54 protein-coding genes (2 of these 54 running past the window's edge) are annotated in these 55,591 nt (G+C 66.8%); 20 read left to right on the forward strand and 34 right to left on the reverse strand.

Annotation, left to right across the window (positions count from 1 at the left end):
* Positions 1-241, forward strand: partial view of a PAS domain S-box protein gene (locus tag AAFN88_RS20655; protein ID WP_347522589.1) — the final stretch only. The gene continues 3,239 nt to the left of window position 1, outside the view; only the last 241 of its 3,480 coding nucleotides appear in the window; its start codon lies beyond the left edge, outside the window; the stop codon is at positions 239-241.
* Positions 242-279: 38 nt separating this feature from the next.
* Complete coding sequence (locus tag AAFN88_RS20660; RefSeq protein ID WP_347522590.1) at positions 280-1,002, forward strand: response regulator; 723 nt, start codon at positions 280-282, stop codon at positions 1,000-1,002.
* A 7-nt stretch (positions 1,003-1,009) separates the two neighbouring features.
* Here AAFN88_RS20660 and AAFN88_RS20665 read toward each other — a convergent pair whose 3' ends face one another.
* From AAFN88_RS20665 to phnG, 12 genes are all read right to left on the reverse strand, one after another.
* Entirely contained in the window at positions 1,010-2,608 is a 1,599-nt protein-coding gene (locus AAFN88_RS20665) for an FMN-binding glutamate synthase family protein (protein ID WP_347522591.1), read from the reverse strand.
* A 123-nt stretch (positions 2,609-2,731) separates the two neighbouring features.
* Positions 2,732-2,974 carry a hypothetical protein gene (locus AAFN88_RS20670; RefSeq protein ID WP_347522592.1) on the reverse strand — a complete coding sequence of 81 codons (243 nt, stop codon included), beginning with the start codon at positions 2,972-2,974 and terminating at the stop codon, positions 2,732-2,734.
* 134 nt (positions 2,975-3,108) lie between these two features.
* Positions 3,109-3,378 (reverse strand): hypothetical protein, encoded by a 270-nt coding sequence (locus AAFN88_RS20675; protein ID WP_347522594.1) that lies wholly within the window; start codon positions 3,376-3,378, stop codon positions 3,109-3,111.
* Positions 3,368-3,844: a GNAT family N-acetyltransferase gene (locus AAFN88_RS20680; RefSeq protein ID WP_347522595.1), complete on the reverse strand. Its 477-nt coding sequence runs from the start codon at positions 3,842-3,844 to the stop codon at positions 3,368-3,370. Before AAFN88_RS20680 ends, AAFN88_RS20675 begins: the two co-directional genes overlap by 11 nt.
* A gap of 179 nt (positions 3,845-4,023) precedes the next feature.
* The gene (locus AAFN88_RS20685; RefSeq protein ID WP_347522596.1) at positions 4,024-5,208 is read right to left on the reverse strand and encodes an alpha-D-ribose 1-methylphosphonate 5-triphosphate diphosphatase; all 1,185 of its coding nucleotides are present in this window, start codon (positions 5,206-5,208) and stop codon (positions 4,024-4,026) included.
* On the reverse strand, positions 5,208-6,350 hold the full coding sequence (locus AAFN88_RS20690; protein ID WP_347522597.1) for an alpha-D-ribose 1-methylphosphonate 5-triphosphate diphosphatase: 1,143 nt from the start codon (positions 6,348-6,350) through the stop codon (positions 5,208-5,210). The genes AAFN88_RS20685 and AAFN88_RS20690 overlap by 1 nt, the downstream gene beginning before the upstream one ends.
* Positions 6,350-7,075, reverse strand: coding sequence for a phosphonate C-P lyase system protein PhnL (gene phnL, locus AAFN88_RS20695; RefSeq protein ID WP_347522787.1), 726 nt, complete (start codon positions 7,073-7,075; stop codon positions 6,350-6,352). The genes AAFN88_RS20690 and phnL overlap by 1 nt, the downstream gene beginning before the upstream one ends.
* A gap of 5 nt (positions 7,076-7,080) precedes the next feature.
* Positions 7,081-7,860, reverse strand: a complete 780-nt coding sequence (gene phnK, locus AAFN88_RS20700; RefSeq protein ID WP_347522788.1) for a phosphonate C-P lyase system protein PhnK — start codon at positions 7,858-7,860, stop codon at positions 7,081-7,083.
* Positions 7,861-7,862: 2 nt separating this feature from the next.
* Entirely contained in the window at positions 7,863-8,801 is a 939-nt protein-coding gene (locus AAFN88_RS20705) for an alpha-D-ribose 1-methylphosphonate 5-phosphate C-P-lyase PhnJ (protein ID WP_347522599.1), read from the reverse strand.
* Positions 8,801-9,901, reverse strand: a complete 1,101-nt coding sequence (locus AAFN88_RS20710) for a carbon-phosphorus lyase complex subunit PhnI (RefSeq protein ID WP_347522600.1) — start codon at positions 9,899-9,901, stop codon at positions 8,801-8,803. Before AAFN88_RS20710 ends, AAFN88_RS20705 begins: the two co-directional genes overlap by 1 nt.
* Before the next feature lie 4 nt (positions 9,902-9,905).
* Positions 9,906-10,538, reverse strand: coding sequence for a phosphonate C-P lyase system protein PhnH (gene phnH / locus AAFN88_RS20715; RefSeq protein WP_347522601.1), 633 nt, complete (start codon positions 10,536-10,538; stop codon positions 9,906-9,908).
* Positions 10,538-11,020 carry a phosphonate C-P lyase system protein PhnG gene (gene phnG, locus AAFN88_RS20720; protein WP_347522603.1) on the reverse strand — a complete coding sequence of 161 codons (483 nt, stop codon included), beginning with the start codon at positions 11,018-11,020 and terminating at the stop codon, positions 10,538-10,540. Before phnG ends, phnH begins: the two co-directional genes overlap by 1 nt.
* A gap of 182 nt (positions 11,021-11,202) precedes the next feature.
* On the opposite strand from phnG, the gene phnF reads away from it, so the two are divergent.
* A complete protein-coding gene (gene phnF / locus AAFN88_RS20725) occupies positions 11,203-11,925 on the forward strand; it encodes a phosphonate metabolism transcriptional regulator PhnF (protein ID WP_347522604.1) in 723 nt (240 codons plus the stop codon).
* Between the two features lie 409 nt (positions 11,926-12,334).
* Here phnF and AAFN88_RS20730 read toward each other — a convergent pair whose 3' ends face one another.
* Positions 12,335-12,748 (reverse strand): ester cyclase, encoded by a 414-nt coding sequence (locus tag AAFN88_RS20730; protein ID WP_347522605.1) that lies wholly within the window; start codon positions 12,746-12,748, stop codon positions 12,335-12,337.
* Positions 12,749-12,892: 144 nt separating this feature from the next.
* Positions 12,893-13,438 (reverse strand): TetR family transcriptional regulator, encoded by a 546-nt coding sequence (locus tag AAFN88_RS20735; protein WP_347522606.1) that lies wholly within the window; start codon positions 13,436-13,438, stop codon positions 12,893-12,895.
* Positions 13,439-14,123: 685 nt separating this feature from the next.
* On the opposite strand from AAFN88_RS20735, the gene AAFN88_RS20740 reads away from it, so the two are divergent.
* Positions 14,124-15,854 carry an adenylate/guanylate cyclase domain-containing protein gene (locus tag AAFN88_RS20740; RefSeq protein ID WP_347522607.1) on the forward strand — a complete coding sequence of 577 codons (1,731 nt, stop codon included), beginning with the start codon at positions 14,124-14,126 and terminating at the stop codon, positions 15,852-15,854.
* Positions 15,855-15,863: 9 nt separating this feature from the next.
* Here AAFN88_RS20740 and AAFN88_RS20745 read toward each other — a convergent pair whose 3' ends face one another.
* Positions 15,864-17,483 carry an adenylate/guanylate cyclase domain-containing protein gene (locus AAFN88_RS20745; protein ID WP_347522609.1) on the reverse strand — a complete coding sequence of 540 codons (1,620 nt, stop codon included), beginning with the start codon at positions 17,481-17,483 and terminating at the stop codon, positions 15,864-15,866.
* A 146-nt stretch (positions 17,484-17,629) separates the two neighbouring features.
* Between AAFN88_RS20745 and AAFN88_RS20750 the strand changes: the two genes are divergently transcribed.
* The 3 genes from AAFN88_RS20750 (at position 17,630) to AAFN88_RS20760 (ending at position 20,671) form a co-directional block, all read left to right on the forward strand.
* Positions 17,630-18,403 carry a hypothetical protein gene (locus tag AAFN88_RS20750; protein WP_347522610.1) on the forward strand — a complete coding sequence of 258 codons (774 nt, stop codon included), beginning with the start codon at positions 17,630-17,632 and terminating at the stop codon, positions 18,401-18,403.
* Positions 18,404-18,482: 79 nt separating this feature from the next.
* Positions 18,483-20,501, forward strand: coding sequence for an adenylate/guanylate cyclase domain-containing protein (locus AAFN88_RS20755; protein ID WP_347522611.1), 2,019 nt, complete (start codon positions 18,483-18,485; stop codon positions 20,499-20,501).
* A complete protein-coding gene (locus tag AAFN88_RS20760; protein WP_347522612.1) occupies positions 20,498-20,671 on the forward strand; it encodes a HEAT repeat domain-containing protein in 174 nt (57 codons plus the stop codon). The genes AAFN88_RS20755 and AAFN88_RS20760 overlap by 4 nt, the downstream gene beginning before the upstream one ends.
* On the opposite strand, the gene AAFN88_RS20765 is transcribed toward AAFN88_RS20760, so the two are convergent.
* Entirely contained in the window at positions 20,666-21,580 is a 915-nt protein-coding gene (locus tag AAFN88_RS20765; protein WP_347522614.1) for a pseudouridine-5'-phosphate glycosidase, read from the reverse strand. The genes AAFN88_RS20760 and AAFN88_RS20765 overlap by 6 nt on opposite strands.
* Entirely contained in the window at positions 21,580-22,503 is a 924-nt protein-coding gene (locus tag AAFN88_RS20770; RefSeq protein ID WP_347522615.1) for a PfkB family carbohydrate kinase, read from the reverse strand. The genes AAFN88_RS20765 and AAFN88_RS20770 overlap by 1 nt, the downstream gene beginning before the upstream one ends.
* A gap of 337 nt (positions 22,504-22,840) precedes the next feature.
* On the opposite strand from AAFN88_RS20770, the gene AAFN88_RS20775 reads away from it, so the two are divergent.
* The 6 genes from AAFN88_RS20775 to AAFN88_RS20800 all read left to right on the forward strand — a co-directional run bounded on the left by AAFN88_RS20775 (position 22,841) and on the right by AAFN88_RS20800 (position 29,542).
* Complete coding sequence (locus AAFN88_RS20775; RefSeq protein WP_347522617.1) at positions 22,841-23,527, forward strand: DUF4129 domain-containing protein; 687 nt, start codon at positions 22,841-22,843, stop codon at positions 23,525-23,527.
* A 10-nt stretch (positions 23,528-23,537) separates the two neighbouring features.
* Positions 23,538-24,842, forward strand: a complete 1,305-nt coding sequence (locus AAFN88_RS20780) for a DUF4350 domain-containing protein (protein WP_347522619.1) — start codon at positions 23,538-23,540, stop codon at positions 24,840-24,842.
* Entirely contained in the window at positions 24,757-25,713 is a 957-nt protein-coding gene (locus AAFN88_RS20785; RefSeq protein ID WP_347522621.1) for a MoxR family ATPase, read from the forward strand. Before AAFN88_RS20780 ends, AAFN88_RS20785 begins: the two co-directional genes overlap by 86 nt.
* Before the next feature lie 218 nt (positions 25,714-25,931).
* On the forward strand, positions 25,932-27,242 hold the full coding sequence (locus AAFN88_RS20790; protein ID WP_347522622.1) for a DUF58 domain-containing protein: 1,311 nt from the start codon (positions 25,932-25,934) through the stop codon (positions 27,240-27,242).
* A gap of 184 nt (positions 27,243-27,426) precedes the next feature.
* Positions 27,427-28,458, forward strand: a complete 1,032-nt coding sequence (locus tag AAFN88_RS20795) for a stage II sporulation protein M (protein ID WP_347522623.1) — start codon at positions 27,427-27,429, stop codon at positions 28,456-28,458.
* Positions 28,451-29,542, forward strand: a complete 1,092-nt coding sequence (locus AAFN88_RS20800) for an RDD family protein (protein WP_347522624.1) — start codon at positions 28,451-28,453, stop codon at positions 29,540-29,542. The genes AAFN88_RS20795 and AAFN88_RS20800 overlap by 8 nt, the downstream gene beginning before the upstream one ends.
* 167 nt (positions 29,543-29,709) lie before the next feature.
* On the opposite strand, the gene AAFN88_RS20805 is transcribed toward AAFN88_RS20800, so the two are convergent.
* The 13 genes from AAFN88_RS20805 to AAFN88_RS20865 all read right to left on the reverse strand — a co-directional run bounded on the left by AAFN88_RS20805 (position 29,710) and on the right by AAFN88_RS20865 (position 43,270).
* Positions 29,710-30,483 (reverse strand): hypothetical protein, encoded by a 774-nt coding sequence (locus AAFN88_RS20805; protein WP_347522625.1) that lies wholly within the window; start codon positions 30,481-30,483, stop codon positions 29,710-29,712.
* Positions 30,484-30,642: 159 nt separating this feature from the next.
* Positions 30,643-31,719: an isocitrate/isopropylmalate family dehydrogenase gene (locus AAFN88_RS20810; protein ID WP_347522626.1), complete on the reverse strand. Its 1,077-nt coding sequence runs from the start codon at positions 31,717-31,719 to the stop codon at positions 30,643-30,645.
* 56 nt (positions 31,720-31,775) lie between these two features.
* Positions 31,776-32,510 (reverse strand): hypothetical protein, encoded by a 735-nt coding sequence (locus AAFN88_RS20815; protein ID WP_347522627.1) that lies wholly within the window; start codon positions 32,508-32,510, stop codon positions 31,776-31,778.
* Positions 32,511-32,529: 19 nt separating this feature from the next.
* On the reverse strand, positions 32,530-33,279 hold the full coding sequence (locus tag AAFN88_RS20820; protein ID WP_347522629.1) for a hypothetical protein: 750 nt from the start codon (positions 33,277-33,279) through the stop codon (positions 32,530-32,532).
* 47 nt (positions 33,280-33,326) lie between these two features.
* Positions 33,327-34,091 carry a hypothetical protein gene (locus AAFN88_RS20825; RefSeq protein WP_347522630.1) on the reverse strand — a complete coding sequence of 255 codons (765 nt, stop codon included), beginning with the start codon at positions 34,089-34,091 and terminating at the stop codon, positions 33,327-33,329.
* 196 nt (positions 34,092-34,287) lie between these two features.
* Complete coding sequence (locus AAFN88_RS20830) at positions 34,288-35,067, reverse strand: hypothetical protein (protein ID WP_347522631.1); 780 nt, start codon at positions 35,065-35,067, stop codon at positions 34,288-34,290.
* A 163-nt stretch (positions 35,068-35,230) separates the two neighbouring features.
* Positions 35,231-36,601, reverse strand: coding sequence for an oxygen-independent coproporphyrinogen III oxidase (gene hemN / locus AAFN88_RS20835; protein WP_347522632.1), 1,371 nt, complete (start codon positions 36,599-36,601; stop codon positions 35,231-35,233).
* Positions 36,602-36,889: 288 nt separating this feature from the next.
* Positions 36,890-38,518, reverse strand: a complete 1,629-nt coding sequence (locus AAFN88_RS20840) for a choline dehydrogenase (RefSeq protein WP_347522633.1) — start codon at positions 38,516-38,518, stop codon at positions 36,890-36,892.
* Between the two features lie 80 nt (positions 38,519-38,598).
* Entirely contained in the window at positions 38,599-38,916 is a 318-nt protein-coding gene (locus tag AAFN88_RS20845; protein WP_347522634.1) for a DUF4387 family protein, read from the reverse strand.
* Entirely contained in the window at positions 38,900-40,270 is a 1,371-nt protein-coding gene (locus AAFN88_RS20850) for an acyclic terpene utilization AtuA family protein (protein WP_347522635.1), read from the reverse strand. The genes AAFN88_RS20845 and AAFN88_RS20850 overlap by 17 nt, the downstream gene beginning before the upstream one ends.
* A gap of 42 nt (positions 40,271-40,312) precedes the next feature.
* A complete protein-coding gene (locus AAFN88_RS20855; RefSeq protein ID WP_347522636.1) occupies positions 40,313-41,839 on the reverse strand; it encodes a tripartite tricarboxylate transporter permease in 1,527 nt (508 codons plus the stop codon).
* A gap of 18 nt (positions 41,840-41,857) precedes the next feature.
* Positions 41,858-42,304, reverse strand: coding sequence for a tripartite tricarboxylate transporter TctB family protein (locus AAFN88_RS20860; protein WP_347522637.1), 447 nt, complete (start codon positions 42,302-42,304; stop codon positions 41,858-41,860).
* Positions 42,305-43,270: a tripartite tricarboxylate transporter substrate-binding protein gene (locus AAFN88_RS20865; protein ID WP_347522639.1), complete on the reverse strand. Its 966-nt coding sequence runs from the start codon at positions 43,268-43,270 to the stop codon at positions 42,305-42,307.
* A 384-nt stretch (positions 43,271-43,654) separates the two neighbouring features.
* Here AAFN88_RS20865 and AAFN88_RS20870 point away from each other — a divergent pair, with 384 nt between their 5' ends.
* From AAFN88_RS20870 to AAFN88_RS20885, 4 genes are all read left to right on the forward strand, one after another.
* Entirely contained in the window at positions 43,655-44,356 is a 702-nt protein-coding gene (locus AAFN88_RS20870; protein WP_347522641.1) for a response regulator transcription factor, read from the forward strand.
* A complete protein-coding gene (locus tag AAFN88_RS20875; protein WP_347522643.1) occupies positions 44,353-45,759 on the forward strand; it encodes a sensor histidine kinase in 1,407 nt (468 codons plus the stop codon). Before AAFN88_RS20870 ends, AAFN88_RS20875 begins: the two co-directional genes overlap by 4 nt.
* Positions 45,759-46,823, forward strand: a complete 1,065-nt coding sequence (locus tag AAFN88_RS20880) for an ABC transporter substrate-binding protein (protein WP_347522644.1) — start codon at positions 45,759-45,761, stop codon at positions 46,821-46,823. The genes AAFN88_RS20875 and AAFN88_RS20880 overlap by 1 nt, the downstream gene beginning before the upstream one ends.
* 86 nt (positions 46,824-46,909) lie before the next feature.
* A complete protein-coding gene (locus AAFN88_RS20885; RefSeq protein WP_347522645.1) occupies positions 46,910-48,337 on the forward strand; it encodes a multicopper oxidase family protein in 1,428 nt (475 codons plus the stop codon).
* Between the two features lie 258 nt (positions 48,338-48,595).
* Here the strand turns inward: AAFN88_RS20885 and AAFN88_RS20890 are convergent, their stop codons facing one another.
* Complete coding sequence (locus AAFN88_RS20890; protein ID WP_347522646.1) at positions 48,596-49,180, reverse strand: hypothetical protein; 585 nt, start codon at positions 49,178-49,180, stop codon at positions 48,596-48,598.
* A 218-nt stretch (positions 49,181-49,398) separates the two neighbouring features.
* On the opposite strand from AAFN88_RS20890, the gene AAFN88_RS20895 reads away from it, so the two are divergent.
* The 3 genes from AAFN88_RS20895 (at position 49,399) to AAFN88_RS20905 (ending at position 53,420) form a co-directional block, all read left to right on the forward strand.
* Positions 49,399-51,456 (forward strand): NADH:flavin oxidoreductase, encoded by a 2,058-nt coding sequence (locus AAFN88_RS20895; RefSeq protein WP_347522647.1) that lies wholly within the window; start codon positions 49,399-49,401, stop codon positions 51,454-51,456.
* Complete coding sequence (locus AAFN88_RS20900) at positions 51,449-52,192, forward strand: endonuclease/exonuclease/phosphatase family protein (protein WP_347522649.1); 744 nt, start codon at positions 51,449-51,451, stop codon at positions 52,190-52,192. Before AAFN88_RS20895 ends, AAFN88_RS20900 begins: the two co-directional genes overlap by 8 nt.
* 106 nt (positions 52,193-52,298) lie before the next feature.
* Positions 52,299-53,420, forward strand: coding sequence for an adenylate/guanylate cyclase domain-containing protein (locus AAFN88_RS20905; protein WP_347522651.1), 1,122 nt, complete (start codon positions 52,299-52,301; stop codon positions 53,418-53,420).
* Here the strand turns inward: AAFN88_RS20905 and AAFN88_RS20910 are convergent.
* The 3 genes from AAFN88_RS20910 to AAFN88_RS20920 form a co-directional block, all read right to left on the reverse strand.
* A complete protein-coding gene (locus tag AAFN88_RS20910; RefSeq protein ID WP_347522652.1) occupies positions 53,417-54,661 on the reverse strand; it encodes an APC family permease in 1,245 nt (414 codons plus the stop codon). The two genes, AAFN88_RS20905 and AAFN88_RS20910, sit on opposite strands and share 4 nt — an antisense overlap.
* A gap of 18 nt (positions 54,662-54,679) precedes the next feature.
* Positions 54,680-55,276, reverse strand: a complete 597-nt coding sequence (locus AAFN88_RS20915) for a carbonic anhydrase (protein ID WP_347522653.1) — start codon at positions 55,274-55,276, stop codon at positions 54,680-54,682.
* Positions 55,277-55,413: 137 nt separating this feature from the next.
* A protein-coding gene (locus AAFN88_RS20920; protein ID WP_347522655.1) for a MarR family transcriptional regulator crosses the window boundary here: on the reverse strand, positions 55,414-55,591 show its 3' end. Its footprint extends 302 nt past the window's final position; the window shows 178 of its 480 coding nt (coding positions 303-480); its start codon lies off the right edge, out of view; its stop codon occupies positions 55,414-55,416.

The raw sequence follows: 55,591 nt of genomic DNA on the forward strand, positions 1-55,591 counted from the left end.
CGTGCGCATGCCCAAGCTGGACGGGCCGAGCCTCTATGCCGCCCTGGAGCGCAAGGACCCCAGCCTGCTGCGCCGCACCGCCTTCGTCTCCGGCGACACGCTCAGCCCTTCGGCGCGGGTTTTCCTGCAGCGGGTGCAGCGCCCCTTCATCGAGAAACCCTTCAACCTGGACGAGGTGCGCGGCCTCATCGCGCAGATCCTCGCCCAGCAGCCACGGGCCGCGTCGCACGGCGCCCCATGAACACCGCGGCAGAGGCCTTGATTTAAGGAAGCAATGGAATGCAAGGGCAGAAGCACATAGTCGTCGTGGACGACGAACCCGGCATCCGCGAAACCATCCAGGAATACCTGGAGCTGCACGATTTCCGCGTCACCCCGGCAGACGGCGGCGCGGCGCTGCGCGAGGCGGTGGGCGAGAACGACGTCGACCTGGTGCTGCTCGACATCCGCATGCCCGGCGAGGACGGCCTTTCCCTGGCGCGCTACCTGCGCGGCAACTGCGAGGTCGGCATCATCATGCTGACCGCCGCCGGCGAGGTGGTCGACCGCATCGTCGGCCTGGAGATGGGCGCCGACGACTACCTGGCCAAGCCGGTCGACCTGCGCGAGCTGTTGGCCCGCATCAAGGCGGTGCTGCGCCGCGCCGAAAAGACAAAGTCGCCCGCAGGCGGCGACGAGGACGCCGACGCCCGCCTGGCGCGCTTCGGGCGCTTCACCCTCAACCTCGATTCCCACAAGCTGTTCGATGCGGAAGGCGGCGAGATCCCGCTGACAGGCATGGAGTTCGACCTGCTGAAGGCCTTCGCCGACAACCCCAACCGGGTGCTCAGCCGCGACCAGTTGCTGAACCTGGCGCACAACCGCGACTGGGAGCCCTTCGACCGCTCCATCGACATCCGCATCGCCCGGATCCGCCGCAAGATCGAGAGCGACCCCGCCAAACCCCAGGTCATAAAGACCGTGCGCGGCGCCGGTTACATCTACTCGACCGCGAAGTCCTGACCCCGGCTCAAGCGGGCAGCGGCTGGAAGCTCTCCGCCCGGGCCATGTTCCAGAAACGGGTGTAGTCGGCCCTGTCACAGCCGCCGTTGGTGAGCGCGCCCGCCTCCAGGGTCCAGTAGGCCTCCTCGGCGGAGAGCGTCTCGCCGTTCTTCTGGCGCACCATGATGTGACGCGGCTGCAATTCGTCGGGCCGGTCGAAGCCGGCGGCGCCGACGATCTCGGCCAGGGCCTCCAAGGTGTTGCGGTGGAAGCGGGCGACCCGCTGGGCCTTGTCCTCCACCACCAGGGCGCGCTGGCGCAAGGGATCTTGCGTCGCCACGCCGGTGGGGCAGCGGTTGGTGTGGCACGACTGCGCCTGGATACAGCCGATGGAGAACATGAAGCCGCGCGCCGAGTTGCACCAGTCGGCGCCGAGGGCGTGGGCGAAGACCAGGTCGAAGGCGCTGACCAGCTTGCCGCCGGCGCCGAGCTTGATGTCGTCGCGCAGGCCGGCGCCGATCAGCGTATTGCGCACGAAAGTGAGCCCCTCGGCCAGCGGCGTGCCCAGGTGGTCGGCAAACTCCACCGGCGCCGCGCCGGTGCCGCCCTCCTTGCCGTCCACCACGATGAAATCGGGGCGGATGCCGGTCTCCAGCATGGCCTTCACTATGGCCATGAACTCCCAGCGGTGGCCGATGCAGAGCTTGAAACCGACCGGCTTGCCGCCGGAGCCCTCGCGCAGGTCCTGTAGGAAGTGCATGAACTGGGTCGGCGAGGAGAAGGCGCTGTGCCCGGCCGGCGAGATGCAGTCCTTGCCCATCGGGATGCCGCGCGCCTCGGCGATCTCCGGCGTGATCTTGGCCGCCGGCAGCATGCCGCCGTGCCCCGGCTTGGCGCCTTGAGAGAGTTTCACCTCGATCATCTTCACCTGCTCGGCCTGGGCCTGTTCGGCAAAGCGCGCGGGGTCGAAGCACCCGCCGGCGTCGCGGCAGCCGAAGTAGCCGCTGCCCAGTTCCCAGATCAGGTCGCCGCCGCCCTGGCGATGGTAGCGGCTGATGCTGCCTTCGCCGGTGTCGTGGGCAAAGCCGCCCAGCCTGGCCCCCGTGTTGAGCGCCAGGATGGCGTTGCCGCTCAAGGCGCCGAAGGACATGGCGGAGATGTTGTAGACCGAGGCATCGTAAGGCCGCGTGCAGGCCGCCCCGCCGATCTTGACGCGGAAGTCGTGGTGGTTCGGCGGCTTGGGCGCCATGGAATGGGTCAGCCAGGCGTAGCCCGCGCCATAGACGTCGACCCGTGTCCCGAAGGGACGCTTGTCCTCAACGCCCTTGGCGCGCTGATAGACCAGGGAGCGCTCGGCGCGGCTGAAGGGCTCTTCGTCGCGCTCGCTCTCGATGAGGTACTGGCGGATCTCCGGGCGGATGCCCTCGAAGAGCCAGCGCATATGGCCGATGACCGGATAGTTGCGCAGGATGGCGTGGCGCTGCTGCACCACGTCCCAGACACCGAGCAGGCTCAAAGCCAGCAGCGGAAAGAAGCCGGCGAGGAACCAAGCCTGCCAGGCACTGAGGCCCGCGAAGACCACGGCCAGAAAGACGACGACGGCAAAAACCAGGTAACGGGTCAGCATGAGGGCACCCCCGGCAGGGACAGGATCCCTTGCCCTCTAGAGCGATCCGTGAAGCCGGTCAAGGGTCAGGGCGGGTCCAGACGGTCTCCGGGCCCGCCCCGCCCTCTCTGCGGCCTGGGTCTCTTATTGGATGCCGAGGATTTCCTTGGCCTGGGCCAAGGCGTCGACCGAAGCCTGGTGCTCGCCGCCTTGGTGCAGACGTTCACCTTCGTTGCGCAGTTCCATGACCTGCGCCTTCTGATCGTCGCCCAGGCTGGCCGCCTGCAACGCCTGGTCGATCTTGGCGATGTCGGTGGGGCACTGAAAGGCGAAGGCGGGGGCGGCGAAGGCCAGGGACAGAAGGGCCGCGGGAATCAATGCTTTCATCTCGAACTTCCTCCGAGGATGGCTGTGAAGATCAAGGCAGAGCGGCAGGACCAGTGAACCCCATCGACCCGGCTTTCCGCCAGGGCCTTTCGCGGGCCAAGGGGCCGGCGGCCGATCACAACCCCGTGATCACGTCAGCTTTCCGGGAAATTCGGGGCCTTTATAGCCGCCAGCCAGGAAATCTGCCGCCGCGCCTGGGCCAGCGCCGCCGCGGCGCCGTCGAATACCTGGTCGCCGAAGAAGCCGACGGGGAACCAGCCGCGGGGATCTTCCGCATCGCGGCGGTATTCCTCGAAGCCGAAGGTCCCGTCCGGCCGCCGGAAGACGTCGACGCAGCGGCTCCCGCCCGAAGCGCAAGAACCGGGTGCATTGATGGAAGCGACGACGGTGTTCTTACCCGGCATTTGCCGCCGGCCCCAATTCGAGGGTCATGAAGGCGCTGAAGGGGTCGGGGACGTAATCGGCAAAGGGCCCGCAGGCGGTAAAGCCGAAGCGGCTGTAGAGCCCGCGCGCCGCGGCGAAGTCCTCGGTGGCGCCGGTCTCCAGGCTGAGGCGCCGGTAACCGCGGGCCCGCGCCGCGGCCAGGATGTGCTCCACCATGCGGCGCGCCACGCCGCGGCCGCGCGCCGCCGCCGCCGTGTGCATGGACTTGATTTCGCCGTGGGTGGGATCGAGCTGCTTCAGCGCGCCGCAGCCGAGCAGCGCCGCGCCCTCCCAGAGCGTCCAGAAGGTGACTTCCGGTGCGCGCAACGCTTCCAGGTCCAGCGCGTGCACGCTCTCCGGCGGCGAGATCGACCGCATGAGGTCCAGGTGCGCTTCCAGCAGTGCCGCGATCTCGGGCCCGCGCAGGTCGTCTTCACGGATGAGCATGGGTCGTACGGTGACGTTGTTGGAGCATTGAAAATGCCCCAGCCGTACCAATCGAGGCAACCCCGGCGAAGCCTAGCGATACCGTCACCCTCGCACTTGTTGCGAGGGTCCAGGGGAAACATCCCGGTGGCGGCCCTGGATGCTCGGGACAAGCCCGAGCATGACGATAAAGGGGGCCGCTACGCCACCCTTCGGCCCGCCGTATAGACCGTGCGGATCACCGGGTGGCCGCCGACCTGGCGCACCCGCAGCAGGTCCGCGCGCTTGCCCGGCGCGATCGCGCCGCGGTCGTCGAGGCCGGCAGCTTTGGCGGCGTTGAGGCTGGCGGTCTTCACCGCCTCGGGCAGAGACATGCCGACATCGTCCCCGGTGAGGCGCAGCGTGGCGGCGAGCAGGGAGATCGGCACGTAGTCGGAGGCCAGCACGTCCAGCAGGCCCGCCCTGGCGAGGTCGAGGGCCGAGAGATTGCCGGACTGGCTGCCGCCCTTCACCACGTTGGGCGCGCCCATGATGGTGATCATCCCCCGTGCCTTGGCCGCCTCCGCCGCCACCAGGGTGGTCGGGAACTCGGAGAGGGTCATGCCCAGGCGCGCCGCCTCCTCGACATGATCCAGGGTCTCGTCGTCGTGGGCGGCGACGGGGAGGCCGCGCTCCAGCGCCATCTTGGCCACCGCCTCGCGGTAGGTCGGCGCGAAGGTGCGCGAGGCCTCGGCATCCTGCTTGAAGCGCTCGTCCACCTGGTCTTCGGGCACGTGGAACAGCTTCACCAGCACCTCGCGGTATTTCTCCGGGTCGGGGAACTGGCGCTGGCCGACGGTGTGCTCCATCACCGAGACGAGCTGCAGCAGCGGGTGGTCCATCTGCGGGGCAACCTGGTCCAGCAGCGTCGGGTCGGTCACCTCGCAGCGCAGGTGCAAGAGGTGCTGGCTGCGGAAGACACCCAGTTCCTCGCCCTTTTCCACCGCGGCCATGATCTGGCCCAGCAGGTCGCGGCGTGTCTGGTCGGCGTCGCGCAGACCCACCACCAGGGAATCGAAGACCGTGGTGATGCCCGCCGCCGCCACCTGGGCGTCGTGGGCGATGGCCGCCTGCAGGGGGTCCCAGTGGACGCCGGGGCGCGGCACCACGTGGCGCTCGCAGTGATCGGTGTGCAGATCAATGAGGCCGGGGATCAGCAGCTCGCCGCCGCAGTCCAGGGCATCGCCCGCCACGGCGCCGCCGTCCTCCACCGCGGTGATGACGCCGTCCTCCACGGTGACTCTGCCGCGGAAGACCGCGTCCGCCGTCACCACCTCGGCGTTGGCGAGGCGCAGGGAATTGTCCTCCGCCGAATTCAGTCGCTCCGAATCCACTACCTGCAACATCACATCACCCGTTTTGCGTCACGCCAGACCGTTTTCACGATGGGCTGGCCTTCGATCACCGCCACCCGCAGCAGATCGGCCTTGAGGTCCGGCTCGATGCGGCCACGATCGGCGAGCCCCGCGGTCGCCGCCGGGGCGGCGCTGACCGTGGCCACCGCCCGCGGCAGATCCAGGCCGTGAGCCGGATCGGTAAGACGGAAAGCCGCCTGCACCAGGCTTGCCGGTACATAGTCGGAGGCCAGATTGTCGAGCAGTCCTTCGGCGGCCAGCGCCGCCACCGATACATTACCGGAATGGGAGCCGCCACGCAGCAGGTTCGGCGCGCCCATGACAATCTTCATACCATTGTCACGCGCCGCCTTGGCCGCCGCCAGGGTGGTCGGGAATTCGGAAACGGTGATGCCCAGTTCCGCCGCCTCCGCCACGTGCTCCGGCGTCTCGTCGTCGTGGCTGGCCAGCGCCAGGCCGCGCTCCCGGGCGCGCCGGGCCAGATCGCGGCGGTTGCGCGGCACCGTGAACTCCTGCGCCGCCAGCAGGCGCTCGATATGGGCGTCGGCCTCGGCCTCGCTGAGCTTCAGATTCTTCATGCTGCGCTCGCGGAAGCGCTCGATGTCAGGATATTGGCGGTGGCCCGGGGCATGGTCCATCAGCGACATCATGCCGACGGCGGCATGGTCGGCGACCTCGTCGAAGAGATCGACCACCACCTCGTCGGTGACCTCACAGCGCAGGTGGACGATGTGGTCGGCGCGCAGCATGGCCTTGTCGCGGGCCTCGCGCACCGCGTCGATCATCGGGCGGAAGATCTCGCGGCGCTCCGGGTGCTTGATCGAGACTCCGACGCAGACGCAGTCGAAGCTGGTCGTGACGCCGCCGGCGGCCATCTGGGCGTCGTGGGCCATGACGGCGGAGACCATGTCCCAGAGGGTGCCGGGGCGCGGCAGCACGTGTTTTTCGAAGTGGTCGGTGTGCAGGTCGATGAGGCCGGGCAGCAGGAAATCGCCGCCCAGGTCCTCGGCCCCTTTCACGGCGGTGGCGCCGGAGGCCACCTCGGCGATTTTGCCGTCGCGCAGGTGGAGGTTGCCGTGAACGACCTCCTCCGCCAGGACAATGCGGGCGTTGCTCAGGACTCGTTCGGCCATCAGGCGACGGCCCTTTTCTTGGAGAGATCGAAGATCCGGTCGGCCACGGCCTCGCGCACCTCGTCGTCGTGGAAGATGCCGACGATGGCGGCGCCGCGCGCCTTGGCCTCGTTGATGAGGTCCACGACCACGGCGCGGTTGCCGGCGTCCAGCGAGGCCGTCGGCTCGTCGAGCAGCAGCACCGGATAGTCGGCCACGAAGCCGCGCGCGATGTTCACGCGCTGCTGCTCGCCGCCGGAGAAGGTGGCCGGCGCCAGGTCCCACATGGCCTGGGGGATGTTGAGGCGCGCCAGCAGGGCCTCGGCCTTGGCCCGGGCTGTCTCCAGGTCGGCGCCCAGGGCGTGCAGCGGCTCGGCGACGATGTCGCGCGAGGAAATGCGCGGGATGACGCGCAGGAACTGGCTGACGTAGCCGACGGTGCGGCGCCGCACCTCCAGCACCCGGTGCGGGGCGGCCCCGGCCATGTCGACCCAATCATTTTCGTGCCGCACCCAGATGTGGCCGCCGCCGGGCTTGTAGTTGGCGTAGAGCGAGCGCAGCAGGGTCGACTTGCCGGTCCCCGAGGGGCCGTAGAGCGCCACGCATTCCCCGGCGGCCACCTCCAGGGAAAGGTCGGAGAAGACAGGCAGGCGCGCGCCGCCCTGCACATGCAGGACGAAAGCCTTGGAGAGATTTTCGACGCGGATCGCCGGCGCTTTCCGGGGGTCTTTCTTTTCTTCCGTCATATCGCTCATACCTGCAGCACCGAGGAAACCAAAAGCTGGGTGTAAGGGTGGTGCGGGTCGTCCAGCACCTGGTCGGTGAGGCCGCTCTCCACCACCTTGCCGTCCTTCATCACCATCAGGCGGTCGGCCAGCAGGCGGGCGACGGCCAGGTCGTGGGTGACGATGATGGCAGAAAGCCGCAACTCACGCACCAGCCCGCGCAGCAGGTCGAGAAGTCGTGCCTGGACGGAAACATCCAGGCCCCCGGTGGGCTCGTCCATGAACACCAGGCGCGGCTTGGTCACCAGGTTGCGGGCGATCTGCAGGCGCTGCTGCATGCCGCCGGAGAAGTGCTTGGGCTTGTCGTCCATGCGGGAGAGGTCCATCTCCACCTTGGTCAGCCAGTCCTCCGCCTCCCGGCGGATGGCGCCGTAGTGGCGCGCGCCCACGGCCATGAGCCGCTCGCCGACGTTGCCGCCGGCGCTGACGTCCATGCGCAGGCCGTCGCGCGGGTTCTGCATGACCACGCCCCAGTCGGTGCGCAGCAACAGGCGGCGCTCCGGCTCGGAAAGGGCGTAGATGTCGCTGAGGCCGCGGCCGCGCAGGTCGTACTCGACGAGGCCATTGGTCGGCGCGAGACGCGCGGAGAGGCAGTTCAGCAGCGTGGTCTTGCCGGAGCCGGACTCGCCGACGACGCCCAGCACCTCGCCGCTGTGCAGCTCGAAGGAAATGTCGGAGCAGGCCAGCAGGCTGCCGAAGGCGTGGGTCAGGTTGCGCACGCGCAGCAGGGGCGAAGAGGTGTCCATGGTCACGCTTCCTCCCCTTCGGCAGCGCCCACGGCAGCCGCATAGGCCTTGGCTGCCGCCTCCGACAGCTTGCCCTCGTGCCCCTCGGCGCGCCGCCGGGCGCAGTAGTGGGAGTCGGAGCAGACGTACATCTTGCCGCCCCGGTCATCCAGGATCACCTCGTCCAGGAAGGTGTCCTCCGCCCCGCAGAGGGCGCAGTCCTCCTCCCACTGCTGGACCGCGAAGGGATGATCGTCGAAGTCCAGGCTCTTCACCTTGGTGTAGGGCGGGATGGCGTAGATGCGCTTCTCGCGCCCGGCGCCGAAGAGCTGCAGGGCCGGGAAGCCGTCCATCTTGGGATTGTCGAACTTGGGGATCGGCGTCGGCGACATGAGATAGCGGTCGTTCACCATCACCGGGTAGGAGTAGGAGGTGGCGATCTCGCCGAAGCGGGCGATGTCCTCGTAGAGCGAGACCTGCATCAGGCCGTATTCCTTGTAGGCGTGCATCTTGCGGCACTCGGTCTCGCGCGGCTCCAGGGGGCGCAGGGGCTCCGGCTGCGGCACCTGGTAGACGATGATCTGGTCCTCCGCCATGGGGTCTTCCGGTACCCGGTGGCGGGTCTGCACGATGCTTGCCTCCGCCGTCGCCTCGGTGGTCGGCACCTCGGCCACGCGGGCGAAGAAGCGGCGGATGTTCACGGCGTTGGTGGTGTCGTCGGCGCCCTGGTCGATGACCTTCAGGGTGTCGTCCCTGCCGATGATGCTGGCCGTCACCTGCATGCCGCCGGTACCCCAGCCGTAGGGCAGCGGCATCTCGCGCCCGCCGAAGGGCACCTGGTAGCCGGGCAGCGCCACGGCCTTCAGGAGGCAACGCCGGATCATGCGCTTGGTCTGCTCGTCAAGGTAGGCGAAGTTGTAGCCGTCTTCGGCTTCTGTCGCTTTCTGCTGTGCGGCGCTCATCACTCGGCGGCCTCCTGGTGCTCTTCGTCGTGGCGCTTGCGCAGCGAGCGGATGAGCTGCAGCTCCGACTGGAAGTCGACGTAGTGCGGCAGCTTCAGGTGCTGCACGAAGCCGGAGGCCTCCACGTTGTCGGAGTGGTAGAGCACGAATTCCTCGTCCTGGGCCGGGTAGTCCACGGTCTCGTCCAGCTCGCGCGCCCTGAGCGCCCGGTCGACCAGGGCCATGGCCATGGTCTTGCGCTCGCAGTGCCCGAAGGAAAGGCCGTAGCCGCGGGTGAACTGCGGCGGCCGCTCGGCGGAACCGGCGAACTGGTTGATCATCTGGCACTCGGTGACGGTGATCTCGCCCAGCTCGATGGGAAAGCCCAGTTCCTCGGGCACGAACTCCACCGCCACCTCGCCCAGGCGGATCTCGCCGGCGAAGGGGTGGTTGCGGCCGTAGCCGCGCTGGGTCGAGTAACCCAGCGCCAGCAGGAAGCCCTCGTCGCCGCGCGCCAGGTTCTGCAGGCGGACATCGCGCCCGGCGGGAAAGCGCAGGGGCTCGCGGGTCAGGTCCGCCACGCTGCCCTCGTCGCCGTCCGGGGCGACCTCTTCCTCGATCAGGCCTTCGTGGTTCAGGATGTCGGTCACCCGCGGGATGTTCTCGTCGACGCCGGTCTCGGCGGCCTCGGCCTGCGGCGCCCCGGCGCCCTCCTCCGCCGCCAGGGCGAAGTCGAGCAGGCGGTGGGTGTAGTCGTAGCTCGGCCCCAGCACCTGGCCACCCGGCAGATCCTTGTAGGCGGCGGAGATGCGCCGGCGCACCGCCATCTTGGAGGTGTCGATGGGTGCGCTCTCGCCGAAGCGGGTCAGCGTGGTGCGGTAGGCGCGCAGCAGAAAGATCGCCTCCACGAGGTCGCCCTGGGCCTGCTTGATGGCCAGCGCCGCCAGGTCGCGGTCGTAGAGCGAGCCTTCCGTCATCACCCGGTCGACGGCGAGCTGCATCTGCACTTTGATCTGCGCCAGGCTCAACTCCGGCACCGCGGTGTCGCCGCGGCGCTCCTCGGCGATCAGCTTGTGCGAGTTGAGAATCGCCTGCTCGCCGCCCTTGACTGCAACGTACATGGTCTCAGCCCTCCGCCTGGATGCCGCGCGGCAGGCCGATGACGGTCCGCCCGCAGGTGAAGAAGATGTCGACGCCCAGCGGGAACTGCGCGGCGTTCAGGCGCCAGTCGTTCCAGAACCAGTCCGGCAACCCCGCCGGCCGGATGACCGCCGTGTCGCGGATGCCGGGGCCCTTCAAGGTCACCGCCGGGCCGTCCTCCAGGCTCGGCACCTGCAGCAGCAGGCTGGCCGAGCTGTCCGGGTACTGATCGACCCCCTGGGCGAAGACCGTCAGGCGCGGCATGTGCTCCGGATCGCTCACCAGGGCGAAGGCGGCGTCCCGGCTGCGCTCCACGAGGGGACAGCCGCAGTGGAACTTCAGATAGGCGCGCAGCGGCGGCGTGTCGGCGATCCAGTCGATCCACAGCGGGGTGTCGTAGTCGAGCAGGGTCAGCGCCGCCGCCGCGGTCGCAGGGTCCAACGGCTCCGGCCCCGCGACGTCACCCGGCAACGTCACCGGCCGCCCCGGATGGGCCAGCGCCGTCAGCAGGCCGCGGAAAATGTGCTGGGAGTCATGGACCGGGTCGGCGAGACCGGGCCTCAGCTCCGCGGTATCGATACCGCCTGTTGCGGCGTTGGAACTGGACGCCAATGCCATTATTCGTTCTCCCCGCGCACCATGGTGAAGAAGTTGACCTTGGTGGCGTTGGCCTTGCGGCTGCGCCTGCTGCGGCGTTCGGCATGGGCGGCCTCCAGCGGCGCGATCACGCCGTCCTCCAGCGCCCCGCGCCGGGCCTCGTCCTGCAGCAGGGCGTCGAAAAGCGCCGCCAGCTCGGCATGGCGCTTGGAACGCCCCTGGACATAGCCCAGGCCAATGGAAGCGGGGCCCGCCCCCCCGGAGGCCAGCCGCAGGGCGCAGCGGGTCACCGTCATCTGGCCCAGGTTGAAGCGGCCGCCGGTGCCGCCGGTACGGGCGCGCACCATGACCATGCCGACCTCCGGCCGGCGCAGCCAGTCGTAGGCCGGCTTGTCCGCCAGGTCCTCCCAGGCGCTTTCCAGTTCGTCGAGCTTGGCCTTGGCCAGAACCGAGATCCAGCGCTGGCGCGCCGCCTGCGCCGGATCGTTCTGCTCTGAATCCAATTGCCCTGAAGCCGAGTGGCCGCCCCCTTGCGAGGGGGCCGCCTGAGGGACCCTATCCATTAGACAAGTCCTATATTTGTCTAGATGTCTGTATGTTTTGATGTTAGAAGCGGCGCTCAAGCGATGTAAAGCAGAACTTCGTGAAACTTGGATGACGGAACCGCGAAAAGAGGATGGCGGCGATGACTTTAGAAAGGCGTGACGGCGTGGCGCTGTGGCGCCAGATCGCCGAGACCTTGGAAAGCGACATCAAGGCGCAGGTCTTCGCCCCCGGCAAGCAACTGCCGACCGAGGCCGAACTGGCCGAGCGCTTCTCCGTCAACCGCCATACGGTGCGCCGCGGCATCGCCTTCCTGGAACAGGAGGGGCTGCTGCGCGTCGAGCAGGGCCGCGGCACCTTCGTGCAGGAGCGCATGGTCGACTACAAGCTGGGCAAGCGCACCCGCTTCACCGAGAACATCGAAAAGCAGTCGCGCATTCCCTCCGGTGAGCTGGTGCGCGCCATCGTGGTCAGCGCCGACGAGACCCTGGCCAGGAACCTGCACCTCCGCAAAGGCGCCCCGGTGGCGCTGATCGAAAGCGTCGGTAAGGTGGACGGCCGGCCGATCTCGGTCGCCGCGCACCACTTCCCGGCCAAGCGCTTTCCCGAAATGATCGATGTCTACAAGAAGACGCGCTCGGTCACCAAGGCGCTCGCCCACTACGGCGTCGCGGACTATACGCGCAAGGAAACCCGCATCACCGCGCGCCTGCCCACCGCCAGCGAGTGCCGCCTGCTGGAACTGCCGCGTAGCCAGCCGGTGCTGGTCACCGAATCGATCAACGTCGACGCCGAGGGGCGCGTCGTCGAATACGGCTGGGGCCGCATGGCCGCGGAGCGCGCCCAGCTCGTCGTGCAGCCCTGATCACATCCCCTCTCGCGCCAACACCCCGGTCGCCTCTGGGCCCTCGGCACAAAGCCGAGGGTGACAAGAGGCGCGGTCGCTATGTCGCCGCCTAGACCGCCACAAGTTCGATGACCGAGCCGGAACTCGTCTCGGATCGGGTGGCAACGGACTCTCACATCAGCGCATTCCCGAGACCGGCCCTCTCATACAGGCAGACCACCGACCCCACAGACAGTGTCCGCCCATGTCAGGCAAGTACCGGGAAGCGGAGCAGTCCGTGGGGCGATGACGACAGCCGCCGAGCACCAGGACGACCGATTGGCGATTGCCGGAGGATGTCCGCTGAACGGATGAAGCGGACGCTCCCCCGGGTGCGCCTGCTCAGGCAAATGAAACCCCGACGGGGAACGTCGTCAGCGGGGCCGCGCTATGCCCAGCCAAGCTGGGCCAAGGAATGCCCGTCGTTCCAGATCTTCGTCATGTGCCGGATCTTGCCGCCGTCGAACTCCATCGAGTAGACATAGTCGGCCGCCAGGGACTTGCCAGTCGGCGAAACCGGTCCGCCGTCACCGGTATGCGTGCCGTGAAACACACCATAGGCAAGCACAACATTTCGGGCTTCGTCCGCGGCAAATCCCCTCAAGTCATAATCCCCGTCCGGGATCGGGGTCAGAAGCCCTCTCATCCAGTCGGTGTAGCCTTCGAGCGTCGTCGTCTCGGACAGCGCGCCCGACTGACAGGCAAAACTGGCCGTGTCGTGGCACCAGGCTTTGCAGACCTCCCAGCCCTTACCGGTTTCGCAGGCTTCAAAGAAATTCTTTGCGGTATCGGTGATCGACATGCTCGTGGTCTCCCCTGTCCTAAACTGCCTCGTCGCCACGTTTCCAAGTCGCGTCAGCAGCGACCGGAACCTGGTAGGATTATTTTAGAACGACCATTTTAAAATGTCAATTTTACAAATTTCCGATGTCCGCACCGGCGGGAATCACGAGAGAATTGCATGACGAACAGTGTCATAAAGTCTTGGTATTTCGGCTTTTTTCTTCTGATGCCGTCCATAGAGCACAAGGCCGTGGACACAGCACATGACATAGCTCGCAAGAGCTGCCGGATCCTTATCCTCGGACAATTCGCCGGCAGCCTGCGCGCCCCGGAAAGCCACCTCAAGATGTGATTCCATCGCGACGCAGAAGTCATCGATCATCTCTGCCGCCTCGGAGCTGATCGCATGTCGCTGGGCCAAATGATTCATCATCAGGCAGCCCTTGTACTCGTCCCTCGACGCCCCCGTCACGACGCTCTGGAGAAATTTGAACACCCCGTTCAAATTCGGCTCCTTGGACAGCATCTCGAAGCGAGGTGAAATGACGTTGCCCCGGTAATGCTCCAGGGTATTGGCGAACAGTCCGTCCTTGTCGCCGAACTCCTTGTACATGCTTGCCGTATTCATTCCGGTCGCCTGAGCCACTTCACCTATCGAGGTGGCTTGGAAACCGTTTCGCCAAAACAGATGCATTGCCTTTTCCAGCACGTCTTGACGCCCGTATTTTCTATTTCTTCCCATAGCAATAAAATAGAATACTCGTTTTAATATTTCAACGGCGCTGCAGAGATTGTGTCCGGGTTTCGAAAGGCAGTACGGTGTCGACCGGACAGAAGCCTTGCCAAGTCGGCATCGGGCTCGAAGCGGTCACGAGAATAAAACCCCATATTGCCGCTCAAGATCAAAAGCCGCCGTTGCGTAAACCGACAGCAAATGTCTGCTGAGCAGCGGGGAGCAGCCAGCCGGTGCTGGTCACCGAATCAGTCAACGTCGGCGCCGAGGGACGCGTCGTCGAGTACGGCTGGGGCCGCATGGCCGCAGAGCGTGCTCAGCTTGTCGCGCAGCCATAGCGGGTTACCCATCTCCCTAGCGGGTCTTCGGATCATTTGACCACACGGCGCACCGCTGTCTTCCCGGAGCTTCTCAGGCGGTTCAGGCTGGGGAGTGCCGGACCCTCACATCAGCGCTTCCTGAGGCCGGTCGTGTCACACGGGCAGACTACCGGCCTCCACAGACAGCGTCCGCCCATGCCAGGTATGCACCAGGAAGCAGAGCTGTCCATGAGGCTATGAGGGCAGCCGCCGAGTGCCAAGCATAAATATAAGCCCATCCGGCACCCTCTAGAGTTCCGAAACTGCTTGGCCCATAATCCGCCCAAGATGGGAGAAAAGCCTTGGAACGCAGGCTCGCCGCCATTCTTGCCGCTGATGTGGTCGACTACACCCGGATCATGGGCACGGATGAGACGGAAACGCTTCGGCGTATGACCGAGCTGCGCCAGGAAACCCTGGAACCGCTTATCGTCAAGAACCATGGCCGCGTGGTCAAAGTGATCGGAGATGGCCTATTGGTCGAGTTCGTCAGCGTCGTCGATGCTCTCACCTGCGCGGTGGCTTGGCAAAGAACAGTGATGGCGCACGAAGCGGAGGTCGATGACGACAAGCGGCTTAGCTTCCGCATTGGGATCAACCTGGGGGACGTGATCGTCGAGGATGACGATATTCACGGCGATGGGGTTAATGTTGCGGCGCGCCTGGAAAGCCTGGCAGAGCCCGACGGGATCTGGGTCTCCGGCGATGTCTTTCGCTATGCGAAGGGCAAAGTAGAAGCCGATTTCGATGACATGGGCGAACACTATCTCAAGAATGTCGCTGAGCCTGTCCGGATTTTTCGCGTCGCGCGTGGCCGTTCCGGCAGCGGCGCAGGTTCGACAAGAAAGAGCCCCTTGCGCCGCGCCGAGCACCCCTCGATCGCGGTACTGCCTTTCGACAATATGTCTGGCGACCCGGAACAGGACTACTTCTCGGACGGCATCACTGAAGACATAATTACTGAGCTATCCCGCTTCCGCTCTCTATTCGTGCTTGCACGAAACTCTTCCTTTGCTTTCCGCGGTCAGCAGATCGATATCGCCGAGATCGCGCGCAGATTGAGCGTGCAGTATGTCGTGGAGGGGAGTGTACGCAAAGCGGGCAACCGGGTCCGCATCACTGCACAGCTTATCGACTCAGCCAGCGGCGCTCATCTCTGGGCCGAGCGCTACGACCGGGAACTCGAAGATGTCTTCGCTGTCCAGGATGACGTCGTGCGGACCGTCGTGGCGGCCGTAGCCGGGCAAGTGGAGGCGGCAGGCACCCAGCTCGCGAAGCGCAAACCACCCCAGAACCTCGTCGCCTACGACTACGTCCTGCGCGGTCTGGAGCAACTGCGCCTGGTCGGCGAAGAACACAACGCCGATGCTCAGCGTCTCTTCAAGAAGGCCGTCAACCTTGACCCCCAGTACGCAGCCGGTCACGCCTACTTGGCCTTGGCGATATATGTTCAATGGAACCACAACCAAGACCCTGGCGAACTGGAGCGCGCCCTTGCCAGCGCCCGCCGGGCTTTGGAACTGGACGAGAACGACAGTCGCTGCCACCGCATCCTGGTTCCTATTTACACTCACATGCATCAATATGACTTGGCGGAGCTGCACTCAGATAAGAGCATTGCCCTGAATCCCAACGACGCGCTCGGCGCCATCTATCGGGCTATCCTGTTTCGTTATGTGGGGCGGGCAGAGGAAGGCGTTGAGTGGGCCCGCAAAGCGATGCAGCTCAATCCCTATCACCCGAATTGGTACAAGACCGTACTTGCTCACGTGCTGCATACCGCAGGACGCTATGCCGAGGCTCTCGAAGCCTATAGTCAGATTACCGAACGCCCGTCGTTCTATCACGCCTATGTGGCCGCCTGTCATGCCGAACTCGGCAACATGGACGAGGCGCAAAAAAATGCTGCCTTGGCGCTTCAGGTGAGGCCCGACTTTTCGATCGCGGCCCAAGGCAAGAAGCTGCCCTTCAAGAACGAGGCAGACTTGCAAAGCTTCCTTGCCGGGCTACGCAATGCGCGCCTACCCGAGTGACCGATCCCGCTATTCGGCGGGCTTCTTGCGCTCTGCCAAGATAGCAGCGTCTTCAAAGCCTTCGCTCTCCGACAACAGCGTCTGCGCCTGCCGCAAGATCTCCAGCGCCTGATTTCGATCGTCAGCAGTCATGGCATCGAGATCGAACTCCAGCTTGACGGCGGGGTGCTCGGCGCAGAAGCGCCGCCGCTGCTTGTCCGGGGGTTCAAGGGTATCGATAACCCGGAATGTAGCGATGGGATAGGCAAGCCCCTTGACCTCGACCTGCCCGTATTCCTCGCAGCGAATGCGGTCGCAGACATGTGCATAAGTCTCGTACGAAATGAGTATTTCGCCCGGTGTTGCCAGCGACTCCAATCGCGAGGCGGTGTTCACTGAACTTCCAATGATCGTGTAATCCAGGCGATCCTCGCTGCCGAAGTTACCTACCGTGCAGTATCCGGTATGAATCCCCATTCGGCACTGGAGCGGATTCTCAATTCCGGCCCCTCGCCAGATCTCGGAGAGCTCGGCCAGCCGTTGGCGCATGGTGAGCGCCATCTCTACGCAGGCGACCGCATCTTCCTTGACTCCTTTGCTTTCGGGATCGCCGAAGAAAAGCAAAATGGCATCCCCCACGTATTTGTCGATCGTAGCACCGTGGCTCAGTGCGATGCGCGACATTTCGGTCAGATAGTGGTTCAGCAGCTGGGTCAGCTCCTCGGATTCCATCCGGTCGGCGGTCTGGGTGAAGTCGGCGATATCGGAGAAGAACACTGTCAGCTTTTTCCGGGTGGCGGCGACCTTCACCTCCTGGCGGCCAGAAAAGATGGACTCGTAGACCTGGGGAGAGAGGTATTTGGCGAGTTGGCTGGAGAGCTGCTCCATCTGCCGGCTCTTGCTTGCCAGTTCCTCCGTTCGCTCGGCCACTTTGTCCTCCAGCGTGTCCCGAGCCGCCCGTAATTCCGCCTCGTAACTCTGCTGCTGTGCCTGCATCTGGTTGTAGGCGTCAATGACTTGGCCAAGCTCGTCCGTGCTGTGCCAGGTCACCGGCTGACGTTCTTCTTCCGTGCGCGCCTGGTTGATCGATGCGAGCAGCCGTGCCAGCGGCCTGCCAATGATACTGCGCAGCGCATATAGCGCAGCAGCGACCTCGATCGACACCGCGACCAGCGCGATGACGGCGGCGATAAGAAGTCGATTGCGGGTCTGCTCCCACAAAAATCGCCGGGTGGCCGTAAACTCCAGTGTACCGATTACCCGGTCTCCGCTCCCGGCATTGAAGATGATGTTGCGGCTGAGCGGGATTAGGTCCTCACGCGAGACTTCCTCCGGCGCCGCACCCGCCGCGCTCATCACTTCGCCCTTCTCGCCCAGAACTTGCGCAAAAACGATCTCACGGTTGGTGACAACGGCTTCCAGGCTCAGACGAATCTGCTCGCGGTCGAGATTCCAGACCGGGTTGGCCAACGCCGCCGCCTGTGTCCGGATCATACCTTCAAGGTTCTCTTCCAGACGGGCGACCGCATTGCGATGGGCCAGAAGCTCAATCAGGGCGAAGACCCCGATGACCGAAAGAAAGATCAGCGGAATGGTTACGCGAAGGAACTTGCCGCGCAGGGTCTGGCGCCTTCCGTCCCTCGGACGCATCACCTGGGTCCTCCGGCGTCGTAGCGCGATCCGAAGGCCGCTTCGGATCGGCGCTGTGTCGGTAGCCAATCATATGGTAGATTGGTGCCGCGAGCCATGAAGCTTTTGCGTCGTGGCCGCGAGACTGGCATGAGAGGCCACCCAAGATGCGCCACCTCTATGTCATGACCATTGCTGCCCTGCTTGGCCTCTCAGGGCCGGCTGCCGAGGCGCAGAATGTGCTTCGGATCGGCTACTTCGACATCCCGCCCCATGTGACCGGGGCGGAGGGCGGGCGGCCGCAAGGCGCCGCAATCAGCTACTTCGAGGAGTATATCGCGCCGCATTTCGGTGTACCTTTCGAATGGAACGCTGAAGTCACCGCGCCGACGCGGCTCATGAACCAGCTCGGCGACGGCGAGATCGACGCGATGATCTTTCTCGGCAGGACGGCCGAGCGAACCGAAATCTTCCACTACCCCAATCCGTATCTCGTGATCCCGGAAACCATCGCGCTGAAGGCGGACCATCCACTTTCATCGATAACAACGGTCAGCGATCTTTACGGCTTGAGGTTGGGGTTTCTGGTGGGAGGGCGCATTCCGGAACCGATGCAATCCAATCGGATTACCTACGATCTGATTGCCGGGAAGCGGCTCATGGAGCGCAATGTGGAGAAGCTGCTGTTGGGGCGCATCGACGGCATCTATGCGCCACTATCCACTGCACTGCTCAGTATCATCGAGGACATGGGCGTCCGCGACGAGATCAAACTCGTGCCTATCGAGTTCCTTGGACCAGTCGAAATCTACAGCGTCTTCTCGAAGAGAACAGTTACGATAGAGATCGTAGATCGTTACAATATGGCATTGGAAAGGGCGCAAGCCGAAGTCGGCTACAAGGAGTTCCTGGAGAACTACCTGAAAGCGCGCCGCAACTGAGATTCCCGGTTTGCGGCCTAGCGCTTTCATGGTGCCCGCCGCATTTCTACCGAGCATGCACGTTGGGCGGAGGAAGTGTTTGGAACGCAGGCTCGCAGCGATAATGTCCGTTGACGTAGTTGGCTACAGCCGCCTCATGGGTCAAGACGAGGCCGGCACCCTGGCCGCACTGAAGGCGCATCGCGCAGAACTGATTGATCCAACCATCGCCAAGCATAAAGGCCGCCTGGTGAAGCTCATGGGCGACGGCGCCCTGGTGGAGTTCCCCAGCGCTGTCGATGCCGTAGTCTGCGCAGCGGCGCTGCAGCGGGGCATGGCCCAGCGGACAGCAGAGCATCCTGAAGACCGCAGGATCGTCTTCCGTATCGGCATCAATATCGGCGATCTCATTGTCGAGGGCGACGACCTTTATGGCGACGGGGTGAACATCGCCGCCAGGCTGGAGGGCTTGGCCGAACCCGGTGGTATTTGCGTATCGCAGCACGTAGTGGGCCAGGTCAAAGGCAAGGTAGACTTCGGCTTCGAGGATTTGGGCAATCAACACGTCAAGAATATCGCCGAACCGATCCGGGTCTATCGCGTAAGTCTGTCGCCCAAGGCTGCCGGCAAAAATGTGAGGTTGAAGAAAGGTGCACGAGGGGCATGGAGAAAAGCGGCAGTGGCGGCGGCTGCGGCCGTGGCGATCGCAGCCTCCGGCGCGGTTGCTTGGCTGAAGCCTTGGCAACCGACTGTCGAGCCGGCTTCTGTCGATCGAATGGCGTTCCCGCTACCTGAAAAACCCTCCATCGCGGTTTTGCCATTCGTGAACATGTCAGGTGACCCTGAGCAGGAGTACTTCACCGACGGCCTGACCGAGGATTTGATCACCGACCTTTCGAGCATTTCGGGACTATTCGTCATCTCCCGAAACTCGACTTTTGTGTACAAGGGACGCTCGGTACCCGCCCGGCAAGTTTCGGAGGACTTAGGCGTGCGCTACGTGCTGGAGGGCAGCGTTCGCCGGTCAGGCAATGAGATCCGCGTCAATGCTCAGCTTATCGATGCAACCACCGGCGGCAACCTTTGGGCGGAGCGCTACGACGGCCCTGTTGCCAGTGTCTTCGAAGTGCAGGATCTCTTCATCAGGGAGATTGTCAGCGCCTTGGCGCTGAATCTTTCCGAAGGCGAGCGGAAGGCCTTTGCCAGCGGACAAACCACCAACATTCAAGCGCGCGAGGCGTTTCAGAAAGGCTGGGAGCACTATCTGCGCTACACGGCAGAGGACAACGCCATTGCCGCAGAGCATCTTGGGAATGCGCTCGAAATTGATCCCGGTTATGGGCGCGCTTACGCCGCTCTGGGCTTGGTCTATGTAAGAGGCTGTCAGTGGCGATGGCACGAGGAGCTGGGCACAAGTCCGAGTGGCGCCTTTGACACCGCGGTCGCCTATGTGACGGAAGGTGAGGCGAACAGCTCGTCACTGACCAAAGTGGCGGCCTCGCAAATTTCGCTTTACGACAATCAGCACGACGCAGCGCTTACCGAGGCTGCGCGTGCGGTAGCACTCGATCCGAATGACCCTGAGGCCCAGGTTGCCATGGGCCTGGCAATGATTACGACCGGCAAGCCGGAGCCGGGCTTGGCGTTTATCGAGACGGCGTTGCGGCTCAACCCAAACCACCCAAGCCACTATGCCCTGGCCAAGGCTTTGGCCTACTTTGCAATGAATGACCTGGACCAATCAGCTACCGTACTGACTCAGGCCCTAACACGAAACCCGGACTCCGACGACTTGACGCCCCTTCTGTCGGCAAGCCATGCCCGTCTCGGCCGCAGGAAAGATGCCAGAGACGCGCTCCTGCAATGGCGGCCCGAGGCCAATCAGGCTGAGCTCGAGAGAAGCGTTCTGGAGTATCACTTCCCTTACAAATGGAGCCCCGAGGCGCGCGATGTTGAGCAGCGACTGCAAGACGGCCTCAAGCTTTCTACGCTGCCGTTGGATGTCACCGTCGACACACTGATCGAGCGGCTACACAGTGGTGACGCTACGGAGCGCAGATCCTCCGTTGAAGAACTGGGGCTTTTTGGCCCCTTGCGGCCAACGCGGTACCGGTCTTGATTGAAGCTCTGGGCGACCCGGAGTTTCGGGTTGTCGGCGCGGTGCTGAACACACTAGGAAAGATCGGGCCCGCCTCGAAGGCTGCAATTCCGGCCCTTGAGGACATGCTGGCCAAGGGGGTTGACGAGTTTCGTGTGAAGCGGGCGCTGAACTACATCAAAGAGCTATGAGAGTGCCGCGTAGGCTCCTGCGATCTCGGCGGCCAGGCGGGCGTTGTTCAGAACCAGGGCGACGTTGGCCTCCAGGCTGGCGCCGCCGCTGAGATCTTCCAGGCGGGCCAGCAGGAAGGGCGTGACCGCCTTGCCCTGGACGCCCTGCGCTTCGGCTTCGGCCAGCGCGGTTTCGATATGGCCGGCGATCCGGGCGGCGGGAATCTCCGCCTCTGCCGGGATGGGATTGGCGACCATCAGGCCGCCGCCCAGGCCCAGCGTCCACTTGCACTGCATAACTTCGGCAATCTCTTGCGCGCTGTCGCGGCGCAGCGGCACCGCCAGGCCCGAGGCGCGGCTGTAGAAGGCCGGCAGTTGGTCGCAGCCGTAGCCGACGACCGGCACGCCCAGCGTCTCCAGCACCTCCAGGGTCTTGGGCAGGTCGAGGATCGCCTTGGCCCCGGCGCAGACCACCGCGACCGGCGTGCGCGCCAGTTCCTGCAGGTCGGCGGAAACGTCGAAGCTCAACTCGGCGCCGCGGTGCACGCCTCCGATGCCGCCGGTGGCGAAAACCCGTATGCCGGCCAGGTCGGCGCAGATCATGGTCGCCGCTACGGTGGTGGAGCCCGTGCCGCCGGCCGCCAGCACGGCGGGCAGGTCGGCGCGGCTCACCTTGGCCACGTCCCGCTCCCCGGCCAGGCGCTCCAACTCCTGTGGCTCCAGGCCGATGCGGATCCGCCCGTCGAGGAGCGCGATGGTGGCCGGCACGGCGCCGCCGGCCCGCACCGCCGCGGCCACCGCCCGCGCCGTCTCCAGGTTGCGCGGCGCCGGCATGCCGTGGGTGATGATGGTGGATTCCAGCGCCACCACCGGCCGGCCGGCCGCCAGGGCCTGTTGCACTTCCGGCAGGATTTCGACGAAGGGCTTCATCACGCGGTGATCTGCTCCAGTTTCTCGGGCGTCAGTTCGGCACTGACGCTGTCGTTGCTCTCCACGGTCAGGCGGGCCGCTGCCAGGGCGCGCCGCCCGGCGCTTTCCAGGTCCCGCCCCTCCAGGCGCGCCGCAAGGAAGGCCGCCGCCAGGGCGTCGCCCGCCCCGGTGACGTCGGTCAGCGGGCCGGGCAACTTTGCCAGTTCCAGCACCGCGCCACCCCCGGCAAGGCAGATGCCCGCCTCGCCCAGGGTGATGACGACCTCTCCGGCCCCGGCGGCCAGCAGCGCCCGGGCCAGGGCCGTCGGGGCCGTTTCCGGGTCCAGCCCGGCCAGCACCGCGGCCTCGCGGCGGTTCACCACCAGGAAGTCGCAGGCCGCCAACAGCGGGCGCAGGCGCTCGACCTTGGCCGGCGACACGCCGATGGCCGCCATCCGCCGCCCCTTTTGCCGCAGCCCGGCCAGGAAGGCCAGGGTCTCCTGCGGCAGGTTGCAGTCCGCGACCAGCGCCTCCGCCTCCCAGAGCGCCGCCGGCAGGGCGCGCAGCAGCGCCGGGGTGATCTCGTCATAGATCCGCATGTCGGCGACGGCGACCAGCATCTCGCCGTCGGGCTGCAGGGCGATGAGGTGAAAGGCCGTCGGCGCCGCCGCCGAACGGCTGACGCCCGCCAGCCCCAGGGGCAGGGTCCGCAAACCCGCCAGCAGGGCGTCGCCCTCGGCGTCCGGACCCAGCCGCGTCACCAGCTCGACCCCGAGCCCCAGGCGCAGGAGGTTCTCCGCGAGATTGCGCGCCACGCCGCCTGGGCAGCCCCGCAGCTCCACCGGGTTGGAGGCGCCCTCCACGTAAGGCGCCGGGGCCCGCGCCTTGCGGTCCAGATGGCAGGCCCCGATCACGGCAACCCTCGGCGGACTGTCGCTTCCCAAGCCTTCGACTCCTTCGACTGCGGTTGCCGGCGCAGCTTCGCCGAGCGGAGGCTCCCAGGCAACCAATGGGGCAACCGCCAAGACAGCGCCCGAAAATCCGCCATAATCATCGGCATTCTGGACACCTGCCGGGGGTCCGGCGGTGGCCGGTGGCCGGGGGGCCGGCAACTTCGCCATGGATTGCAAGGACGCTGCGGGTTATATCGGACAGGGAATGAACTCTGAGTTGAAGTCAGACGCGGGGCGGCACGTGCGGACGCGGCCGATCGCCGGTGACGGCGTGCGGGGCCTCCGGCCCCGCGGGCGCGTTGAGGCCGTCAAGAGCTGGGCCGGACGAGTGCTCGTGATCGCCGCCTTGGCCTGCGCCCTGCCGCTGCCGCTCCCCTCGGCGCCTGCCCTGGCCCAACAAAGCCCGCACGCGCCGGAGGACGTCGCCGCCAGCCGCGACCGGGTGCTCGACGATCGCCGCTACCAGACCGAAAAGCCGGAACCCGAGGTTGTGCCGGAGATCAATCGATGGAGGATCCCGCCCTGGCTGGCGAAGACCATCCTCTGGTCCCTGGGCGCGGTGGTCGCCGCCATCATCCTCTTCTTTCTCTTCAATCTGGCCCGCGAGCTGCTGGAAGGCCGCTTCGGCATCAAGCGCAGCCCCAAGGCGGCGCCGGCCGAGCCGGCCAAGGTGCAGGCGGTGCCGCCGGCCCAGCGCGAGGCGGAGCACCGTACCCTGGCCGAGGCCGACGCCCTGGCGGCCGAGGGACGCTTCAGCGAGGCCATTCACCTGCTGCTGCTGGTCGCCATGGAGCGCCTGCGCCGCGAGCTGGGCCCGCGCATCGCCCCGGCCATGACCGGCCGCGAAGTGCTGCGCCTCAGCGCCATCCCCGGCGAGGCCGCGGCGCCGCTGACCCGCATGGTGGCGGCCTCGGAGATCAACCACTTCGGCGGACGCAGCGCCGGGGAGCCCGACTACCGCAACTGCCGCGACGACTTCCTGCGCTTCAACGGCATGGAAGGGGTGCCCGCATGAGGATGTGGGCATGAGCGGCCGGACGCCGGGCGGCGACGCCTTCTCCCCGCGCGCGGTGGCCCTGCTGGTCGCCGCCGGCCTGATGGCCTTCACCGCCGCGGCCCTGGTCGCGATTTACTCCGACCCGCAGACCGAGGGCACCTACGGGGCCAATGCCTTCTCCTATTCGGCCATCGGCCACCGCGCCTGGACCGAGATCCTGCAGGATCTCGACGTCCCGGTCCTGCTCAGCCGCAACGACTCCGCCGCCAAGGCCTATGACGGCGATGGGCTGCTGGTTCTCGCCCAGCCCAACAGCAGCGCCGACGCCCTGGAATCCCTGGAGCTGATGTTCGACGCTGACCGCGTGCTGCTGGTGCTGCCGCGCTGGTCCGGCCATCCCGGCTACGAAAACCGCACCTGGATCAAGGTGCTGCGCGAGCTGGAGCCGGACTCCGTCGAGAGGATCCTGCACGTCGTCGACGAAGGGGCCTCGATCGTGCGCAGCGACGAGACCCCGGAGTGGCGCCGCACCGCCTGGGACAGCGCCCCCAGCCTGGGCGGCGCCCAGCTCATCAGGTCCGACACGATCACGCCCATCGTCCACAGCGACGCCGGCGTGCTGCTGGGCGAGTACAAGATCGCGGACACCACCGTCTGGGTCCTCTCCGATCCCGACATCATCAACAACAGCGGCATCGACGAGGGTGACAACGCCGTCTTCGCCGTGGCCATGGTCGACGCCCTGCTGCGCGGCGGCGGCGCGGCGGTCTTCGACGAAACCGTGCACGGCTTCACCCTCTCGCCCGATCTCTGGAAGGCTCTGCTGAGCTTCCCGCTGAACCTGGCGGTGCTGCAGGGCCTCTTTGCCGCCGCCGTCCTGGTCTGGGCCGCCGCCGGGCGCTTCGGCGCACCGCTGCCGCCGCGCCCGCGCCTCAAGGCCGGCAAGCAGGTGCTCATCGCCAACACCGCCAGCCTCTTCGAATTCGCCGGCAATCTGGCCGACATCCTGCGGCGCTACCACGAAACCTGCCTGCGCGACCTGGGCCGCCAGATTCACATTCCCCGCGACATCCGCGGCGCGGCGCTGACCCATTGGCTGGACCAGGTGGGCGAGGCGCGCGGCACCAGCGAGAGCTATAACGAGGTCCAGGCCGCCGTCGCCGCCGCCCTCGACGGTCCCTCTATCGCGGTGCCCGCCCTGCTGCGCGCGGCGCTACGCCTACACCGATGGAAACAGGAGATGATTCATGGACATAGAGCCGATCCAAACGGTCTGCGACCGGGTGCGGGAGCAGGTTCGCAAGACCGTGGTCGGACAGGACGCCGCCCTTGACCTGATGCTGGTGGCCCTGCTGTCGGAGGGTCATGTCCTGCTGGAAGGGGTGCCCGGCACCGCCAAGACGCTGCTGGCGCAGTCTTTCGCCAGGTCGGTGAACCTCGACTTCGGGCGCATCCAGTTCACGCCCGACCTGATGCCGGGCGACGTGCTGGGCACCAACCTCTTCAACTTCCAGACCAGCGATTTCAAGCTGACCAAGGGGCCGGTCTTCACCCAGATCCTGCTGGCCGACGAAATCAACCGCACGCCGCCGAAGACCCAGGCGGCGCTGCTGCAGGCCATGCACGAGCGTGCCGTGACCATCGACGGCGCGACCCACCCGCTGGGCGACGACTTCATGGTCATCGCCACCCAGAACCCCATCGAACAGCAGGGTACCTATCCCCTGCCCGAGGCGCAGCTCGACCGCTTTCTCTTCAAGCACATCCTCGACTATCCGGCGCGCGACGAGGAGCGCGCCATCGTCGCCCGCCACGGCCACCGCACCGTGATGCCGGACCTGGCCGACTTCGGCCTGGAAGCCGTGGCCGACGCCGCCGCCCTGGCGGACATCCGCAAGGTGATCGCCGGCCTGCGGCTTTCCGACGAACTGATCGACTACATCGTCGACATCGTGCGGGCGACGCGCGAGCACGAGTCCCTGGAATTCGGCGCTTCGCCGCGCTCGGCCAACATGATCGCCACCGCCGCGCGCGCCTTGGCCGCCATGCAGGGCCGCGACTACGTGATCCCCGACGACGTGAAGTTCATCGCGCTGCCGGCGCTGCGCCACCGCGTGGTTCTTTCACCCGGCGCCGAGATCGAGGGGCTGGCCGCCGACGCCGTGATCCGCCAGGTCCTCGACCAGATCCCCGCGCCGCGATGAGAGACCTTGCCGCCTCAGCGCGCGCCGGAGCGCCGCCAGCTCAGATCGTCACCCTTGGGCTTGACCCGAGGGTCCAGGGCGGCCGCTCCGTCACTTGCCCCTGGATTCTGGCTCGCGCTCGCCATCGCTCGCTTGACCGGGATGACAGCCAGAGTGAACGGCACAGTCGAGAGCGCGCGTTAGGATGAGGACGCCGAAGGCATGAAAGGAAGCTCCGCATGATCCGGCCGACGCCGCGCGCCGTGGCGGCCTTCGCCGCCGGCATCCCGCTGGCCTTCGCGCTGCTGCTCGCGGACCCGGATCTCTGGCCCTATGTTCCCGCCTACCTCTTCCTGGCCTGCTTCGCGCTGCTGGCCGACGCCGGCCTGGCCCTCTCGCCGCAGCGCCTGAACGTCCAGGTCAACCTGCCGCCGGCGCTCTACATCGGCGCGCCGGAGGGCTTCCAGGTGCGCCTGGAGCCCACTTCCTACCGCCGTCCGGTTATCGAACTGCTCTGCGACGTGGACGACAACCTGGAGCAGCCGCCGCGGGTGCTGGCGCCGCTGGACGCGGAAGAAGACACCCTGGTGTACTTCCCGCTGCGCGCCAGGCGCCGCGGCAAGGCGCGGGTCGAACGCCTGTGGCTACGTTGGAAGGGGCCGCTGGGCCTGGTCTACCGTCTGCGGGTTATCGAGCTGGGCAAGGACATCGCGGTCACGCCCAACACCAAGGCGGTCAAGCACACCGCTTTGCAGTACGCCGATCCCATGGCGATCTTCGGCATCAAGCCGCAGCGCCAGCAAGGCGAAGGCTCGGAGTTCGAGGCGCTGCGCGAGTACGTACCGGGCCTCGACCCCCGCTCCATCGACTGGAAACACTCGGCGCGCCACATGAACCTGCTGTGCAAGGAGTTCCGCAGCGAGCGCAACCACCAGGTCGTCCTGGCCTTCGACTGCGGCCACCTGATGAGCGAGCCGCTGGAGGGCCTGACCAAGCTGGACCACGCCGTCAACGCCGGACTGCAGCTTGGCTACATTTCACTGCGCGCCGGCGACCGCATCGGCGTCTACGGCTTCGACTCCCGGGTTCGCCTCTTCAGCCAGCCGACCGGCGGCGTCGGCACCTTCTGGCGTTTGCAGCGCGCCGCCGCGGAGCTGGACTACAGCGTCGACGAGACCAACTTCACCCTCGGGCTCTCCTCCCTCGCAGCGCGCCTCGACCGCCGATCCCTGGTGATCCTGCAGACCGAGTTCGTCGACACCATCACCGCCGAGCTCATGCTGGAGAACGTCGAGCGCCTGGCCGGGCGCCACCTGGTGGTCTTCGTCTGCCTGCAGGACCCGCAGCTCGAAGCCACGGTCGACGGGGAACCGGGCAGCCTCGACAGCCTCGCCCGCTCGGTCATCGCCGAGGAGTTTCTGCGCGAACGGCGGGTGGTCTTGGAACGGCTGCGCCGGCTTGGGGTACACTGCCTGGACGTGCGGGCCGACCAGATCGGTCCGGCGCTGATCAACCGCTACCTCGACATCAAACGCCGCGAGCTGATCTGATGGAGGCTGGGAGGAACAATTGATTTCCAATCCTGACGCACCCCGGCGCCATCCTCTCCGGCCGTCACCCTCGGGCTTGACCCGAGGGTCCAGGGCAACCGCCGAGAAGGCCGCCCTGGCTGCTCGGGAAAAGTCCGAGCATGACGATATAAGACGGACCGGCTAGCATGGACTTCACCCCGGCATGAGCACCTCCAACAGCAGCCTGAAGAGCTATGAGTTCCGCCGCGAGCGGGAGAAGAGCTGGCGCGCGCTCGAGGACATGGTCCGCCGCGCCGAGAAGCGCGGCCTGAAGTCGCTGCCGGCCGAGGACCTGCTGCGCCTGCCGACACTCTACCGCGCCACGCTGTCCTCGCTGTCGGTGGCGCGCGCCATCTCCCTGGACCAGAACGTCCTGAACTACCTGGAAAGCCTCTGCGCGCGCGCCTACTTCCAGGTCTACGGCCCGCGCGCCAGCCTCATGGAACGGATCGCCAGCTTCCTGCGCCACGGCTTCCCCGCCGCGGTGCGCGAGACCAGGGGGCCGATCCTGCTGGCCACGCTCTGGATGGTGCTGGGCATCGTCATCGGCTTCCTGCTGGTCCAGAGCAACGCCGACTGGTACTACACCTTCGTCGGCTGGGACATGGCTGGCGGCCGCACGCCCGCCGCCTCCACCGAAAGCCTGCGCAACGGGCTCTACGACGGCGCCGACAGCGCGGCCGAGGGCCTCTACATCTTCGCGACCTACCTCTTCTCGCACAATGCGGGGATCGGCATGTTCGCCTTCGCCCTGGGCTTCGCGCTGGGCATCCCCACGGTGCTGCTGATGTTCTACAACGGCCTCACCCTGGGCGCCTTCCTGGCGCTCTACGACTCCCGCGGCCTGACGTGGGACCTGGTCGGCTGGCTCGCCGTGCACGGCACCACGGAACTGACGGCCATCGTGCTGTGCGGTGGCGGCGGGCTGGTGCTGGCCAGCGCGATCATCTTCCCGGACCGTCAATCCCGGATGGAAAGCCTCGCCCGCCGCGGGCGCGCCGCCGGCACCCTCATCATGGGCGCAGTGCTGATGCTCTTCGTCGCCGGCCTGCTGGAAGGCTTCGCCCGCCAACTGGTGACCGACATCACGGCGCGCTACGTCATCGGCGGCGCCATGCTGGTTTTCTGGCTGAGCTACTTCGCCCTCAGCGGCCGGGGATCGGGCGGGAGGAAGCAGCACCTTGACGATGACTGACGCCGCACCCCCGCCCCAAGGCGCCAAGTCCCCCGGCGCCGTCCCGACGGTCCAGGCCCGCGCCCGCAGCGAGCGCCGCATTCTGACGCCGGAGGGCGTGCCGCTGATCTTTCAGCTCGCCGAGCGCGGCGAACGCGCCGCCGCCGTCATGATCGACCTGGTGATCATGGTCATCGCCCTGGTCGTCTTCGTGATGGCCATCGCCTTCACCCTTTCCGAACTCGGCATCTCGGGCGCGGCGATCGGCCTGGCGATCCTGGTGTCCTTCCTGATCCGCAACTTCTACTTCATCTTCTTCGAGCTGCGCTGGCAGGGGCAGACGCCGGGCAAGCGCGCGCTGGGCATCCGCGTCATCGACCGCAAGGGCGGCTACCTGCGCCCCGGGGCCGTGTTCTCCCGCAACCTGCTGCGCGAGGTCGAGCTGTTTCTGCCGCTGACGCTGTTCTTCGGCGTCGACCTGAGCGGCAGCAGCGGCTGGGTCAACTTCCTGACCCTGGGCTGGGTCGCGCTCTGCCTGCTGCTGCCTTTCTTCAACAAGGACCGCCTGCGCGCCGGCGACCTGGTGGCGGGCACCTGGGTCGTGTCCTCGCCCAAGGCTCTGCTGCTGGACGACGTGGCCGCGGGGAGTCAGCGCGACCCAGGAAGTATCAAGGGGGGAAGTATCAAGGGGGGAAGTATCAAGGGGGGAAGCGCCAAAGGGAAAAGCGCCAAGAGGGGCGGCGCTGTGGTACTGGACCCCGAGTTCCCCTTCACCCGAGACCAGCTCGAAATCTACGGCATCTACGAGCTGCAGACTCTGGAGGAGGTGCTGCGCCAGCGCGGCCCGCAGAGCGGAGAGACCCGGCGCGAGGTGGCCAAGCGCATCCAGCGCAAGATCGACTGGGCGCACGGCGACGCCGCCGCGCGGAACGACATCGAGGCCGAGCTCTTCTTGAAGGCCTTCTACGCCGCCCTGCGCGCCCACCTGGAGGCGCGCATGCTGTTCGGCGAGCGCCGCGAGAACAAGTACGCCGGAAAGACAGGGGGTAAGCTGGGGGGCAAGACGGGACCGAACGGCAACGGCACCCCTCCGGGCAAGAGCTAGTCGAAGACCGCGGCAATACAAGGAGCGGTGCCGGGTTGCTGGCCAGCGCTTGGAGCGAGTCGCCGCACACCTGCCCGGCGCGGAGCTTTGGATTGACCTCCACGCCGGCCATGGTCATCACCGGAGTACGGGGCGCGGCTGTCTAACCGCACCCCGTCCCCTGCCTATCAGTCGAACACCGCCGCGATCTGCGCCGAGCTGACGCCTTCCTTGGCGACGCGCAGGTCGTGGTAGAGGACCGCGATCATGACCGAGGCGAAGGCGCCCGAGATGGCCGAGATCACGTAGTTGACCACGACCAGAAGCTCCAGGCTGTCCAGGAAGAAGATAGCGAAGCCTGCTGCGGCGCCGACGATGAAGCTGAAGACCACCAGGATGACGAAGAGGATCAGCAGCAAGCCCAGAACCGGCCAGCGGTAGCCTTTGGTCAGCTCCCAGCTGCGCTTGAAGCTGCCGATGATGCCCGGACGCTCGACCACGGCAGCCGGAATGACCACCGAATAGACGACGACGAGAAAAATTCCAGGGACGACCAGCAGGACGAAGCCGACGGTCACCGCGATCGACAGCAGAATCGCAATCACGATGACCGGAACGACACGCGACAATCCCCGCCCGATGATGTCGCCGAGACTGGCACTGCGGCCGGTTAGGTGCTGCACGGTGCCATAGACCAGGGCGCCGATCAGGATGTAGCTGAGAACCACGGAAAGAGCCATGACGGCAAAATCCGCAGGAGTGTATTGCGGCGCCACCGTTCCTGCATCCAGATCGCCCATCGAGCCAAAGCCGAGCAGCAGCGACGGCAGGTAGAGGATCAGCGCCAGAACAAGGAAAGGAACGAAATTCGCAAAGAATGTGCTGAAGCTGCGCTTGAGCACCCCGCCGACGGAAAAGTCTCCCCTGCCGAGTGACGGCTGTGTCGCCATGGAATCAGTCATGAAAAGATACTCCCCACTGTGTCGTTCACCCCGAACGCGGCACGCCAAAGGGAGCTTCGGCCGGACCCTCCGCGAACCCGTCCTTTTCCTCCCCCCTTTCGCAACTATACCGGCAATGCAATCTGCGGTCGATCCTTTAGAGACGACCCAACCTTCCGGCTAGCTTCCTGCCGCCACTGCCGCAGCGATGCGCTCGGCGAAGGCGCGGGTGCCCAGGGCCCCGCCCAGGTCGGGCGTGCGGGTCTCGGGGCTGGCCAGCGCCGCGTCCACGGCGCCGTCGATGGCCCGCGCCGCCGCGCCGTAGGCCGCGAGGCCGCGCCTGGCGGCGATCCAGTCCAGCAGCATGGCCGCCGAGAGGATGAGGGAGGAGGGATTAGCCTTGTCCTGCCCGGCGATATCCGGGGCCGAGCCGTGCTGGGCCTGGGCGCAGCAGAGGTCGTCGCCGGCGTTGACCGAGCCGGCGAGGCCCAGGCTGCCGGACAGCTCCGAGGCCAGGTCGGAGAGGATATCGGCGTGGAAGTTGGTGGCGCAGATCACGTCGTACTTTTCCGGGTGGCGCACCAGCAGCGCGGCCATGGCGTCGACGATGGCCTCGTCGGTCTCCACCTCGGGGAAGTCCTTCGCCACGTGGTAGCAGGCTTCCAGGAACAGGCCGTCGCTCATGCGAAAAGTGTTGGCCTTGTGGATCAGCGTCACCTTCTTGCGCCGCTTCATGGCCAGTTCGTAGGCGCGGCGCGCGATGCGCTCGGAGGCCCCGCGCGAGATCTTGCGGATGGTCAGCGCCGTGTCGGCATCCGGCATAAACTCGGCGCGGCCCATGTACATGTTGCGGTCGGGATAGAAGCCTTCCGTCGCCTCGCGCATGATCACCAGGTCGAACTCGCCGCCCTTGGCCGGCAGGCCGGGGCGCGTGCGCGCCGGGCGCACGTTGGCGTAGAGGTCCAGTTTCGTGCGCACCACGCCCGAGATGTTCACTCCGCCGGCCTCCGGGGCCGGATAGTCCAGGTGGGAGATCGGGCCGAGAATGATACCGTCGCTGGCCCGGGCGCGCTCCAGCACGCCCTCGGGCATCGTGGTGCCGTGTTTGGCCAGCGCCTTGAGGCCGATCTCCGCATCCTCGAACTCGAGACCCAAACCGAAGCGCTTATCCGCTGCCTGCAGCACCTTGAGCGTCGCCGCGGTGATTTCCTCCCCGATGCCGTCGCCCGCCATGACCAGAAACTTCACTGACCCCATGCCCCTCTATCCTGCTGCGTTCCGTGCGGCACTATAGAGGGCCGGCGGCCGGGGCTCTAATCGAAAACGGCAGCTGTTTCGCCGAACAAGACACTGCCGTCCGATCCGGCCAAGCTGGAATGAATGACCGCCGGCAGAGCAAGCAAGAAAACGCTGAACGCAGGAACTACAAGAAAGGTCCAAACCTCCCACAAGACATCCACCTGTAGTTCAGGTCCATACAACACCAGTGCAGTCCAGGCGATCCCGCCCGGTATCATTGCCAGCAGGAATGCCGCCACGATGCGCAGCCGCGAGCCGCTCGAAAGGGCCAGGCTCCGCTTGAAGCAGTCGGTTGCTCCGCCATTTTCTCTGATCGCGCAGGGAATCGCCATGCAGAACAATACCACGAGGATGAAGTAGGCTATCTGCAGCGCAATCGGCGCCCGAGGATGCAGCTTGAACAGAGGGTTATCCAGGGCCACGATACCCATGACGACGGCGGTCGTGACAATGCTGACGCTGAGGACCGTCGCCGACCGCTCGATGGTGTCGCTGAGGCTTGGCAGAACGGTTCGAACCTCTCCTCGCCTGTCACGGTCCAAGGCAGCCGACATGACGGCGATGATCAAGCAGTCGATCAGGATTTCACTTGTCTTGACGGCGAAGCTCATCTGCCATTCCGGCCACTGCAGGAAGCCGTACGCAAGGTACGGTAGGCTGGACAGGATGCATAGCAGATAGAACGCCGGGAAATGACGCGCACCGAACACCCAGGTCGTCTTAAGCGCAGCTGCGACACTGAGCCTCATCGCAACGGCTCCTTTGTGCCTAATCGAAAACGGCGGCTGTTTTGCCAAGCGGCAGGCGATCATCCAACTCAGCGAGCTGCTCGTGGATCGCAACTGGCACCGGATAGAGGAAGGCGCTGCCGATGGAGCCTCCCAAGAGGATCCACAGCATAGGTAGGTTGCCGGCCTGCAAATCGGCTCTTGCGTCGGCCGGCAGCAACGCCACGGCAATAACGGCGATGATACCAAAAGGCAGAAGCGTCAGAGCGTAAACGGCAAGGATGCGCAGCCGGGAGCCGGCACTGAGGCGCGCGCTCTGCCACAGGGTGTCGAACACCCCGCCCTTCGAGACCGCCGCGCAGGGAATTGCCACGCAGAAAATGATCTTCAGCACGAACATGACCACAGACGGCGCGGCCGCTGCGAAGGGATGCAACGTTCCGAGATAGTAGCCCAGGCCGCCAAAGCCGAGCGATACGCCGGCGATGACAAATGCGACACCAAGGATCATCGGTGCCCGGCCGAAGGCATCGCCGATGCTCGGCACGACCGTCCAGCTTTCGCCACGGCGGTCCCGAATCATCGTCCACACCATGATGCCCGTGACCATGGCGGCGAGCAGGATCTCGAAGAACGACACGACCACGCTAACCTGCCACGTCGGCTTTGCCGTTTCGCTGAGGAGATAGCGCGGTGCGCCGACCAGCAGGCACAGCAGATAGAACACCGGCAGGTGTCGCAGGCCAAAACCGTAGCAGCGGCCGACCGCCTTTATCACACCCAGTTTCATTGCATCGACTCCTTCTCGGACGCACGACAGGGGCTTCTGCATAAGCCCTAATCGAAAACGGCGGCCGTTTCGCTCAGCTCGACGCCGTCATCGAGACCGGCGAGCTGTTCGTGCATGATCACCGGCAGGGCAAAGAAGAACACGTTGCCGAAGGGCAGGAGGTAAAGGTATGCGCTGGCCGGCAGCTCCGCCCGCTCCATGCCGGGGGCGTAGACTCCGATCAGCACGGCCCCGGCGATGCCCACGGGAATCAGGAACAGCACGTAGATCGCGACGATGCGCAGGCGCGAACCCTGGGCCAGCGACGCGCTCTGCCCGAAGCAGTCGACAACGCCGCCATCGTGCAGCGCCGCGCAAGGCATCACCACGGCGAAGATCAAGGTCAGGACCGCCATGATCAGCAAAGGGGCGAAGGCCAGGATCGGGGCAATTTCCGCAAGAACGGCCACCAACACGGAAATCAGCGTCACGCCGACGGAAATGCAGAACGATACGCCGAGGACCGCCGGCAGGTACTCGACGGTATCGCCGATCGCCGGCAGAACCGTCCAGCTTTCTCCCTGTTGGTCGCGCAGGCGCGTGTGAACCATGATCGCGGTGACGAGACCCAGCAGCATGACCTCCAGCCCCGTCACCAGGTCGGTTTCCCAGCTCTCGCCCTCCAACATGGCGGCCTGAAAGTCCTCGGGCCGCAGCAGGCCGTAGAGGCTGGTGGGCAGATTGGCCAACAGGCACAGCAGGAGGAAGGCCGGAAAGTGGCGGAGACCGAAGACGACGGTCCGGCCCAGGGTCGCGAAGACTCTCAACGTCATGGCATCAGCTCCTTCCTTGCCGGGCCGGGCAAGCAGAAGGATAAGCCGTGACAGGCGGTCCCCTCTGCTCCCCGCACCGAGGCAGGAGCCTGCCGCTAAAAACTTAAGAAATCACAACCGCAAGTCGTTCTAATTTCGGTCAAATTCGCTGGTTTGGAGCTGCCCGACACAGGCGGCGCGGCTGCCGTGAAGGGCTCTAGTCGAAAACCATGGCCATCTTCTGCGCGGCAGGCCCTTCCTGCAGCGTGACCAGAGCTTCGTGCACCACGGCGGGAAGGGCGAAGAAGAAAGCGTTGGCGATCGCCCCGGCCAAGAGGCTCCAAAGCGGCGGGAAGTCTTCGATAACGAAGTCGGCGCCGACCGCGAGGACAAAGGCCGCCGCGGCGCCGATGAGGGGCAGCCCGGGCAGCACGAAGATCGCGGCGATGCGCCAGCGCGATCCCTTGGTCAGCTCGCCGCTGCGCTCCAGGGAATGGAAGATGGCTCCCTGGAAATCACCGTCATCCAACGCCGCGACCGGCACGGCCACGCTGAGAATGACGGCCCACCAGACGACCACACCCATTCCTGCCAAGGCGGCGATAGCGGAAAACAACCCCAGGAACTCAGCCAGCAGCAAGCCGCCCTCGACGATAATTGAGAAAACCAGCGCCGCGCCGCAGACGCGCGGCAAGCGGGTGAAGGATTCGGCGAGGCCGGCGAGCATCGACCAATCCTCGCCGAGGCGGTCATGCAGCAGGGTTCGCGTCATCACCGCTATCACGAAGCCGCCGAGCAGCGATTCGATGACCGCCAGGGCGATATTTTCCTCCCACCAAGGACGCGCACCGGCCAGGTCGAAAGAGCCGTCCAGGACCAGCAGGCTGTAAAGATAGCTCGGCAGATTGACGAGCAGGCCCAGGAGATAGAACCCGACGGCGTGGCGCAGGCAGAAGCTGAGGGTTCCGGTGATCGACTTGGCGACACTGAGCTTCATCGCCGTCGTGACCTCCCGTCGGCGCAGCGGTTCTCCTCGCCAGTGCGGAGGCCCCGGCGAAGGGCGCCCTCATCTCGGCAGCGAAGGCGCCATCCTATCACCGGGGGGCGGAAGATACAATCTTAAGTAGATTACACTTTGGCGTAATCGCGATAACGAGCGATCACACCGCCTTGCTGTAGCGGGTATTGGCTCCCTTGGCGCTGCCGAGATAGGCGTCGAAACAGGAGGCGATGAGCCGCACCGCGCGCTTGCCCTCGCCGGTGACCCGGACCTTGGAACCCGCCACCGTCACCAGCCCCTCGCCGGCCAGCGGGGTCAGCCGCTCCAGGGACTCCGAAAAGTCGAAGCCGGGCTGTCCGTGGACCTCGGCCTCGGCGCGCAGGTCGACGGCGAAGCTGCACATGAGGGAATTGATGACGTCGCGGCGCAGCCGGTCCTCCGGCGTCAGGGCGATGCCGCGCACCACCGGCAGTTGGCCGGCCCGAAGCGCCCGGGCATAGGCGACCAGGTCCTTGTCGTTCTGAACGTAGCCCTGCGGCAGCGTGCCGATGGAGGAGACGCCCAGCCCCAGCAGCACCTCGGCCTGGTCGGTGGTGTAGCCCTGGAAGTTGCGGCGCAGGCGTCCTTCGCCGGCGTAGCGGAACAGCGGATCGTCGGGCAGGGCGAAGTGATCCATGCCGACGGCGCGGTAGCCGCGCTGCAGCAACACGCTTTCCGCCATCCCGGCCTGGGCCAGGCGCTCTTCGGCTCCCGCCAGCGCCGCCGTGTCGATCATCTTCTGATGCTTCTTCATCCAGGGCACATGGGCATAGCCGAAAACCGAGACGCGGTCGGGATGCAGCTCGGCGGCCAGGGAGGCGGTTTGCTTCACGTCCTCCAGGCTCTGGTGCGGCAGGCCGTACATGAGGTCGAAGTTCAGCGCTTCGATGCCGCAGGCGCGCAGGGCTTGCGCCGCCGCCGCGGTCACTTCGAAAGGCTGCACCCGGTTGATGGCTTCCTGGACATGGGAGTTGACGTCCTGCACCCCTAAGCTGGCGCGGTTGATGCCGGCGGCGGCCAGGGCCTCGGCCTTCTCCACCGTCAGGTGGCGCGGGTCGATCTCGATGGCCAGTTCGGCCTGCGGCTGGAAATCGAAGACCCCGCGCAGTTGCCCCATGACCGCCGTGAAATCCTCGGCGGAGAGGATCGAGGGAGTGCCGCCGCCCCAATGCAGCCCGGTCACCGGCCGCCGCCCGGCGCCCTCGGCCGCCAGCACGCGGCCCAGCAGGTCGATTTCCTGGCGCAGCAGCCCGACATAGGCGGCGATGCGCTCGTAGTCCTTGGCCACCGCCGTATGGCAGCCGCAGTACCAGCAGAGCTGGTGGCAGAAGGGCACATGGAGATAGAGCGACAGCGGCGTGTCGGAGCGCAGCTCCCCAAGCCATTGCCGGTAAAGGCTGCCGCCGACCGCCACGCTGAAGTGGGGAGCCGTCGGATAGCTGGTGTAGCGCGGCGCCTGGGCCTCGGCGAGCCGGATCGGGATGCTGGTCATGGCGCAAAATCTAGCCGCACCGCCGCACCGCCACATTGACCGATGTCAATCGGGCGGAATGCCGGAAAGTGGCGAAATTTTGCGGTTTTCCACCTGTTCGGCGGCGCGGCGCGGCGGCGCACCTCCGGCGCCTCAAGACAGCTGTCACCCTCGGGCTTGACCCGGGGGTCCATATCGAGGCCAGGCGTCTGACCCTCCCATGGATCCCGGCTCGCGTTCGCTGGCGCTCACTTGGCCGGGATGACGGCCTGAGATGCGGGATGAGAGTGCGAGCGAACCTCGGGCCGGCTACCTTGCCCGCCGGTCCTCGCGGATCATGTCGGCGGCCTTCTCGGCGATCATGATGGTCGGGGAGTTGGTGTTGCCGGAGGTGATGGTGGGCATGACCGAGGCATCGGCGATCCGGAGCCCCTGGAGCCCGAGCACCTTGAGGCGCCCGTCCACCACCGCCCGGTCGTCGTCTCCCATCTTGCAGGTGCCGACGGGATGGAAAATGGTGGTGCCGATGTCGCCGGCGGCCTTGGCCAGGGCCTCGTCGCCGTCGATCTGGGCGCCGGGCTTGTATTCTTCCGGCTTGTAGCGGGCCAGCGCGGGCGCGGCGCAGATGCGCCGGGTCAGGCGGATCGCCTGGGCCGCCACCTGGCGGTCGCCCGGCGCCGAGAGGTAGGCCGGCTTGATGACGGGCGCGTCGCGGAAATCGGCGCTGCGGATGTGGATGCTGCCGCGGCTTTCCGGGCGCAGGTTGCAAACCGAGGCGGTGAAGGCCGGGAAGTCGTGCAGCGGGTCGCCGAACTTGTCGAGGCTCAAGGGCTGCACGTGGTACTGCAGGTCCGGCGTCTCGCGCGCCGGGTCGGACTTCACGAAGGCGCCGAGCTGGCTGGGCGCCATGGAGAGGGGTCCGCTGCGGTTCAGCAGGTATTCCAGGCCCATCATCGCCTTGCCGAACAGGCTGCCCGCGCGCTGGTTCAGGGTCACGGTGTTCTCGACCTTGAAGATCATCCGCATCTGCAGGTGGTCCTGCAGGTTCTCGCCCACGCCGGGAAGGTCGTGGGCCACGTCGATACCGTGCTCTTTCAGTACAGCCGGGTTGCCGAGGCCGGAAAGCTCCAGCAACTGCACCGAGCCGACGGAGCCGGCGGCGAGGATCACCTCGCCGCGCGCGGTGATGCGGCGGGGCGAACCGCCCTGCAGGAAGTCGACGCCGGTGACGCGCCTGCCGTCGAGGACCAGGCTTTGCGCCTGGGCGTGGGTGATGACGCTGAGGTTCGGGCGGTCCATGACCGGCTTCAGGAAGGCTTTGGCGGTGGACCAGCGCACGCCGCGCTTCTGGTTCACCTGGAAGTAACCGCAGCCTTCGTTGTCGCCGCGATTGAAATCGTCGGTCGGGGGAATGCCCGTCTCCGCCGCCGCTTCGCGGAAGGCGTCGAGAATCTCCCAGGACAGCCGCTGCTCCTCGACGCGCCACTCGCCCTCGCCGCCGTGGAAGTCGTCGCCGCCCTGAAAGTGATCCTCGGAGCGCTTGAAGTAGGGCAGCACCTCGTCCCAGCTCCAGCCCGCGTTGCCGAGCTGGCGCCAATGGTCGTAGTCACGCGCCTGACCGCGCATGTAGATCATGCCGTTGATCGAGGAGCAGCCGCCCAGCACCCGCCCGCGCGGGTAGTTCAGCGCCCGGCCGTTGAGCCCCGGCTCCGCCTCGGTCTTGTAGCACCAGTCGGTGCGCGGGGTGTTCTGGGTGTAGAGGTAGCCGACCGGGACGTGGATCCAGAACCAGGAGTCCTTGCCGCCGGCCTCCAGCAGCGCGACCTTCACCTCGGGGTCGGCCGACAGCCGGTTGGCGAGGCAGCAGCCGGCGGTCCCGGCGCCGACGATCACGTAATCGTACTCTCCGGCGTCCTGCCGGGCTTGCCCTGAAGCCATTTCCTCGCCTCTCGCCCGCTTGTCCTCAGCGACTTTTCGGTCGGGGAACTATAGCCCGCCGTTTCCAGCGGCGAAAAGCTTCAGTCCAGCGCGGCCTCTTCCAGCAGCACCGCCCAGCCGGCGCCGTGCATGTCGCGGTCCTCGCGGCTGCCCTGCACCACCGGGCGCGGCAGGCTGAACTTCACCACGTTGAGCTCGGGAATGTCGAAGCGCTTGAGGGTCTCCAAGGGCACGTCGTAGAGCTGCGCGACGCGCTCGGTCTTCAGCGTCGTGGAGACCTCGCCGAAGGCCTCGCTGGAACCACAGAAGACGTCGATGGTGACCCAGAAGGGGCCGGCGTTCTTGGAGCGGACCTTCAGGACCTTCTCAGACAAGCGCCCCTCAGACGAATTCGGCATGGCCGATCTCCTCCAGCTCCAGGCGGAAGGCCGCCATGGGATCGTCCAGCGCCAGCACGTGGTTCAACGCGAACTCGAACAGTTCGCCGCGGTCCGTCGTGGCGGGCGAATAGGGAAAGGCGAAGGTCGGCAGTTCTTCGTCTTCCGTCAGCGGATAGTGCAGCACGAAGGGGTTGATGAGCTTGCCGATCTCCGCGGCGGTTTCCTGGGTCTGCGCAGTGACGATGCCCAGCACGCCGACTTCCACCGGATCACCGTTGCGGTTCTCCACCGCGCCCAGCGCCGAGTCGACACCGATGAGACGGAAGTCCATGTGGTAGTCGCCCGGCTTCAGGCCCATGCGCGTGTCGATCTCGCCCTCGAGGAAGGCCGTAAGCTTCGCCACCCACTCGCGCGCGTGCTTGACGTAGTGGGCGTTGCGCAGCACCGCCAGGATGGTGGTCTGATAGCCGGCGACGCGCGCGCCTTCCAGCTTCACCGTGTAGGGGCCGGGAATCCAGCGGGAGCCCTCGACCCGCACGCGGCGCTCGTCCAGCGCCCGGTATTGGGCACCGCGCACGTCGAGGCAGCCGCCCGGCTCGTAGAGCAGGAAGGGGTCGGCGTTCTCGTAGAGCATATGCGCGGAGACCGAGTGCGGCGTGCAGCACGCGCTCCCGGCCAACGGCTCCACCGTGAAACCGGTCTCGTCGAAGTCCACCATGATGACGCCGGAGGTCGGGTTGGTGGAGCACAGCGCGCCGCACTCGGCGATCTTGGCGCCGTGCCAGGCGCCGCCCGCGTGGTCACCGCGCGCCAGCGGCAGCGCGGCGATGGTCGCCGTGTCGGTGGTGCGCCCGCAGAGCACGATGTCGGCGCCGGTGGCGAGCGCGGCCTGCACCTGCTCGGCCCCGGCCAGCGCCACGATGTTGGTCATCTCCAGCACCCGGCCCGCGTCCACCTCCGGCGCCGGCGTCAGCGGCGTCACGCGGCCCGCGCGCAGCGCCTCCGCAATGCGCTCCTTCGGCTGGCTGGAATAGAGCTTCGCGACCTTCACGCTCTGGCCCAGTTCCGCCGCCAGCTCACGGGTGATCTCGGCCATCCATTCGACCGTCGCGTCGGTGCCGCAGGTGCCGGCCGTGCCGAGGACAAGGGGCACGCCCGCCTGCGCGCGCGCCTGCATGAGTTGACGCCACTCCGACTTGGTGGCCGCGCGCGAATACTTGGAAACGCCCCCGCCCAGGCTGAAAGGGCCGCTGTCGGTCGAGCCGCCGTCGATGGCGATGATATCGGGCTTGGCGGCGACGCCGCGCGCCAAGGCTTCGCGGTCGAAGCCGAGGCCGAGCACGCCGGAAGGAACAAGCACGCGGGTCGGCACCGCAAAACCTCCTGTAGTTCCGCTGCGGCCGGCTTTCGGCCGTCAGTCGGGGTCGTTGGGCAGCGCCGTCGCCGGCTGAGGCGGCCGCTTCAACAGAGTCCGCAGGAACATCGGCGCGACGAAGCCGGCAATCGCGAAGATCCACAGCCCGATGGCGATGGGCGAGGAGAACAGGTAGACCCAATCGCCGTCCGAGATCACCATCGCCCGGCGCAGGTTGTCCTCCATCGCATTGCCGAGCAGGATTCCGAGGATCACCGGCACCGTCGGCACATCGAGCTTGCGCAGAAAATAACCCAGCACGCCGAAGCCCACCATCATTAGCAGGTCGAAGTAGGAACCGCTCAGGGAATAAATACCTACAAACGACACCATGGTGACGCCCGGCAGCAGGACCCAGCTCGGCACGGTCAGCACCCGCACGAAGATCTTCACCAGGGGCACGTTCATCACCAGCAGGACGATGTTGGCGATGAACAGCGAGGCGATGAGGCCCCAGACCACCTCCGGCCGGTCGGTAAACAGGGTCGGCCCCGGCGTGATGTTGAGGGTCATCAGCAGGGCGAGCAGCACCGCCGTGGTGCCGGAGCCGGGCACGCCCAGCGTCAACATGGGCACCAGGGCGCCGCCGGCGGCGGCGTTGTTGCCGGCTTCCGGCGCGGCGACGCCGCGCGGATTGCCCTGCCCGAAGGTTTCCTTGTCGCGTGCGAGGCTCTTTTCCGAGACGTAGGCAAGGAAAGAGCCGAGCGAGGCGCCGGCGCCGGGCAGAACGCCGGCGATGAAGCCGATCGCCGAGGAGCGCAGCATGGTCCAGCCCGAATCCAGGATATCGCGGACCGGGATGGTCACCTTTTCGAGCTTCACGCCGATGGCGCTCTCTTTGCCGTGACTCTCGATGAAGAAGAACACCTCGGCGATGGCGAAAAGGCCGACGATGGCGACCAGGAAGTCGACGCCGTCCAAGAGGTGCAGGTTACCGTAGGTGAAGCGCGGCATACCCGTGGTGTTGTCCAGCCCGATCATCGCGAAGCCAAGGCCGATGCAGGAGGCGAGCGCCGCCTTGGCCTGATTCTTCGAGGCGATGCCGCCCAGGGTGCAGAAGGCCAGCAGGTAGAGCGCGAAATACTCGGCGGGGCCGAAGAGATAGGCGACACGCGCCAGAATCGGCGCCAGCAGCATCAGACCGATGGTGGCCAGGAACGCGCCGACGAAGGAGGCGACGCCGGAGATGACCAGCGCATCGCCCGCCCTGCCCTGCCGGGCCATGGGATAGCCGTCGAGGGTGGTCATCATCGCCGGCTCGTCACCGGGGATGTTTAGCAGGATGGAAGAGATTCGCCCGCCGTACATGGCGCCGTAGTAGACACTGGTCAACAGGACCAGGGCCGCGGTCGCGTCCAGGCCGAAAGTGAAGGCCAGGGGAATCAGTATGGCGACGCCGTTGGAGGGGCCGAGCCCCGGCAAGGCGCCGATGATCGTGCCAATAAAAGCGCCGCCGACGGCCAGCGCCAGCGTCCAGGGCGTCAGCGCGACGGAGAACCCGAGCGCGAGGTTGGACAACAGCTCCATTTCAGCGTCCAGTCAGCGTCAGAACCAGCCCAGCCAGCGCGGAAAGGCGAAGAGGCTGAGGCCGAGAAGGAATTTGAAAACAGCGAAGAGGCCGACCGAGAGGCTTGCGCCGGCGATCAGCGCCGGGACCGCGCGCGGGCTGATCTGGTAGCTGAGAACCGCCCCCGTCACCGCGGTCGGCACCAGAAAGCCGAGCGGCTTCAGCGCGTAGGCGTAGAGGACCAGGACAACCACCGCCGCGGCCAGCGAAAACCAGCTCTTCAGGGCCGGCCACTCGGGGTCCGGGTCCGGGCGGAAGAGGAACACCAGGCCGCAGATCAGGGCCACCGCCCCGATCAGGTAGGGAAAGGTTCTCGGTCCTACCGGGTCGGAGAGAAAGCTCGTCTCCAGTTGCGCGGCGCTTGCGAGGTACGCAAGCGCCGCGACAACCGTGACCAGACCCAGGATCCGGTCGGAACGGGTCACTTACTTAATGACTCCGATTTCGCGCGACAGCTCTTCGGTGTCCGCCACGACCTTGTCGATCCAGGATTGGAAATCGCCGCCGACCTTGGTGAAGGGGGCGAGGCCGTTGGCGGCCATGGCTTCCTTCCATTCCGCGCTGTCGGCCACCGCCTTCAGGCGGCCGGCCCACTTCTCGAAATCGCTATCGGAGATGCCCTTCGGCACGTAGAGGCCACGCCAGTTCACGGCGACGACGTCATAGCCCTGCTCGCGGGCTGTGGGGATGTCCTCGAAGCCGGGCACCCGCTCTTCGGTCAACACCGCCAGGGCGCGCACCTCGCCGGACTTCAGGAAGCCGACGATCTCGGACATGTCGCCGGTCATCGCCTGCGTGTGGCCGCCGACGGTCTGGGTGATGGCGTCCGCACCGCCGTCGACACCGATGTACTTGACCTTGCGGATGTCGGTGAAGCCGGCCTCGCGCAGGACCATCAGGGGCTTCAGGTGGTCGAAGCCGCCGGCCGCCGAGCCGCCGGCGAAGGTGACGGAGCTGGGGTTGGCCTTAATGGCCTCGACCAGGTCCTTCAGGCTCTTGTAGGGGCTGTCCGCCGCGACGACGATGACGCCCGGATCGGCGCCGATGGCGCCGACGAAACGCACCTGGTCCGCCGTCGCGTCGCCGTAGGCCTTCTGCGCCAGCCGCGTCGTGGTGGCCGAGGAGGCCGCGACGATCAGGTCGGAGTCGTTGCTGCGCTCGTTCACCACGTTGGAGAAGGCGAGACCGCCGCCGCCGCCGGCCATGTTGGTGACCTGCACGGGCTGGTCGACCTGCTTCAGGTCAAAGAGGATCTTGCCGATCTGCCGGCAGGTGAAGTCCCAACCGCCGCCGGGGTTGGCCGGGGCGATACACTCGGTCGCCGAGGCAGGCAGGGCGACGGTAGCGGACAGAAGGGCTCCCGCCGCGAGGCGGGTCAGGTAATTCTTCATCGGGTTCCTCCCAAAGTGGTCTTAGTCGGCCGGGGCCATTTTTATCTGTGGATCGGCCTCTTACGCGAAAGTACGAAGCGGCCGACGAGAATTGTCAATCGGTTGTTCGGTTCGAAGAAAGCGGTGCAACGGCACCGGCCCGGCCAAGCCGGGGCACTCAGGATGAATTGTGCGGAGTCTCCCCGCTGTGGCGCGCCCGGCACCAAACAGCACGGGAAAGGGTCGCATTTGTTCCTCCCTGTACTTTATTATCGGGCTTTCGCCCTTGTTTACCGGCACGGAGCATAACTTAGAAAGCTGTCGCCAACCTGTCGCCGGCCCGCCATGGGCGCGCGGCTCGAGAAGTCGCTGGCGGATCAAGAACATGAGGTAGACTAGGCGCCCATGCGGCTGCTCTTGGTAGAAGACAACGAAGACCTGGGCGACGCGCTGGAGCGCCACTTTCGCGCCGACGGCCATGCGGTGGACTGGGCGCGCGCGGCCCCGGAGGCCGAGGACTATCTTCATGCCGGCGGCGGCGGGTACGACCTGGTGGTGCTGGACATCATGCTGCCCGGCGGCGACGGCCGCCAGATTCTGCAGCAGATCCGTGCCGGCGAGAACGATCTGCCGGTGCTGGTGCTGACCGCCCGCTCCCAGGTCACCGACCGGGTGCACCTGCTCGACCTGGGCGCCGACGACTATATGACCAAGCCCTTCGACGTGGCCGAGTTGGACGCGCGCTGCCGCGCCGTGGTGCGCCGCCGCCACGGCATGGCCCAGAGTCTGGTGCAGGTCGGCGCGCTGGAACTCGACGCCGCCGCCTCCACCGTTACGGCCGCCGGCCAGCCTCTCGACCTGCGCAGCCGCGAGCTGCGCCTCCTGGAAGTGCTGCTCTCCTCCCCCGGCCAGGTCTTCAGCAAGGCGCAGCTCATGGACAAGCTGTTCGGCCTGGCCGAGGATCCGAGCGAGAACGCCATCGAGGTCTACATCGGCCGCCTGCGCCGCAAGATCCACAACGGCGGCGTGGTCATCGAGACGGTGCGCGGCCTCGGGTACCGCCTGCGCGAGGCCACGCCGGAAGACGACCGCGGGAACGGCGAATGAGCGCTGCCCCTCTGAGAGAGACCTGGTCCCTGCGCCGCCGCCTCCTGGGCCAGTTGCTGCTGGTCTTCTCCGGCCTGGCCGTGCTGCTCTACCTCTCCGTCCAAGCGGTCGCCGGACGCGCGGCGGACAGCACCCAGGACACCATCCTCGGCGCCTCCGCCATCGCCATCGCCGAACAGGTGCGCGTCACCGAGGGCGAAGTGACCGTCGACCTGCCCTATGCCGCCCTGGAGATGCTCGGGCTCGCCGGCGAGGACCGGGTCTTCTACCGTATCGCCACCAGCGGCGGCCAGCTCATCACCGGCTACCAGGACCTGCCGCCCGGCGCCCAGCCGGAACAGGAGGACACGCCGCGCTTCTTCACCACCCGCTACCGCGGCGACACCGTGCGCGTGGCGACCGCCCGGCGCTCCATCCTGACCAGCGACCAGCGTGCGACCGTCTTGATCACCGTGGCCCAGACCCGCGAGGCCTTCGGCACGCTGACCACCAACATCGCGCTGTCCGCCGCGGGTGTCGGACTCGGCTTCCTGGCCCTGGCCGGCCTTCTGACCTGGGTCGCCATCAACCGGGCCCTGAAGCCGGTGCACGAGATCGAGCGCGCCATCGCCGAGCGCGCCAGCGACGACTTCTCGCCCCTCGAAACGGCCGCGCCGCGCGAGATCGAGCCGCTGGTCGACGCCATCAACGACTTCATCGAGCGCCTGCGCAATACCCTGGACACCAGCCAGCAGTTCATTGCCGAGGCGGCGCACCGCATCCGCACGCCGCTGGCCGCCTTGAAGGCCCAGGCTGAGGTGGCGCTGAAATCCGGGGCCGGCCCTTCAGGAGAAGCCGGGGCCAGCGAGGAGAGTCTGCGCCGCATGCTGCGCGCCGCCGACGAAACCTCGCAGCTCACAACCCAGATGCTGACCCAGGCGATGATCGCCTACCGGGCCGAGCGGGCCGAGCGCCAGCCGCTGTCTCTCGCCGCCCTGGCGCGCACGGCGGCGCGCGACCTGGAAGTCACCGCGGAGATGCGCGGCATCGACTTCCGTCTCGACCTGGACGAGACCGCCGAGACGCTGGGCGACGAGATCGCCCTTCTGGAGGCCATTCGCAACGGCCTCGACAACGCCATCAAGTACGGTCCGGCCGACGACTACGTGGAGATCATCGTGACGGGCGGCAAAGCGCCGGAGATCATCATCGCCGACCACGGCCCCGGCATTCCGCGCCAGGACCGGGACCTGGTCTTCGAGCGGTTTCGCCGCGGCGGCGGCGAGAAGGCGATGGGCTCCGGCCTCGGCCTCTCCATCGTCCGCCAGGTCATGCTGTCTCACCGCGGCCGGGTGCGCCTGGAGGACAACGAGCCCCAGGGCCTGCGCCTGCGCCTGACCTTTTCCGCCCCGAGAAAACGCTGATGACCCGGAAAGCGAACGTAGTTTCCCTAGCCGCCATCCCCTTGGCCCTGCTGATCGCCTGTCCGGCCGGCGCCATGGAGATCGAGGACCGCCGCAGCTATCCGGCGCGCCACGACGAGGGTGCCGCCAGCACCCTGCACATCATCGGCACCACCGAAGCCGAAGTCATGGACGACCTGATCCGCGGCTACCAGGTGTTCTCCCCGAAAGTGGCGGTGGTCTACGACCAGGCGACCAGCCGCGTCGTTTACGATGCGGTGGAACAGGACGCGACGGTCGACGAGAGTCCCTACGATCTCGCCATCTCCTCGGCCATGGACCTGCAGATCAAGCTGGTGAACGACGGCCGCGCACGGCGGCACATCTCCACCGCCACCTCGCGCCTGCCGCGCTGGGCGACCTGGCGTGACCGCATTTTCGGCTTCACGCAGGAACCGGCGGTCATGATCTACAACCGGCAGGCCTTCGCCGGGACCGCGGTGCCGCAATCGCGTTTCGAGCTGCTGAACCTGCTGCGCCGCGCGCCCGAGCTCTTCAAGGGCCGCATCGCCACCTACGACCCCAACGTCTCGGGCCTCGGCTTCCTTTTCGCCACCCAAGACAGCCTGCAATCGGATACCTACTGGCGGCTGATGGAGATCTTCGGCAACCTCTCGGCACAGCTTTCCTGTTGCTCCTCGGAGATGCTGGACCGCGTCGCCGAGGGCGAGATCGCACTGGCCTACAACGTGCTGGGATCCTATGCCCAGGCCCGCCGCGACGCCGGCGCGCCCATCGGCATCGTGCTGCCGCGCGACTACACCCTGCTGATGGTGCGCACCGCGCTGATCCCCGCGCCCAGCGACAATGCCGGCGCCGCCGGGGACTTCATCGATTTTCTGGTCTCGGAAGATGGCCAGCGGCTGATCGCCAACGAGGCCATACTAAGCCCCGCCCTGCCGGAGGGGGACGACGGCAACCTGATCCCCATCCGCCTGGGGCCCGGCCTGCTGGTCTATCTGGACGCCTTGAAGCGGAAGGCCTTCCTCTCGGAATGGGCCAGCGCCGTCGAGGAACGCCGTTAGAGCAAGTGCGAAGAGTCCTTGGCAGCGGGCTTCCAGGCCCTAGATAATCAGCAGCAAGACTTTACTACGGTCGTCAGGAGAGAGATTTGCCCCTATTGACCCGCCGCCGCCTGCTGCAGGGCGGCCTGGCGCTTTCCGCCCTCGCGCTCGGCCTGCCGCTGGCGCGCGCCAGGGCCGCCGAACCGCGGCTCCTGACCGCCGGGCCGGGCGAGGCGCTGCTGCTGGAAGCCGGCCAGCCAGAAACTCGCACCTGGCTTTACGACGGCGTCTCGCCCGGCCCCATCATCCGCGCGCGCCAGGGCGAGGAAGTCTTCGTACGGCTGAAGAACGAACTGCCGCAGCCGACCACCATCCACTGGCACGGCATCCGCATCGACAACGCTATGGACGGCGTCGCCCACCTGACCCAGGAGGCAGTGCCGCCGGGCGGGACCTTCGACTACCGCTTCACCGTCCCCGACGCCGGCACCTTCTGGTACCACCCGCACGACCGATCCTGGGAGCAGGTGGCGCGCGGCCTCTATGGCCTGCTGATCGTCGAGGAGGCGGGACCGATTGCGCAAGCCTTCGACCAGGACATCGCCATCGTCGCCGACGACTGGCGGCTGGGCGAGGACGGCCAGATCGAGGAGGCTTCCTTCGCCCATATGATGGACTGGAGCCACGCCGGGCGCCTCGGCAACACCCTGACCCTGAACGGCCAGGATCAGCTCGACATTCCCGTCACCAAGGGCGAACGTATCCGCCTGCGCCTGTGCAACACCTGCAACGCGCGCATCCTGGAGCTGCGCATCGAGCATCCGGACATCTGGGTCGTCGCCGAGGACGGTCAGCCGGTGCCGCCACGTGAGCTAGACGACGGCTACATCGTGCTCTCACCGGGCGAACGCGCCGACCTGATCGTCGATATGACTCTGGCCCGCGGCAGCACCGCGGCCATCACCGAGGTCAGCGCCGGTCAGAGCCTGCTGGCCGGACAACTGACCTATCACCCGGCCAACGAAGTTCAGCATGTCGCGCCCTGGCCGCTACCGCCGCGCGCTTTGCCCGACAACCCGCTCTCGACGGACCTCGACCTCGCAGGCGCGCAGGCCGTCGAACTGCTGCTGGAAGGCGGCGCCATGGGCAACATGGCCCAGGCGACCTACCAGGGCGAGACCCTGGCGATCCGCGAGCTGGTCGGCAAGGGTCAGGTCTGGGCGCTGAACGGCACCGCCGGGATGACCGATAGGCCGCTGTTCACCGCGCCGCGCGGGCAGACCGTCACCGTGGACCTGCGCAACGACACCGCCTGGCCCCACGCCATGCATTTCCACGGCCATCACTTCAAGGTGGTGGAGAGGAACGGCAAGCCGACCAACAGCGAAGCCTGGAAGGACACCGTCCTCCTGGAGCGGCTGGAGAGCGCCAAGATCGCCTTCGTCGCCGACAATCCGGGCAAGTGGATGATCCACTGCCACATGCTGGAACACCAGGCCGCCGGCATGACCACCTGGTTCAAGGTCGAGGCCTGACAAAAGCCCACCCCCCTCCTAACCTCCCCCATCAAGGGGGGAGGAAAAATTTCTACGTAGCTTGAAAAATAGAGTTCCCTCCCCCTTCGATGGGGGAGGGTTAGGGTGGGGGTGACACCTTACCCAACGCAAAGCCGTCAGGTAGGCGGAAAAGCCTGCACCGCGGACCAGGGCCATCTAAGTCCGCGGTGCAGTGAAGCACGGGGTCAATGAGTGGGGGATTTCGCCCGCGCCTCGTCAGAAAAACCGGCGCGGCGGTCAGCCGTTGTCGCCACCGTCCGGCTGCGGGGCGTTCGTGGGGCCACGCATCTGGCCGGGCCCCATACCGTGACGGCGGAAGTCGTTGCGGTCGATAACGCCATCGCCGTTGCGGTCCTTGCGCTGCACCATCTTGGCAAAGGGCCGCTTGAACTCTTCGGCGGTCACCTGGGCGTCTCCGTCCCTATCCAGCCGCTGGAAGGCGCGCACCATGCGCTCGCGCATGGCGTCGAGCCAGAGCTGCTCATACTCCTGCAAGGTCAGGCTCTGGTCGCTGTCGCCGTCGAACCTGCCGAAGCGCTCGGCGCGGGAGGTATCGATCTCCTCCTGGCTCAGCTTGCCGTCGCCGTTGGCGTCGAAGGACTCCATCATGCGGAGCATGCGGCCGCCGCCGTGGCGCTTGCCGTAGTGGCCGCCGTGGAAACCCTCGCCGCGCATGTGGTGGCCGCCGTAGGCCTGTTGCATCATCTGGGGCGAAGCGCCTTCACGGCCCTGCCAGCGGCTGTCGGCCTGGGCGGAGATCGCCGCCGCACCGACACCGGCCAGGGCCACCAGGGCCACGGCGACTTTCGTGGTTGTCTTCATCGGGGGATACCTCTTCGTCTGTTTAGTGCGGCCGGGGGGAAGGACCGCAGCCTGTCTTGAGCTTCTGATTACGCTACGCAGCAGACCCCGGCGGCATCCCCTCCGGCGGCTATTTTTCCCCGCAGCGGCCGGGCGGCAGCGCCTGCCGCCGGGCCCCGGAGCCGGCCAAACGCCGTGGCCCGTTGCACGGCGCAGCCTCAAAGCGCAGACTTGGGGTCATGGACCCGTCAGCCTCGCCTCCGGCCTCCAGGGATCCCCTGCTGCAGCCCTACCGGCTGAAGCATCTGACCCTGCGCAACCGCATCCTCTCCACCGCGCACGAACCGGCCTACTCCGAGGGCGGCCTGCCCAAGGAGCGCTACCGCCTCTATCACGCGGAAAAAGCCAAGGGCGGCATCGCCCTGACCATGACCGCCGGCTCCGCCGTGGTTTCCCGCGACAGTCCGGAGGCCTTCGGCAACCTGCACGCCTACAAGGACGAGATCGTCCCCTGGCTGCGGGAGCTGAGCGAGACCTGCCACGAGCACGGCGCCGCGGTGATGATGCAGATCACCCACCTGGGCCGGCGCACGAACTGGAACAAGGCGGACTGGCTGCCGGTGCTGGCGCCCTCGCCGATCCGCGAACCGGCCCACCGCGCCTTCCCCAAGGCGGCCGAGGACTGGGATATCGCGCGCATCGTCGCCGACTACGCCGACGCCGCCGAGCGCATGCAGGCCGGCGGCCTGGACGGCATCGAGCTGGAGGCCTACGGCCACCTGCTGGACCAGTTCTGGTCGCCCGCCACCAACGCCCGGGACGACGACTGGAACGGCGCCCTCGACAACCGCCTGAGGTTCACGTCGGCGGTGCTGGAGGCCATCCGCGGGCGCGTCGGCCCGGACTTCATCGTCGGCCTCCGCATGGTGGCCGACGAGGACTGGGAGCAGGGCCTGAGCCGCGCCGAGGGCGTCGAGATCGCCCGCCGCCTGGCGGCCTCCGGCCATATCGACTTCCTCAATCTCATCCGCGGCCACATCGAGACCGACGCCGCGCTCTCCAAGGTGATCCCGACCCAGGGCACCCCCGCCGGCCCGCACCTGGACTTCTGCGGCGAGGTGCGGGCGCAGACCAGGTTCCCGGTGTTCCACGCCGCGCGCATTCCCGACGTGGCCACGGCCCGCCACGCGGTGGCCGAAGGCAAGCTCGACATGGTCGGCATGACCCGCGCCCACATCGCCGACCCGCACATCGTCACCAAGATCGCCGCCGGCCGCGAGCAGGAGATCCGCCCCTGCGTCGGCGCCACCTATTGCCTGGACCGCATCTACGAGGGCCACGAGGCGCTCTGCATCCACAATCCGGCGACCGGCCGCGAGGCGACCATGCCGCACGTCCTCCGCCCGGCGGGAAAGCCGAAGCGCGCGGTGGTGGTGGGCGCCGGCCCGGCCGGGCTGGAAGCCGCCCGCGTGCTCTCGGCGCGCGGCCACAGGGTGACGGTCTTCGAGGCGGCCAGCGAGGCCGGCGGCCAGCTCCGCCTCGCGGCCCGGGTGCCGCGGCGGCGCGAGCTGATCGGCATCGTCGACTGGCGTCTTGCGCGCTGCGCCGACAAGGGCGTCGCCTTCCACTTCAACAGCTACGCCGGCGCCGCGGAGGTTCTGGCCGAGGACCCGGAGGTCGTGGTGATCGCCACCGGCGGGCTGCCCAACACGGAGATCCTGGCCGGCGCCGAGCTGGCCGTCAGCTCCTGGGACATCCTCTCCGGCGACGCCCCCCTGGGGGAGAACGTGCTGCTCTACGACGACAACGCCAGCCATCCGGGCCTGGCCGCCGCCGAGATGATCGCCGAGAGCGGCGCGGCCCTGGAGATCGTCACGCCGGAACGCTTCTTCGCCGTCGACGTCGGCGGTCTGAACCACGTGGCCTACGCCCGCTGCTTGGATGAGCACGGCGCGCGCATCACCATCAACAAGCGGGTGCGGGCGGCCGAACTCGCCGGCAACCGGGTCAAAGTCACCCTGGGTTCGGACTATTCGGAGCGCACCGAGACCCGCGAGGTGGACCAGCTCGTGGTCGAGCACGGCACCCTGCCCCTGGACGATATCTACTTCGAGCTGAAGCCGCTCAGCGCCAACCTTGGCGCCGTCGACTACGAGGCGCTGCTTTCCGGGCGCCCGCAGGAGTCGGTGGGCAACCCGGAGGGGCGCTTCCGCCTCTACCGCATCGGCGATGCCGTCGCCAGCCGCAACGTCCACGCCGCCATCTACGACGCCCTGCGTCTCTGCAAGGATGTCTAGGGCAAGTCCTCAACGGCTACGATTCGCGACCTGGAACATCCATTCCGGCATCGGCGGCGACCGCCATTTCGACATGGGGCGCATCGTCGAAGTACTGGACGAGATGGACGCCGATGTCGTCGGCCTGCAGGAGGTCGGCTGGCACCGCCGCAGCCATCACCGCCTCGACCAGTTCGCCTACCTGCGCGAGCACACCGGCTACCGGGTGATCGAGGGACTGGTGCGCGACCCCTTGCGCGCCCAGTTCGGCAATGCCCTGCTGACCCGCCTGCCGGCCGGCAAGACCCGCTGGATCGACCTCAAGGTGCGCGGCCACGTGCCGCGCGCCGCCCTGGTCGCGGAGCTGCAGGCCGAAACCACGCCGCTGCAGGTCGCGGTGCTGCACCTCGGCCTGACGGTATGGGAGCGCGAACGCCAGACGCAGCGCCTCATGGCGGCGATGCGGGAGGAGGAGAAGCCGGCGGAGCGCGGGCCGCCCGCGGTGCTGCTGGGCGACTTCAACATGCTGCGGCGGCGCACCCGGGCCTCGGAGATCCTGGCCGGCCGCTTCCCGGCCTGCGTGCGCCTGCCGACCTATCCGGCGCGCGGGCCGCGCCTCAGCCTGGACCGAATCTACCTCTCCGCGGAGTGGGACGTGACGGATGCCCGGGTCTGGGACAGCGATCTGGCGCTCCATGCCTCCGACCACCTGCCGCTGGTCGCCGAGGCGCTGTGCGGGCCGGATCGATCCCGGTAAAGTTGCGATCGCACGATCTGGCTGCACGCGAAGGGTTCGGGCTACCATGCCGCCAGGTTTCGATCCCGCGCAGACAGCGGCGAGAGGCTCGCCACCGGTTCGAGACATGGCAGAACAGTCGCAGCTCTACGAGGTGTCCGGCCTGGCGCCGGACTGTCTGGAGGCCCTGGTCAGCAGCGGCCTGGTGGATGACGTCGCCGACCCTTCGAGCCTCGACCCGCGACCCTACCGCTACGCCGAGGGCGAATACATCTGCCGGCGCGGAGACCCGGCCCGCTGCCTCTGGGTCATCGTCACCGGTTCGGTCGCCATCAAGGAGCATGACCGCACGCTCTTCGTCCGCCGGCGCAGCGAGGTCATCGGCGAGCAGCACCTGGTCGGCAACGGCTATCAGCGGATCTACGACATCGTCGCCAACGAAAGCTGCGTCGAGGTTCTGGTCATCGACCGGGAAAAGATCGAGAGTCATCCCGAAGTCGGCGTTCTGTGGAAGAACATCGCCAAGATCATCTCCCTGAAGCTGCGTAACGCCAGCCACAAGACCTCTTCGCTCAGCCGGCAGCTGGCCGACGACACCCGCATCCTGCATGCCTACACCAACGAGTACGCGCTGAGCCGGCGTCTGCGTGCGGGCGGCGAGCACCAGACCGCCTACGCCGTCGAGCGCGCTATCATCTGGTTCTCCGACATCGTCGACTTCAGCCGCCATACCCTGAACAGTACCCCGGACCGCATCGCCGATATCGTCCAACGCTTCTTCAACGCCCAGACGCTCCCGATCCTCCGGCGCGGCGGCCATATCGACAAGTTCATCGGCGACGGCCTCATGGCCTTCTGGATGCTGCCGGGCAACGGCGGCAACGCCCGCAGCGAATGCGTGGAAGCCCTGCGCGCCGCCGAAGAAGCCGTCAAGGCGGTCGCCGCCATCAAGATCGGCACCGCGCCGCTGTCACTGCGCGTGGGCCTCCATATCGGCCTGGTGCTGAGCGGCGACTTCGGCTCCACCACCCGGCACCAGTTCACCCTCATCGGCCGGGAGGTCAACAAGGCGGCCAGGCTGGAGCAGCTCCATGCCGAGGATATCCTGGAAAGCCCGGAGGACCTGGGCGCGATCCGCATCAGCCGCGAATTCCAGGAGGAACTGGGCAGCCTCGACCGCAAGAAGTACGCCAGGCGCCTCGTCGCCCGCGCCAAGAACATCGGCGAGATGGACGTCTTCACCGCTTAGAGGCCGGCCGCCAGCCGCCCGACCTCCAGCACCAAGACCGCGGCGCAGACCAAGCAGCCGCAGAGGCTGATCCAGCGCGGAAAGGTCACGGCCCCGGCCGGCGCTGGGGCGCGGGCCTTGAGGCGCCATAGCGCGAGGTTCACCGTGGCGAAGATCACCAACGTCACCAGGGAGGTGCCCCGCGCCAGAGTCTCCAGGGGCAGCAGCAGGGCGAAACCGGCGGTCACCGCCGCGACCGCCAGCGTCGCCACGACGGGGGTGCGCCGGCGCGCATGGATCTCGGCGAAGAGAGAGGGCAGCCAGCCCTGGGCGCTGAGGCCGTAAAGCACTCGCGCGGCCATGATGATCTGGATGAGGGCGCCGTTCAGCACGGCGACGATGGCGACGAGACTGATCCAGGCGCCGGAGCCGCCGGAGGTGCGCTGGATGAAAAGGGCCAGCGGCGCCGGACTGGCCGCCAGTTCGTCGGCCGGCACCGCCAGCACCGCCGCCAGGCCGACCAGGAAGTAGAGCACCGAGGTCAGGCCGAGGGTCAGCAGGATCGCTCTCGGCAGGGTGCGCTGGACGTCCTGCACCTCCTCGGCCACGTTGACCATGTCCTCGAAACCGATGAAGGCATAGAAGGCGACGATCCCGGCGGAAAGCAGGCCGAACCACACGCCGCCTTCCAGGGAGGGAACGATCTCCGTCCAACGCTGGGGCAGAGTCGCCAGGGCATCGTGGCCGCTCCAGACGACGAAGACCAGCCCGCCGGTCTCCAGCAGCGTGACCGCCGCCGCCAGCAACGCCGATTCGGTAATGCCCCAGGCCGCCACCGCACCCAGCAGCAGGACCACCGCGACGATGCCGAGCCAAGCGGGAATGTCGACCAGTTCCTGGAAGTATCCGACGAAACCCCGCGCCAGGGTGGCGCAGGACACCACGCCGGCCAGAATCACCAGCAGGCCGACCCCGAGCGCCAGCCAGCGCAGGCCGAAACCTTCGTGGACGTAGACCGCTTCGCCGGCGCTGCGCGGCAGGCGCGAGGACAGCTCTGCGAAGGAGAAGGCGGAAAACGCGACCAGAGCCGCCGCCATCAGGAAGGCAAAGGGCGCGTGCAGTCCGGCGTTGCCGGCCACCTTGCCGACCAGGGCGTAGATCCCGGCGCCGATGGTGGTGCCCAGGCCGTAGAGCACCATCAGCGGCAGGTTGAGGCCCCTTTTCAGGGATGGGCCGGGTTTCAGCGATGGTTCACCGGCCATGCGCTGCGCGGCCCCCGGTTACTTTGCCGGTCTGGGCAGGGTGCAGCCGAGGTTGCGCAGGCGCCCGTCGCTGAGGCCGTAGACCAAACCGTGCACCAGCAGGGGCTGGCCGCGCTTCCAGGCGTCCTGGACGATGGGGGTTTCCGCCACCCGCTGCACCTGGGCCATGACGTTCAGCTCGCACAGCCGGTCGAGGCGGGCGCGCTGGTCGGTCAGCTTGTCCAGTTCCGTGGAGCAGTGCGCGGCGGTGTCGCGGATCGGCTGCAGCCAATGGTCGATGATGCCGTGGCGCTCTCCGTCCACGGCGGCGGCGATGCCGCCGCAGCCGTAGTGGCCGGTGACGATGATCTCCTGCACCTTCAGCGCCTCTACGGCGAACTGTAGCACCGAGAGGCAGTTGAGGTCGCCCGGGTTCACCAGGTTGGCGACATTGCGGTGGACGAAGACCTCGCCCGGCTCCAGGCCGGCGATGACGTTGGCCGGCACGCGGCTGTCGGAACAGCCGATCCAGAAGTAGTGCGGCCTCTGAATCTCGGACAAGCGCTTGAAATAATTAGGATCATCAGCAACGTGCCTGGCCGCCCACTCGGCGTTGCGCTGTAACAGTTCTTTCAAGGCAGAGCCTCCCGTTGCCGTCCTCTCCGTGCTTGGAGGGCTTCATAGCGGAGAAGCGCCGCCGGGGCCAGCCCCGAGGTCGCCGGAGAAGAAGAGAAAACGGACCCGCCGCCGGCCAACGCGGGCGGTGGCGAGATCTATCCCTTCCGCCCCAGGCGGTCGAGCAGGCGCAGCAGGTCGCGCTGCTCCTTGTCGGTGAGACCGGCCAGGGTGTCGCGGGAGATTTCCGGACCGACCTCGACCAGATCGCGGGCCAGTTCGTGGCCGTCGTGGGTGAGTTGCACCAGGCGGCGGCGGCCGTCGGCGGGGTCGGTG

The organism is Pelagibius sp. CAU 1746 (assembly GCF_039839785.1).
Classification (GTDB): Bacteria; Pseudomonadota; Alphaproteobacteria; order Kiloniellales; family Kiloniellaceae; genus Pelagibius.

Excerpts from the sequence above, each read along its gene's own strand:
- AAFN88_RS20660 (WP_347522590.1), top strand. The coding sequence starts at position 280 with ATGCAAGGGCAGAAGCACATAGTCGTCGTGGACGACGAACCCGGCATC.
- AAFN88_RS20665 (WP_347522591.1), bottom strand. The coding sequence starts at position 2,608 with ATGCTGACCCGTTACCTGGTTTTTGCCGTCGTCGTCTTTCTGGCCGTG.
- AAFN88_RS20670 (WP_347522592.1), bottom strand. The coding sequence starts at position 2,974 with ATGAAAGCATTGATTCCCGCGGCCCTTCTGTCCCTGGCCTTCGCCGCC.
- AAFN88_RS20675 (WP_347522594.1), bottom strand. The coding sequence starts at position 3,378 with ATGCCGGGTAAGAACACCGTCGTCGCTTCCATCAATGCACCCGGTTCT.
- AAFN88_RS20680 (WP_347522595.1), bottom strand. The coding sequence starts at position 3,844 with ATGCTCATCCGTGAAGACGACCTGCGCGGGCCCGAGATCGCGGCACTG.
- AAFN88_RS20685 (WP_347522596.1), bottom strand. The coding sequence starts at position 5,208 with ATGTTGCAGGTAGTGGATTCGGAGCGACTGAATTCGGCGGAGGACAAT.
- AAFN88_RS20690 (WP_347522597.1), bottom strand. The coding sequence starts at position 6,350 with ATGGCCGAACGAGTCCTGAGCAACGCCCGCATTGTCCTGGCGGAGGAG.
- phnL (WP_347522787.1), bottom strand. The coding sequence starts at position 7,075 with ATGACGGAAGAAAAGAAAGACCCCCGGAAAGCGCCGGCGATCCGCGTC.
- phnK (WP_347522788.1), bottom strand. The coding sequence starts at position 7,860 with ATGGACACCTCTTCGCCCCTGCTGCGCGTGCGCAACCTGACCCACGCC.
- AAFN88_RS20705 (WP_347522599.1), bottom strand. The coding sequence starts at position 8,801 with ATGAGCGCCGCACAGCAGAAAGCGACAGAAGCCGAAGACGGCTACAAC.
- AAFN88_RS20710 (WP_347522600.1), bottom strand. The coding sequence starts at position 9,901 with ATGTACGTTGCAGTCAAGGGCGGCGAGCAGGCGATTCTCAACTCGCAC.
- phnH (WP_347522601.1), bottom strand. The coding sequence starts at position 10,538 with ATGGCATTGGCGTCCAGTTCCAACGCCGCAACAGGCGGTATCGATACC.
- phnF (WP_347522604.1), top strand. The coding sequence starts at position 11,203 with ATGACTTTAGAAAGGCGTGACGGCGTGGCGCTGTGGCGCCAGATCGCC.
- AAFN88_RS20730 (WP_347522605.1), bottom strand. The coding sequence starts at position 12,748 with ATGTCGATCACCGATACCGCAAAGAATTTCTTTGAAGCCTGCGAAACC.
- AAFN88_RS20745 (WP_347522609.1), bottom strand. The coding sequence starts at position 17,483 with ATGCGTCCGAGGGACGGAAGGCGCCAGACCCTGCGCGGCAAGTTCCTT.
- AAFN88_RS20750 (WP_347522610.1), top strand. The coding sequence starts at position 17,630 with ATGCGCCACCTCTATGTCATGACCATTGCTGCCCTGCTTGGCCTCTCA.
- AAFN88_RS20765 (WP_347522614.1), bottom strand. The coding sequence starts at position 21,580 with ATGAAGCCCTTCGTCGAAATCCTGCCGGAAGTGCAACAGGCCCTGGCG.
- AAFN88_RS20780 (WP_347522619.1), top strand. The coding sequence starts at position 23,538 with ATGAGCGGCCGGACGCCGGGCGGCGACGCCTTCTCCCCGCGCGCGGTG.
- AAFN88_RS20785 (WP_347522621.1), top strand. The coding sequence starts at position 24,757 with ATGGACATAGAGCCGATCCAAACGGTCTGCGACCGGGTGCGGGAGCAG.
- AAFN88_RS20790 (WP_347522622.1), top strand. The coding sequence starts at position 25,932 with ATGATCCGGCCGACGCCGCGCGCCGTGGCGGCCTTCGCCGCCGGCATC.
- AAFN88_RS20795 (WP_347522623.1), top strand. The coding sequence starts at position 27,427 with ATGAGCACCTCCAACAGCAGCCTGAAGAGCTATGAGTTCCGCCGCGAG.
- AAFN88_RS20800 (WP_347522624.1), top strand. The coding sequence starts at position 28,451 with ATGACTGACGCCGCACCCCCGCCCCAAGGCGCCAAGTCCCCCGGCGCC.
- AAFN88_RS20805 (WP_347522625.1), bottom strand. The coding sequence starts at position 30,483 with ATGACTGATTCCATGGCGACACAGCCGTCACTCGGCAGGGGAGACTTT.
- AAFN88_RS20810 (WP_347522626.1), bottom strand. The coding sequence starts at position 31,719 with ATGGGGTCAGTGAAGTTTCTGGTCATGGCGGGCGACGGCATCGGGGAG.
- AAFN88_RS20815 (WP_347522627.1), bottom strand. The coding sequence starts at position 32,510 with ATGAGGCTCAGTGTCGCAGCTGCGCTTAAGACGACCTGGGTGTTCGGT.
- AAFN88_RS20820 (WP_347522629.1), bottom strand. The coding sequence starts at position 33,279 with ATGAAACTGGGTGTGATAAAGGCGGTCGGCCGCTGCTACGGTTTTGGC.
- AAFN88_RS20825 (WP_347522630.1), bottom strand. The coding sequence starts at position 34,091 with ATGACGTTGAGAGTCTTCGCGACCCTGGGCCGGACCGTCGTCTTCGGT.
- AAFN88_RS20830 (WP_347522631.1), bottom strand. The coding sequence starts at position 35,067 with ATGAAGCTCAGTGTCGCCAAGTCGATCACCGGAACCCTCAGCTTCTGC.
- hemN (WP_347522632.1), bottom strand. The coding sequence starts at position 36,601 with ATGACCAGCATCCCGATCCGGCTCGCCGAGGCCCAGGCGCCGCGCTAC.
- AAFN88_RS20840 (WP_347522633.1), bottom strand. The coding sequence starts at position 38,518 with ATGGCTTCAGGGCAAGCCCGGCAGGACGCCGGAGAGTACGATTACGTG.
- AAFN88_RS20845 (WP_347522634.1), bottom strand. The coding sequence starts at position 38,916 with ATGCCGAATTCGTCTGAGGGGCGCTTGTCTGAGAAGGTCCTGAAGGTC.
- AAFN88_RS20855 (WP_347522636.1), bottom strand. The coding sequence starts at position 41,839 with ATGGAGCTGTTGTCCAACCTCGCGCTCGGGTTCTCCGTCGCGCTGACG.
- AAFN88_RS20865 (WP_347522639.1), bottom strand. The coding sequence starts at position 43,270 with ATGAAGAATTACCTGACCCGCCTCGCGGCGGGAGCCCTTCTGTCCGCT.
- AAFN88_RS20870 (WP_347522641.1), top strand. The coding sequence starts at position 43,655 with ATGCGGCTGCTCTTGGTAGAAGACAACGAAGACCTGGGCGACGCGCTG.
- AAFN88_RS20875 (WP_347522643.1), top strand. The coding sequence starts at position 44,353 with ATGAGCGCTGCCCCTCTGAGAGAGACCTGGTCCCTGCGCCGCCGCCTC.
- AAFN88_RS20880 (WP_347522644.1), top strand. The coding sequence starts at position 45,759 with ATGACCCGGAAAGCGAACGTAGTTTCCCTAGCCGCCATCCCCTTGGCC.
- AAFN88_RS20890 (WP_347522646.1), bottom strand. The coding sequence starts at position 49,180 with ATGAAGACAACCACGAAAGTCGCCGTGGCCCTGGTGGCCCTGGCCGGT.
- AAFN88_RS20895 (WP_347522647.1), top strand. The coding sequence starts at position 49,399 with ATGGACCCGTCAGCCTCGCCTCCGGCCTCCAGGGATCCCCTGCTGCAG.
- AAFN88_RS20900 (WP_347522649.1), top strand. The coding sequence starts at position 51,449 with ATGTCTAGGGCAAGTCCTCAACGGCTACGATTCGCGACCTGGAACATC.
- AAFN88_RS20905 (WP_347522651.1), top strand. The coding sequence starts at position 52,299 with ATGGCAGAACAGTCGCAGCTCTACGAGGTGTCCGGCCTGGCGCCGGAC.
- AAFN88_RS20910 (WP_347522652.1), bottom strand. The coding sequence starts at position 54,661 with ATGGCCGGTGAACCATCGCTGAAACCCGGCCCATCCCTGAAAAGGGGC.